Source organism: Streptomyces sp. SAI-170, assembly GCF_049739565.1.
Classification (GTDB): Bacteria; Actinomycetota; Actinomycetes; order Streptomycetales; family Streptomycetaceae; genus Streptomyces.
On record NZ_JBMGQD010000001.1, the window covers coordinates 2104482 to 2162152 of the forward strand.

At 72.4% G+C, this 57671-nt stretch carries 31 protein-coding genes and 1 pseudogene (2 of these 32 cut by a window edge); 17 read left to right on the forward strand and 15 right to left on the reverse strand.

Going from position 1 to position 57671, the window contains the following annotated elements; genetic code table 11:
- Together RKD23_RS09565 and RKD23_RS09570 are read left to right on the forward strand one after the other, a co-directional pair.
- A protein-coding gene (locus RKD23_RS09565; RefSeq protein WP_424858206.1) for a GH92 family glycosyl hydrolase crosses the window boundary here: on the forward strand, nucleotides 1–1389 show its final stretch. The gene continues 2352 nt to the left of window position 1, outside the view; the window shows 1389 of its 3741 coding nt (coding positions 2353–3741); its start codon lies beyond the left edge, outside the window; its stop codon occupies nucleotides 1387–1389.
- Between the two features lie 24 nt (nucleotides 1390–1413).
- Complete coding sequence (locus RKD23_RS09570; RefSeq protein WP_424853298.1) at nucleotides 1414–3357, forward strand: alpha-glucuronidase; 1944 nt, start codon at nucleotides 1414–1416, stop codon at nucleotides 3355–3357.
- Nucleotides 3358–3370: 13 nt separating this feature from the next.
- Here RKD23_RS09570 and RKD23_RS09575 read toward each other — a convergent pair whose 3' ends face one another.
- From RKD23_RS09575 to RKD23_RS09600, 6 genes are read right to left on the reverse strand one after another with little or no spacing between them, the layout of a single operon-like run.
- Nucleotides 3371–5362, reverse strand: a complete 1992-nt coding sequence (locus RKD23_RS09575) for a beta-galactosidase (RefSeq protein ID WP_424853299.1) — start codon at nucleotides 5360–5362, stop codon at nucleotides 3371–3373.
- Entirely contained in the window at nucleotides 5359–6039 is a 681-nt protein-coding gene (locus tag RKD23_RS09580; protein ID WP_424853300.1) for a hypothetical protein, read from the reverse strand. Before RKD23_RS09580 ends, RKD23_RS09575 begins: the two co-directional genes overlap by 4 nt.
- Nucleotides 6036–7559 carry a GH39 family glycosyl hydrolase gene (locus tag RKD23_RS09585; protein WP_424853301.1) on the reverse strand — a complete coding sequence of 508 codons (1524 nt, stop codon included), beginning with the start codon at nucleotides 7557–7559 and terminating at the stop codon, nucleotides 6036–6038. The genes RKD23_RS09580 and RKD23_RS09585 overlap by 4 nt, the downstream gene beginning before the upstream one ends.
- Nucleotides 7556–9211, reverse strand: coding sequence for an extracellular solute-binding protein (locus tag RKD23_RS09590; RefSeq protein ID WP_424853302.1), 1656 nt, complete (start codon nucleotides 9209–9211; stop codon nucleotides 7556–7558). The genes RKD23_RS09585 and RKD23_RS09590 overlap by 4 nt, the downstream gene beginning before the upstream one ends.
- A gap of 28 nt (nucleotides 9212–9239) precedes the next feature.
- Complete coding sequence (locus RKD23_RS09595; RefSeq protein WP_424853303.1) at nucleotides 9240–10112, reverse strand: carbohydrate ABC transporter permease; 873 nt, start codon at nucleotides 10110–10112, stop codon at nucleotides 9240–9242.
- Nucleotides 10106–11017 (reverse strand): ABC transporter permease, encoded by a 912-nt coding sequence (locus RKD23_RS09600; RefSeq protein ID WP_424853304.1) that lies wholly within the window; start codon nucleotides 11015–11017, stop codon nucleotides 10106–10108. The genes RKD23_RS09595 and RKD23_RS09600 overlap by 7 nt, the downstream gene beginning before the upstream one ends.
- A gap of 177 nt (nucleotides 11018–11194) precedes the next feature.
- Here RKD23_RS09600 and RKD23_RS09605 point away from each other — a divergent pair, with 177 nt between their 5' ends.
- Entirely contained in the window at nucleotides 11195–12199 is a 1005-nt protein-coding gene (locus RKD23_RS09605) for an acetylxylan esterase (RefSeq protein WP_424853305.1), read from the forward strand.
- Here RKD23_RS09605 and RKD23_RS09610 read toward each other — a convergent pair.
- Both RKD23_RS09610 and RKD23_RS09615 read right to left on the reverse strand, forming a co-directional pair.
- Complete coding sequence (locus tag RKD23_RS09610) at nucleotides 12180–15446, reverse strand: GH92 family glycosyl hydrolase (protein ID WP_424853306.1); 3267 nt, start codon at nucleotides 15444–15446, stop codon at nucleotides 12180–12182. The genes RKD23_RS09605 and RKD23_RS09610 overlap by 20 nt on opposite strands.
- A 382-nt stretch (nucleotides 15447–15828) precedes the next feature.
- Nucleotides 15829–16884 carry a lytic polysaccharide monooxygenase auxiliary activity family 9 protein gene (locus tag RKD23_RS09615; RefSeq protein ID WP_424853307.1) on the reverse strand — a complete coding sequence of 352 codons (1056 nt, stop codon included), beginning with the start codon at nucleotides 16882–16884 and terminating at the stop codon, nucleotides 15829–15831.
- A 347-nt stretch (nucleotides 16885–17231) separates the two neighbouring features.
- Between RKD23_RS09615 and RKD23_RS09620 the strand changes: the two genes are divergently transcribed.
- Nucleotides 17232–18071, forward strand: a complete 840-nt coding sequence (locus RKD23_RS09620; RefSeq protein ID WP_424853308.1) for a hypothetical protein — start codon at nucleotides 17232–17234, stop codon at nucleotides 18069–18071.
- A 69-nt stretch (nucleotides 18072–18140) separates the two neighbouring features.
- On the opposite strand, the gene acnA is transcribed toward RKD23_RS09620, so the two are convergent.
- A complete protein-coding gene (gene acnA, locus RKD23_RS09625) occupies nucleotides 18141–20858 on the reverse strand; it encodes an aconitate hydratase AcnA (RefSeq protein ID WP_424853309.1) in 2718 nt (905 codons plus the stop codon).
- 226 nt (nucleotides 20859–21084) lie between these two features.
- On the opposite strand from acnA, the gene RKD23_RS09630 reads away from it, so the two are divergent.
- The 5 genes and pseudogenes from RKD23_RS09630 (at nucleotide 21085) to RKD23_RS09650 (ending at nucleotide 24778) form a co-directional block, all read left to right on the forward strand.
- Entirely contained in the window at nucleotides 21085–21708 is a 624-nt protein-coding gene (locus tag RKD23_RS09630; protein WP_424853310.1) for a hypothetical protein, read from the forward strand.
- A 45-nt stretch (nucleotides 21709–21753) separates the two neighbouring features.
- Nucleotides 21754–21951, forward strand: a complete 198-nt coding sequence (locus tag RKD23_RS09635; protein ID WP_424853311.1) for a DUF4236 domain-containing protein — start codon at nucleotides 21754–21756, stop codon at nucleotides 21949–21951.
- A gap of 64 nt (nucleotides 21952–22015) precedes the next feature.
- The gene (locus RKD23_RS09640) at nucleotides 22016–23545 is read left to right on the forward strand and encodes a helix-turn-helix domain-containing protein (RefSeq protein WP_424853312.1); all 1530 of its coding nucleotides are present in this window, start codon (nucleotides 22016–22018) and stop codon (nucleotides 23543–23545) included.
- Between the two features lie 284 nt (nucleotides 23546–23829).
- Complete coding sequence (locus RKD23_RS09645) at nucleotides 23830–24222, forward strand: hypothetical protein (RefSeq protein WP_424853313.1); 393 nt, start codon at nucleotides 23830–23832, stop codon at nucleotides 24220–24222.
- Nucleotides 24219–24778 (forward strand): annotated as a pseudogene (locus tag RKD23_RS09650) (nucleotidyl transferase AbiEii/AbiGii toxin family protein). Before RKD23_RS09645 ends, RKD23_RS09650 begins: the two are co-directional and overlap by 4 nt.
- 308 nt (nucleotides 24779–25086) lie before the next feature.
- Here the strand turns inward: RKD23_RS09650 and RKD23_RS09655 are convergent.
- The gene (locus RKD23_RS09655; RefSeq protein ID WP_424853314.1) at nucleotides 25087–25944 is read right to left on the reverse strand and encodes a kinase; all 858 of its coding nucleotides are present in this window, start codon (nucleotides 25942–25944) and stop codon (nucleotides 25087–25089) included.
- A 209-nt stretch (nucleotides 25945–26153) separates the two neighbouring features.
- Here RKD23_RS09655 and RKD23_RS09660 point away from each other — a divergent pair, with 209 nt between their 5' ends.
- Together RKD23_RS09660 and RKD23_RS09665 are read left to right on the forward strand one after the other, a co-directional pair.
- Nucleotides 26154–26936, forward strand: coding sequence for an ABC transporter ATP-binding protein (locus tag RKD23_RS09660; RefSeq protein ID WP_404033223.1), 783 nt, complete (start codon nucleotides 26154–26156; stop codon nucleotides 26934–26936).
- 4 nt (nucleotides 26937–26940) lie between these two features.
- Entirely contained in the window at nucleotides 26941–28251 is a 1311-nt protein-coding gene (locus RKD23_RS09665) for an FtsX-like permease family protein (protein WP_424853315.1), read from the forward strand.
- 71 nt (nucleotides 28252–28322) lie between these two features.
- Here the strand turns inward: RKD23_RS09665 and RKD23_RS09670 are convergent, their stop codons facing one another.
- Nucleotides 28323–29597 carry a nucleotide disphospho-sugar-binding domain-containing protein gene (locus tag RKD23_RS09670; RefSeq protein ID WP_424858207.1) on the reverse strand — a complete coding sequence of 425 codons (1275 nt, stop codon included), beginning with the start codon at nucleotides 29595–29597 and terminating at the stop codon, nucleotides 28323–28325.
- A 247-nt stretch (nucleotides 29598–29844) separates the two neighbouring features.
- Between RKD23_RS09670 and RKD23_RS09675 the strand changes: the two genes are divergently transcribed.
- The 4 genes from RKD23_RS09675 (at nucleotide 29845) to RKD23_RS09690 (ending at nucleotide 34603) form a co-directional block, all read left to right on the forward strand.
- A complete protein-coding gene (locus tag RKD23_RS09675; RefSeq protein WP_424853316.1) occupies nucleotides 29845–30753 on the forward strand; it encodes a proline iminopeptidase-family hydrolase in 909 nt (302 codons plus the stop codon).
- A gap of 20 nt (nucleotides 30754–30773) precedes the next feature.
- Complete coding sequence (locus RKD23_RS09680; protein ID WP_424853317.1) at nucleotides 30774–32135, forward strand: KamA family radical SAM protein; 1362 nt, start codon at nucleotides 30774–30776, stop codon at nucleotides 32133–32135.
- The gene (locus RKD23_RS09685; protein ID WP_424853318.1) at nucleotides 32128–33435 is read left to right on the forward strand and encodes a pyridoxal phosphate-dependent aminotransferase; all 1308 of its coding nucleotides are present in this window, start codon (nucleotides 32128–32130) and stop codon (nucleotides 33433–33435) included. The genes RKD23_RS09680 and RKD23_RS09685 overlap by 8 nt, the downstream gene beginning before the upstream one ends.
- A gap of 232 nt (nucleotides 33436–33667) precedes the next feature.
- The gene (locus RKD23_RS09690) at nucleotides 33668–34603 is read left to right on the forward strand and encodes an ACP S-malonyltransferase (protein WP_424853319.1); all 936 of its coding nucleotides are present in this window, start codon (nucleotides 33668–33670) and stop codon (nucleotides 34601–34603) included.
- 73 nt (nucleotides 34604–34676) lie between these two features.
- On the opposite strand, the gene RKD23_RS09695 is transcribed toward RKD23_RS09690, so the two are convergent.
- On the reverse strand, nucleotides 34677–36257 hold the full coding sequence (locus RKD23_RS09695; protein WP_424853320.1) for an AMP-binding protein: 1581 nt from the start codon (nucleotides 36255–36257) through the stop codon (nucleotides 34677–34679).
- Between the two features lie 115 nt (nucleotides 36258–36372).
- Complete coding sequence (locus RKD23_RS09700; RefSeq protein WP_404033238.1) at nucleotides 36373–36612, reverse strand: acyl carrier protein; 240 nt, start codon at nucleotides 36610–36612, stop codon at nucleotides 36373–36375.
- A gap of 137 nt (nucleotides 36613–36749) precedes the next feature.
- Here RKD23_RS09700 and RKD23_RS09705 point away from each other — a divergent pair, with 137 nt between their 5' ends.
- Together RKD23_RS09705 and RKD23_RS09710 are read left to right on the forward strand one after the other, a co-directional pair.
- Nucleotides 36750–38294 (forward strand): AMP-binding protein, encoded by a 1545-nt coding sequence (locus tag RKD23_RS09705; RefSeq protein ID WP_424853321.1) that lies wholly within the window; start codon nucleotides 36750–36752, stop codon nucleotides 38292–38294.
- A gap of 32 nt (nucleotides 38295–38326) precedes the next feature.
- Nucleotides 38327–39523, forward strand: coding sequence for a cytochrome P450 (locus RKD23_RS09710; protein ID WP_424853322.1), 1197 nt, complete (start codon nucleotides 38327–38329; stop codon nucleotides 39521–39523).
- Between the two features lie 72 nt (nucleotides 39524–39595).
- Here RKD23_RS09710 and RKD23_RS09715 read toward each other — a convergent pair whose 3' ends face one another.
- Both RKD23_RS09715 and RKD23_RS09720 read right to left on the reverse strand, forming a co-directional pair.
- Nucleotides 39596–50260, reverse strand: a complete 10665-nt coding sequence (locus RKD23_RS09715; protein WP_424853323.1) for an SDR family NAD(P)-dependent oxidoreductase — start codon at nucleotides 50258–50260, stop codon at nucleotides 39596–39598.
- A gap of 83 nt (nucleotides 50261–50343) precedes the next feature.
- Nucleotides 50344–57671 carry the 3' end of an SDR family NAD(P)-dependent oxidoreductase gene (locus RKD23_RS09720; RefSeq protein WP_424858208.1) on the reverse strand. The gene runs 8077 nt beyond the window's last position, so 7328 of the gene's 15405 nt are visible here — the last part of the coding sequence; its start codon lies beyond the right edge, outside the window; the stop codon is at nucleotides 50344–50346.

A 57671-nucleotide genomic window follows, 5' to 3' on the forward strand; every position in this document is an offset into this window, starting at 1 on the left:
GCGGCCGTGAAGAACGCCACCGTGGTGCCGCCGACCTCCGGTGTGGGCCGCAAGGGCATGGCCACCTCGCACTTCCTGGGCTACACCAGTACCGACACCCACGAGGGCCTGTCCTGGGCGCTGGAGGGCTACCTCAACGACTACGGCATCGCGCGGATGGGCCGGGCGCTGTACCGGCAGACCGGTGAGCAGCGCTACAAGGAGGAGTCGGCCTACTTCCTCGACCGGGCCCAGGACTACGTGAACCTCTTCGACAAGAAGGCCGGCTTCTTCCAGGGCCGTGACCCCAAGGGCGACTGGCGGGTGGACTCCGCCACGTACGACCCGCGGGTGTGGGGCTACGACTACACGGAGACCAACGGCTGGGGCTACGCCTTCACCGCCCCGCAGGACAGCAGGGGCCTGGCCAACCTCTACGGCGGCCGCTCCGGCCTCGCCGACAAGCTCGACGCGTACTTCGCCACGCCCGAGACGGCGTCCCCGGAGTTCGTCGGGTCGTACGGCGGTGTCATCCATGAGATGACCGAGGCCCGGGACGTCCGGATGGGCATGTACGGGCACTCCAACCAGGTCGCCCACCACGCGATCTACATGTACGACGCGGCCGGGCAGCCCTGGAAGGCGCAGGCGAAGGTCCGTGAGGTGCTCTCCCGGCTGTACGTGGGCAGCGAGATCGGGCAGGGCTATCACGGCGACGAGGACAACGGCGAGCAGTCGGCCTGGTTCCTGTTCTCCGCGCTCGGCTTCTATCCGCTGGTGATGGGCAGCGGCGAGTACGCCATCGGCTCCCCGCTGTTCACCAAGGCGACCGTGCACCTGGAGAACGGCCGGGAGCTGGTGATCAAGGCGCCGCGCAACAGCGCGCGGAACGTCTACGTCCAGGACGTCCGCTTCAACGGCGTCAAGTGGCGCTCGACCGCGCTCCCCCACGCGCTGCTGGCGCACGGCGGCGAGCTGGAGTTCGAGATGGGCCCGCGGCCGTCGAAGTGGGGCACGGGACGCTTCGCCGCGCCCGACTCCATCACCCAGGACGACGAGGTGCCCTCGCCGCGCGCGGACGCCCTGAAGGGCTCCGGGGCGCTGTTCGACGACACGTCGGCGACGCAGGAGGCCGTCACGACGGTCGACCTGCCGGTGTCCGGGCCGGCCAGGGCCGTGCAGTACACGCTCACCTCGCCCGCCGACCGCACCAAGGCGCCGACCGGCTGGACCCTCCAGGGCTCCGACGACGGCACCACCTGGGAGACCCTGGACGAGCGCTCCGGGGAAACCTTCCGCTGGGACCGGCAGCTTCGGGCGTTCTCCGTGGCCTCTCCGGGTAGTTACGGGAGGTACCGCCTGGTGCTGACGGGAGAGGCGGTGCTGTCCGAGGTCGAACTGCTCGCCTGAGCAGGCTGTTTGGAGGAAGAAGTCATGCAGGGTGTCGATCCGGCCTGGCTGCCGGACGAGGTGTTCCGGCCGATCGGCACCCGGCGGACGCTGGTCCGCGGATCGGGTCCGCTGGTGGACACGGTGCATGAGGAAGTGACCCGGGCGTGCGCCCGGTTCGGGGGCCGCGTCGAGCGCGACGCGGCCCCCGGGCCGTACGACCTGGTGCTGGAGGTCACCGGCACGGACGGCTCGGAGGCGTTCACCTGCGAGCGTGCCGACGGCCGTACGAACGTCACCGCGACAGGGCCGTCCGGGCTGCTGTACGGCCTCTTCCACGTCGTACGGCTCGGCGAGGACGCCTTCCGCGAGGACCTGCCCCGGCAGACGCACGCGCCGGCGCTCGCGCTGCGCATGCTGGACCACTGGGACAACGTGGCCGTGCACCCGGTGATGGGCCAGGTGGAGCGCGGCTACGCGGGCGGGTCGCTGTTCTGGGCGGACGGCCGGGCGCGCGGCGACCTGGACCGGGTACGGGCGTACGCCAGGCTCCTCGCGTCCTGCGGGATCAACGCCGTGGCCGTGAACAACGTCAATGTGCACGAGACCGAGGCGCGTCTGCTGACCGACCGGATCGGCGAAGTCGCCGCCCTCGCCGAGGTGTTCAGGGCGTACGGCATTCGGACGCATCTGTCGGTGACGTTCGCGGCGCCTCTCGTGCTCGGGGGCATGGACACGGCCGACCCGCTGGATGCGCGGGTGCGCGCGTGGTGGGCGCGGGCGACCGCCGAGGTCTACGCGGCGATACCCGACTTCGGCGGGTACGTCGTGAAGGCCGACTCCGAGGGTCAGCCCGGCCCGTTCGCCTACGGCCGCACCCACGCGGACGGCGCGAACATGCTGGCCGAGGCGCTGCGGCCGTACGGCGGCACGGTCCACTGGCGGGCGTTCGTCTACGACCACCGGCAGGACTGGCGGGACCGCTCCACGGACCGGGCGCGGGCCGCGTACGACCATTTCGTGCCGCTGGACGGCGAGTTCGCCGACAACGCCGTGCTCCAGGTGAAGCACGGCCCGATGGACTTCCAGGTGCGCGAGCCCGTGTCGCCGCTGATCGGGGCGATGCCGGGCACGCGGCTCGCGGTGGAGGTGCAGGCCACGCAGGAGTACACCGGGCAGCAGCGGCATGTGTGCTGGCTGGGCCCGATGTGGAGCGAGGTGCTGCGGTTCCCGGTCCAGGAGGGGCTGCCGGTCGGCGAGTTGGCGCGGGGCGGCCTGGTCGCCGTCTCCAACGCGGGCGACGACCCGTACTGGACCGGGCATCCGCTGGCACAGGCCAACCTCTACACCTTCGGGCGGCTGGCCTGGCGGCCGGACGCCGATCCGTCGCAGATCCTCGACGAGTGGATCCGGCTCACCTTCGGCACGGCAGCGGCGGCGGGCCTGCGCGCGATCCTCGACGGCTCGTGGCGGACGTACGAGAAGTACACGGCCCCGCTCGGGGTGGGCTTCATGGTGCAGCCGGGGCACCACTACGGGCCGGCCGTCGACGGCTACGAGTACAGCCCCTGGGGCACCTACCACTTCGCCGACCGCGACGGCATCGGCGTCGACCGCAGCGCCGCCACCGGCACCGGGTTCGCCGCGCAGTACGCCAAGCCGTGGGCGGAGGTCTACGAGTCACCGGACACATGCCCGGACGAACTGCTGCTGTTCTTCCACCATGTGCCGTACGGGCATGTCCTGCACAGCGGCAGGACGGTGATCCAGCACATCTACGACACCCACTTCGAGGGCGTCGAGGAGGCCGAGGAGGCCCGCAGGGTGTGGGCGGGCCTCGGCGACGTGGTGGACGCGGAGCGGCATGCGCGGGTGGCGGAGCTGTTCGAGGAGCAGGTGCGCTCGGCACGGGAGTGGCGGGACCAGGTGAACAGCTACTTCTTCCGCAAGTCCGGGGTGCCGGACGAGCGCGGGCGGCGGATCTGCTGAAGCCGCGGTGCTTCTAGTGAAGCCGTAGTACGGCGACGCCGAGCGGGTCGAGCGTGAGCGGCTCGTCCCGCTCGACGTGCTTGCCGGTGAGCAGGTCGGTCGCGGGCGCGTGGGCGGTCAGGCGGGCCGGGTGCGGGGTGTGGTTGAGGAGGAAGAGCAGCCGGGTGCCGTCCGGGGTGACGCGGGTGGCTGTCTCCACGCCCGGGTAGGGGCCGATCAGGTCGTGCCGGTCCAGGACGCGGCGGACGACGCGGTCGACGCCCGGCTGGTCCAGGGCGGTGGCGACGTACCAGGCCTCCCCCGCGCCGAAGGCGTTGCGGGTGACGGCGGGGGTGCCCGCGTAGAAGTCGCTGCCGTACGTGGCGACCGGCTCGGCGCCGCGCGGCTGGACGATCTCGAAGACCAGGCTCGCCTCGGCGTCCAGCTCGGGGACGGTCTGGGTGAACTCCCGGGGACGCGCGTCCCATTCGTCGACGCGGATGCCCATGAGGGGGGCGAGCGGGCCGGGCACGTCGGTGAGGAAGGCGCGGTCGTATCGGTCGACGCGGCCGGAGAGGAAGGTCGCAAGGACGGTGCCGCCGCGTTCGGCGACGGCCTCCAGGCGGGCCGCGAGGTCGCCCTTGACCATGTGCAGGACGGGTGCCAGGACGACGTCGTACCGGGTGAGGTCGGCGGTGACCGGGACGACGTCCACGTCGGCGCCGGCCTCGCGTGCGGCCCGGTAGTAGGCGTGGACCACGTCCAGGTACCTGAGGTGCCGGGACGGTCCGTCGGAGATCTCCAGGGCCCACCAGCTGTCCCAGTCGAAGAGCAGGGCGGTGCGGGCGGGGGTGCGGGCGTCGAGGGTGGTGTCGCCGAGCAGCGCCAACTCTCTTCCGATCGCCGCCACTTCGCGGAACACCCGGGTGTCGTCGCGACCCGCGTGGCCGATGACGGCTCCGTGGTACTTCTCGCAGGCGCCGCGGGAGGCACGCAGCTGGAAGTACAGGGCTGCGTCGGCTCCGTGGGCTATCGCCTGCCAGGTGGCGAGGCGGAGTTCGCCGGGGCGGCGCAGTGGGTTGACGTCCCGGCAGGCCGTGGTGGACGGGGTCTGTTCCATCAGCCAGAAGGGGGCGCCGTCCTTCAGGCCGCGCATCAGGTCGTGGCCGAGGGCGGCGCGGGTGGGCGGGGCGTCGAGGGGCGGGTAGTTGTCCCAGGAGGCGAAGTCGAGGTGGGGCGCCCAGCGGTGGTAGTCCAGCGGGCGGTAGGGGCCCATGAAGTTGGTGGTGACCGGAGTGCGGGGGTCATGGGCGCGCAGCGCGTCCTTCTCGGCGGTGAAGCAGCCGAGCAGGGCGTCGGTGGTGAAGCGCAGATGGTCCAGGGTGATGCCCTGGAAGGCGGTGTGGTCGGGGCCGCGCCAGTGCTCGGTGAGCGCGCTCGGCGGCTCGATCTCGGCCCAGTCGGTGTAGCGGTGGGACCAGAAGGTGGTCCACCAGGCGTCGTTGAGGGCGTCGAGGGTGACGTACTCGTCGCGGAGCCAGGTCCGGAACGCCTCGGCGCACAGGTCGCAGTAACAGGCGCCGCCGTACTCGTTGTTGACGTGCCAGGCGAGCAGGGCGGGGTGGCCGGCGTATCGCTCGGCGAGCCGTCCGGCCAGCGCGGTGGACCGTGCGCGGTACGCCGGTGAGCTGGGGCAGAAGTTGTGGCGCTGGCCGTAGCGGTGCCGTCGGCCCTCGAAGTCGGTGCGGTTGACCTCCGGGTACTTCTTCGCGAGCCAGGGCGGCACGGCCGCGGTGCCGGTGGCCAGGCAGACCCGGCGGCCCTCGGCGGCGGCGCGGTCCAGGACGCGGTCGAGGACGGTGAAGTCGTAGGTGTTCTCGGCGGGTTGGGTGAGGGACCAGGAGAAGACGCCGACGGTGAGGGTGTCGATGCCCGCCTCGGTGAACAGGCAGTGGTCGTCGTCCCAGACCTCCTCGGGCCACTGCTCCGGGTTGTAGTCGCCGCCGTAGGGGATCGTGCGGCTCATGCGGTGAAGTCCTCCTGGGTCCGGGTGATCACCGCGCGGCTGCTGTGCAGCAGCGACAGCAGCAGCGGGGCGGCCAGCAGAGCGGGCAGGGCCTCGGTGAGCAGGGCGGTCAGGGCGCCGGCCAGGACCAGCAGGGAGGCGGCGCCGAGGGTGGCCCTGCCGTGGGTGAGCAGGAAGTGGGCGGCCAGGCGGGCGATGTCGCGGGCGCGGAACGCGAACAGGGACGTCAGGATCAGGGCGTGGGCGCCCCACAGCAGGGACACCGCCCCGATCGCCGCGAGCAGCCCGGCCCACCAGCCGGGCAGTCCCGTCGCCGCGAAGTGCGTGAGCGTGAACGCGACGACCGTGAGCCACCCGAGCAGCGGCGCCCACAGCTTCAGCGCCGGTACGGCGTTCAGCCGCCAGCCCCGCAGATAGGTGCGCGCCGGATACAGATCGGTGAGGTCGGCGCTGCGCCGGTGCAGGGCGTAGACGGCGGCGGACAGGGCGGGGCCGAGCGGCAGGAGGCATACGGCGGCCAGGGGCAGGTTCGCCGGGTCCGGGCCCAGCAGGAGCAGTCCTGCCAGGCCCGGCGAGGCGGCCGCGAGCAGCAGGGCCTCGACCGTGAGGAGGGTGTGGACCAGGGCGGCGGCGCGGGAGAGCGGGCCGGCGCCGAAGGAGACCGACGGGGCACTCACCGTGGCTGCTTCCCGAGCAGCCGGCGGTCGTCCGTCCAGGGCGGTGCCTCGTCCCTGAGGGGGCTCAGCTCCACGAGGGTCACCTCGTGGCGGGTGAGCGTCAGGTCCAGGTCGACCCGGCCGTCCGCCACGGGCAGCCGCAGGTGCCTGCGCGCGGGTTCCGCGGCCTCGTGCAGGACGTCGAGCTGGTGCCGGCCGGGTGAGCGGGGGCTGCCCATGCGCTGCCAGGCCGTGCGGGCGTTGCCGTACTCCTCGTCCACGGTGGACCGGCGGGCGAAGACCTCCGCCGACGTCATGGGGATCAGCAAGCGCAGCCGGTGCCGCTCGGGTCCGGGCGTCTCGCCGCTCGGGTCGACCGGCGCCCAGGCCAGGACGGTGACGCGGCCGTCGGGGTGGCGGGTGACCAGATGGTCGTCGCCGCGGGCGAGCAGGTCGGGGCCCATCCGGGCCATGAAGGCGTACAGGTGGAACGTCGGCTTCTTCACCTGCCGGTGGGTGAGCAGGCCGAACCCGCCGTGGAAGAGCGCGGTCGGGACTCCGGCCTCCTCGAACATGTCGCTGAACGTCCAGTAGGAGAAGGAGTCGGCGTGATCGCCGCCGCGGGCGAGGACCGGGGCGAGGTAGGCGGCGTTGAAGGCGGTGTCGTGCACCGGGTTGTCGGGACAGTAGGAGGAGTTGAACTCGGTGATGTGGACGGGGAGTCCGGCCAGGCGGGTGCCCTTCAGGCGCTCACGGGGCGTGGCGAACTGCTCCAGCAGGTGCTCCGCGGGTGCGAGCGTCTGATACGAGCCGAAGGGGACGTGCTGGGCCGGGCCGGAGGTGTAGGCGTGCTTGGAGACGAAGTCGACGGGCACGTCGTGCCGTTCGGTGAACTCGGCGAAGCGGTCCAGCCATTCGTCGGCGCCGGGCGAGATCGCGGGGCCGCCGACCTGGAGCGAGGCGTCGACCTCCTTCACGGTGGCCGCCGTCACCTCGTAGAGCCGGTGGTACGCCGTTTCGTCCGCGTTCTGCCAGAAGTCGGGCAGGTTGGGCTCGTTCCACACCTCGATGGGCCAGGTGCGCACCTCGTCGAGGCCGTACCGGTCGACGAGGTGGGTGACAGTGGCCCGGACCAGGCCGGCCCACTCCTTGTGGGAGCGCGGCGGGGTGACGTTGCCCCGCCACCAGAAGATCGTCTGCTCGCCGGAGGCCAACGCGTCCGGCATGAAGCCCAGTTCGAGGAAGGGGCGGATGCCGAGGTCCAGGTAGGCGTCGATCACCTGGTCGACGTAGGTGAAGGAGTGGTGGACGTGGCGGGCGCCCTCGTACTCGTACGGCCGGTGGATGCCCATGCCGTCGCTCAGCAGGCCGTGTCCCCGGATGTGATGGAACCCGATCTCCTGCTGGAGGAGCTTCAGCGAGTCCTGGTAGTCGCGGCGCAGGGCGAGTTCGAGGCGGCCGGTGCCGACGCAGTGCCGCCAGGCGTCGGGGAGGCGGCCGGACGGTTCGGCGGGCACGCGGACAGTGTGGTCGCCGTTCACGCGTTCTCCTTCTCGAAGCGGTCGTGGGCCCTGTTGTGCAGGTCGACGAGCTGTTGCAGGTTCTTCGCCTTCAGCTCGGTGACGAAGGCGTCCCACTCGGACATCGGGCGCTGGCCCAGGACGAACTTGAGGGTGTTCTGGATGGTGTGGTCCTTGAGCGGGGTGTCCCAGAGGGTCGCCTGTTCCTGCTCGACGGACTGCAGCGGGTGCGCGGGGTCGATGGGGAGCTGCTCGCGGCCGGCCATGGCGTCCTGGAACTTCTTCTCGTCCGGGCTGAAGGAGGAGGAAACGAGGTCCCAGCTGCCGCCGTAGGTGAAGACGCCGTTGAAGAAGCCGAAGTCCTTCTGGAGGTCCTTCGGGGCGTCCGGGTCGGAGCCCATGAGGCTGATGCCGGACTTCAGCTCGTAACGGCCGCCGGACTCGGTGTAGGTGACGCCCGGGACGCCCCACTTGCAGAGCCGCTGGCCCTCGTCGGAGTACCAGAGCCAGTCGACGAACTGCATCATCGCGACGAAGGTGTCGGCCCGCAGCGCCTTGCTGGAGATCATCACGCCGTTCTCCAGCCGGGCTCCGCCGAGCACCACGGGACCGGCCGGGCCGAGGGGCACCGGCACCATCTCGATCCGCGCGCCCTTGACCTGCTTCTCCAGGTTGTAGCGGTAGTTCTGCACCAGCTCCTGCGGGTTGGCGCTGATCACGTAGGACTTCTCGGCCAGCAGCTTCTGCACGGCCTGGTCGTCCTGTTGGGTGAAGCTCTCGGGGTCCAGCAGCTTCTCGGCGACGAGCTTTCTGACGTACTCGACCATCTCGCGGTAGCGGTCGGTGGCGGCGGTGAAGACGAACTTCCGCGCCTCGGCGTCGTAGCTGATGTTGTCGTACGTCCAGCCCGCCTTCACCCCGTACGCCTGGCCGAGGTAGCTGAACAGCGCGCCGCAGGGGAAGGGGGTGTTGGTGCTCCAGCGGTCGGTCCAGGGGTACTTGCCCGGGTACTCGGTCTTCAGCGCCTTCAGGACGTCGTACACCTCGTCCCAGGTGGTGGGCAGGGTCAGGCCGAGCCGGTCGAGGACGTCGGTGCGGAAGGACAGCGAGTAGCCGGACTTGGCCTTCTCGTGCAGGCCGGGCAGCAGGTAGTACTTGCCGTCGGACTGGCGTATGGAGTCCAGCTCCGGCTCCAGTCGCCACCTGCGCACCTTGTCGCGGAAGTTGGGCATCAGGTGCACGTAGTCGCTGACCGGGACGATCGCGCCGGAGGAGACGAACGCGACCTCGGAGGGGTGGTACGTCTTGGGGATCAGGAACGGGGCGTCCCCCGCGCCGATGAGGACGCTGCGCTTCTTCTCGTAGTCGGTGAGCGGCACGTCGAGGGGGTCGAGGGTGACGCCGGTGCGCTGGGTGACCTCCTTCCAGAACAGCCAGTCGCGCTTCATCGGGTAGACCGGGTTGTTGTTGTGCAGCAGCGAGAAGGACAGCGGCTCGGCGGCCTTGAACCGCTGTCCGGCGCGGTAGTCCTTCATGGCGCCCTGTCGCTTCTTCGACAGGTCCTTGCTGTCGCCTCCGCCGTCGCCGCTGTCGCAGCCGGTGAGTGCGGTGAGGCCGACGAAGCCGGCGGCGGCGAGGATCTGGCGCCGTGAGAGGTGCCCTGCGTTCTTCACGGTGACTCCTTGGCTGGTTGACGGACCGTCAGGACTTGACCGCGCCGAGCATCACGCCCGAGACGAAGTAGCGCTGGACGAACGGGTACACACACAGGATCGGCAGGGCGGTGAGGACGATGGTGACCGCCTGGATGTTGGCCGCGACCTGCGTGAGCTGCTCGGCCCCGGCGCCCGCGTTGGAGCCGCCGGTGGCCCCCTGGATGAGATTGCGGAGATAGACGGTGACCGGCATGAGGTCCGACCGGTCCATGTAGAGGAACGCGCTGAACCAGGAGTTCCAGAAGGACACCGAGTAGAAGAGCACCATGGTCGCGACGACCGCCTTGGACAGCGGCAGCACGATCCTGAGCAGCACGCCGTAGGTGCTCAGACCGTCGATCTCGGCGGCCTCCTCCAGTTCGGTGGGCAGGCTCTCGAAGAAGGCCTTCATCACCAGCAGGTTGAAGACGCTGATCGCGTTCGGCAGGGCGATCGCCCACACGCTGTTCTTCAGGCCGAGGCTGGTGATCAGGACGTACTGCGGGATCAGTCCGCCGGTGAAGAACATGGTGAACACGGCGATGCCGACGAGCGCGGTGCGGCCTCTGAGGTGCTTCTTCGACAGGACGTAGGCGTAGCACGTCGTCAGGACCATGGCCACGGCGGTGGAGACGACCGTGTAGAACACGGTGTTGCCGTAGTTCCGCCAGAACATCGCGTCCTTCAGCACGATCTCGTACGTGGTGAGGTTGAACCCCTGGGGCCACAGCGTCACTTCGCCGGACCGGATCTGGCGCTCCCCGCTGAAGGAGCGGGCGACGATGTTGAGGAAGGGGTACAGGGTCACGACCACGACGAAGGTCAGGACCAGCCCGTTGACGCCCTGGAAGACGCGGTAGGAGCGGCTCGGTCTCACCACAGGCTCGTCCCGACCGTGCGGCGCGAGAGCTGGTTGGCGGAGGTGATCAGGACCAGGCCGATGACCGCCTCGAACAGGCCGATCGCGGCGGCGTAGCTGAAGCTGTTGGACTCCACGCCGGTGCGGTAGACGTAGGTGGAGATCACGTCGGAGGTCTGGTACGTCAGCGGGTTGTACAGCAGCAGCACCTTCTCGAAGCCGACGGCCATGAACGTGCCGATGTTCAGGATCAGCAGGGTGATCATGGTGGGGCGGATGCCGGGCAGGGTGACATGCCAGATCTGCTGCCAGCGGTTGGCGCCGTCGATGCGGGCGGCCTCGTAGAGCTGGTCGTCGATGGTGGTGAGCGCGGCGAGGTAGAGGATCGTGCCCCAGCCGGCGGTCTGCCAGATCTCCGAGCCGACGTAGATGGTGCGGAACCACTCGGGTTCCTGGATGAAGCGGATCGGGTCGTGCCCGAAGAGGCCCAGGGCGTGGTTGACCGGCCCGTCGGTGGCGAGCATCTGGAGCGTGATGCCGGCGACGATCACGATCGACAGGAAGTGCGGCAGATACGACACCGACTGCACGAACCGCTTCAGGGACCGCCGGCGGACCTCGTTGAGCAGCAGCGCCAGCACGATCGGGATCGGGAAGCAGAAGACCAGAGTGAGGCCGCCCAGCCAGAGGGTGTTGCGGAAGACCTGCCAGAAGGTGGGGTCGCTGAGGAACATGCGCACATAGCGCAGGCCCACCCAGCTCTCGCCGAGGATCGAGCCGCCGGGCTCGAAGCGGCGGAAGGCGATCACGTTGCCGATCATCGGCAGGTAGCGGAAGAGCAGGAAGAACACCAGCGGGAGCACGGCGAGCGAGTACAGCTGCCAGTCCCGGCGCAGGGGTCTGCGCGCCTGTGTGGGCATCTGCATGAGCCTCCATGACAGCGAAAGTTTCGGAGTCGTGCCAGCAACTTTGCGGCGAGGTTAGGTGGGGGTGTAATGGCTGTCAATGGGGCGTGCAGGCAGGGCGGTTGAGGAACAAGCCGCCTTGGCGGGCGCCTGAGGTGCGAAACATTCTGATGGACGTACGCAACGATCGGAGGGTCTGTGCCCGCGTTCGACCTGCCGCTCGAGGAACTCGAGCGCTATCGCCCCCTGCCCGACGAGCCGGCCGACTTCGACGCGTTCTGGCACGGCACGCTCCAGGAGGCCTCCGCTGCCGACGTCCTGGTGGGGCTGCGTCCGGTGGCGACAGGGCTGCGGCTCACCGAGACCTGGGACGTGACGTTCCGGGGCTTCGCCGGGGACCCGGTGCGGGCTTGGTTCAGCAGACCGGCCGGGGTGCCCGAGCCCCTGCCGGCCGTCGTCGAGTACGCCGGCTACGGGCGTGGCCGCGGCCTGCCGCACGAGCGGCTGACCTGGGTGAACGCCGGGTACGCGCATCTGCTGATGGACAACCGCGGCCAGGGCGACCAGTACGGCAGCGGCGGCGCCACCCCGGACCCGCACGCCTCAGCGCCCGGCGGGCCGGGACCGGCGGCACGGGGCGTCACGGACCCGCGGACCTACCACTACCGGCGCCTGATCACGGACGCGGTCCGTGCCGTGGCCGCCGTGCGCGCGCTGCCGGGCGTGGACGCCTCCCGGGTCGCGGCCGTCGGCAACAGCCAGGGCGGCGGCCTCGCCCTGGCCGTCGCGGGCCTGCTGCCCGACCTGGCGGCGGTGCTGGTGAGCGCGCCCTTCCTGTGCGGCATCCGGCGCGCGCTCGACCTCACCGACGCCCCGCCGTACGGCGAGATCACCGCGTACCTCTCGGTCCACCGCGGCGCCGAGACCGCCGCCCACCGCACCCTGTCCTACGTCGAGGGCGTCTCCTTCGCCCGCCGCGCCCACGCCCCGGCCCACTTCGGCGTCGGCCTGCGCGACACGGTGTGCCCGCCGAGCGGGGCGTACGCCGCCTTCCACCGCTACGGGGAACTGAGCGGCGCGGACCCCCTGAAGGAGATCCGCGCCTATCCCTACAACGGCCACGAGGGCGGCGACGCGCTGCATGTCCGCCGGCAGCTCGACTGGCTGGCGGAGGTGCTGCCGGTCAGCCCACGGCCAGAGTGAACACGTGCAGGTCGCCGTTGCGCGGCAGGGTCACACTGCGCACGGTCTTGCCCTCGGGCGCCCGGAACGGCCGGGTGGCGAACACATAAGTGGCCACCGGGTCGCGGTCGGCGCCCGCGACATTGCGGTACGCCGTCCGCGCGACGACCGTGTTGCCGAACCTCACGCTGCCGCCGCCACCGCCCAACGTCCAGTCGGTGAAGGCGAGTTCTGCCGTGCCGGTGCTGCCGTCGGTGTAGGTGACGGTGGCCTCGGCCTGCTGGTCGCCGTTGACCGCGCTGCCGATGAAGGACAACGCCGTGGCGGGCCCGTCGAGCCGGATCGTCTGCCCGGCACCGGTGGCGTTGTCGGGGCGCCCGGCCGGGGAGGCGGGCCAGGTGAAGGACAGTCCGGCCACCTCGCCCCGCCCGCCGGGGGCGAGCCCGGCCGCGGCCAGCGCCTGGCGCGAGTAGCTCCAGCCGCCGCCGTCGTAGTCGGCCTCGTCGTGGTCGCCGTCGTCGTCGGACACGCCGGTGTTGTCGTAGGCGGCCAGCAGGCTGCCCGGCACGGCCACGGTCAGGGCCACCGGCTGTTCGTACGAGGTGTCGCCGGAGGTCACCGTGACCCTGACCTCGTAGAAGCCGGGCGCGAGGCCCTCGGCGGCGCCCAGCGTGATGCTCCGCGATCCGTCGGAGACGGTGCCCTCGGCGGGGGTCGCCGTGATGCCGTCGGGCGTGCTGACGCGGAAGCGGACCTCGGGGCCCGGGCCGCCGCTCAGGGACAGGGCGCGGACGCCGACCTCGGTGCGCGCGCCGGGCGCGAGCCGCGCGGCCGTCGGGCCGACGCCGATCTGGTACGGCTGCTCGCCCTCACGGAAGGACGGCGGGGCCTCTGCCGCACCCCAGGCCGGGTCGGGCGTGGCGGACAGGGTGAAGTCGAGCCGGCCGCCGTCCCGCACGAAGGACGCGGGCAGCCAAGAGCGGTCGCCGCTACGGCCGTTGACGCGCAGTGCATGGACGTACGGCGCGTCGGCGGCTGCCCCGTCCGCGCGGATGGAGATGTCGTTGCCGTACGGCCGCTCGATCTCGATCCTCTCGAACAGCGGGGAGGCGAGGACCAGTTCGGCCCGGGACGGCACCTGCGGGTATAGGCCGAGCGCGGAGAAGACGTACCAGGACGACATGGCGCCGAGGTCGTCGTTGCCGGGGATGCCGCCGGGCGCGGTGGACCACAGGGCGCGCATCGCCGCGCGGACCGTCTCCTGTGTCTTGTGCGGGGCGCCCGCGTAGGCGTACAGGTAGGGGGCGTTGATCGACGGCTCGTTGTCCAGCTCGGCCTTCTCGCCGCCGCCCCCGGTGAAGGCCCAGCTGCCGTCGACGTGGTGGAAGAAGGCGTCGAGACGCTCGACCGCCCGCGCCCTGCCGCCCATCGCGGCGAACAGCCCGGCCGGGTTGTGCGGCACCATCCAGGTGTACTGGGCGGCCGTGCCCTCGACGAAGCCGTTGCCCGTGGCCGGGGTGAAGCCGGTGACCCAGCTGCCGTCGGCCTTGCGGTTGGCGATGTAGCCGGCGTCCTCGGTCGCGGCGATGTCGAAGTTGTTCTGCCACCACTGCGCGCGCCGGGCGAACGCGCCGGCCGTGTCCCTCTCCCCCGCCGCGCGGGCCAGTTGGGCGAGCGCGAAGTCGGCGCCGGACATCTCCAGGGTCTCGGCGGCCCCGCCCCAGGCGTTGGAGACGGACGGCATGTAGTGGTGCGCCAAGTACTTGTCCAGGGAGGGCCGTTGCCCGACGGACAGCACCGGCTTGCCGGCCGGGGACAGGTCCTTGTCGGTCGGCACGGTCGCGGCGCGCACCAGGGAGCCGAGCGCGCCCCGCAGATCGAACCGGGTGCCGCCGAAGGCGTGGATCCCGGCCAGCGCGATCGGGGACGGGTCGCCGTTCATGACGTGGGTGCCGCTCGCCCCGTGCAGCCAGCGGTCCCAGACGCCGCCGTTCTGCCGGGCCAGCGCGTACAGCGACTGCGCGATGTCCGAGCCGGTGCCCGGCTCCAGGAGCGTCAGCAACTGCACCTGGTCGCGGTAGACGTCCCAGCCGGAGAAGGTGCCGTACTGGGCCCGGTGGCCGGGCCCGACCCGGTGCACCTCGCCGTCGGCGCCCCGGTAGCGGCGGTCGACGTCGCTGATGGCGTTCGGGTGCAGCAGGGAGTGGTACAGCGCGGTGTAGAAGGTGGTGCGCTCGGCGTCGGTGCCGCCGCCGACCCGGATCGCGTCCAGCCGATCCCGCCAGGCCCGGCGGGCGGCTGCGCGCACGTCGTCGAAGGAGCGGCCGGGCCAGTTCTCCGCCGCCAGGTTCACCTCGGCACCGGCCCGGCCGACATAGGAGATCCCGACCTTGACCTGCACGGGCCCGGAGCCGGGCGCGAACTCCACATAGCCGCCGGCGCCCTTGCCTGCCACGGGCCGCCCGCCGTTCGCAAAGCCGCCGGTGCCGCCGGAGGCCCGGGTGGAGCCGGGGTCGAGACGGTCGTCGCGCCAGGTGCCGTGCGCGGCGAAGGGGCGGTCGAAGCGGGCGGTGAAGTGCAGCGTGTAGTAGGCGCGCCGGCCCTCGGGGTCGAGGTAGCCGCAGAAGTTGCCGGAGGTGACCGAGCCGGAGACGGTACGGGCCTCCGGGTCGATCTCGACCGTCGAATCGGCCGACCCCACCTCGGAGTTGGCCGTACGGAAGAGCAGGGAGGCGGGCTCGCCGTCCGGGTAGGTGAAGCGGGCCGAGCCGGTGCGCGCGGTCGCGGTCAGGTCGGCGGTGACGCCGGAGTCGAGGCCGACCTTGTAGTGGCCGGGCTCGGCGGTCTCGTCGGCGTGGCTGAACCCGGAGGCGTAGACGGCGTCCTTGGTGTCGCTCGCGGGCGAGGAGGTGACGTGGCCCGCGTACGGGAAGAGGGGGATGTCCCCGCTGCCGCCCGCACAGCCCGTGCCGGACATATGGGTGAGGCTGAAGCCCCGGATGCGGGTGGCGTCGTAGTGGTAGCCGCCGGGCGCGGCCGTGCGCGTGGCGTCGCCGCGGGTGTTCTCGGGGCTGAAGGAGAACATGCCGAACGGAGTGACAGCGCCGGGGAAGACGTTGCCGCCGTTCCTGGTGCCGATGAGCGGGTCGACGTACGGGGTGGGGTCCTGGACCAGGGCGGGTGCCTCGGCGGACACCGCGAGAGCGGGCGGGGCGCCGGACATCGCGAGCACGACGGCCAGCAGCAGGGACGTAGGACGGAAACGCATGACGCGGCCCCTCCTCCTTCGGACGGGTCGCGCACCACGGGTCGCACAAGCCGCAGGGACACTAGCGTGCGCCACGGCTGTCACGGAAGACCGCGTTCCGTGGCGGGGCACGCGGCGGGGTCACCCGCACGGCGGCTCTGTCGGCGGCCGACCGGCCGACCGGCCAACTGGTCATCCGGCCAGGCGGGTTGACATCGTTGTCCGTTGAGGCGGTAGAGTCATGTATAGACCAATCGACAACGTTGTCGTGCATGCGGGTCGACTCAAGCCATCGCACCATCGGACGGGCGCCCCCTCCCCCCGGGCCCGTCCGGCTCGCGGACCCGGTGACCATGATTCGGCCACCGGGTCCGCCCGGAGCACCTGAGTGGAGCGCCTCGGGTCAGCCGACCCGGCAGGGCAGGGACGCCGTGGCGTCTCCCCCGTCACCGGTGACGACGTAACCGAAGGTCGTGCTCTGCCCTGGGGCGAGCGAGCCGTTCCAGCCGGCGTTGTGGACCATCACCGACTGCCCGGTGTAGGTGGGTGCGCCGTTCCAGAGGCTGTCGACCTTCTGGCCGCTCGGGAGCGTCCAGTCGACCATCCAGCCGAGCATCGGCACGTCCCCTGTGTTGGTGACGGTGACCTCGGACTGGTAGCCGCCCGACCAGGTGCCGGTGGTGCGGCGCGTCGCCGCGCAGGTGCCGGGCACGGGCTCGGTGGGGTTGCCCGGTTCGTGAATGCCCGTCACCTCGCCGTTGCCGCCGTCGAAGACGACGTCCGAGCAGGAGTAGAAGGTCTCCTGGCTGTCGGAGCGCTGCCACACCATGTAGATGACGTGGCGCCCCGACTTGCCGTCCGGGAGCTTCCCGGTCCAGGAGTAGTTGGCCTCGACCGTGCCCGGGGAGCCGTTCAGCGGCGGGTGGTCGACGGTGAGGAAGGGCTGGTCCTCGACGGCGTCCCAGGTGAGGGCGCGCGTCGGGTCGAAGCCGTCCTTGGTGACGTACACACGGAACCAACCCGGATGCGCGGCCCAGGCGTTGTAGGAGAAGTCGATGGTCGCGCCCGAGGTGAGGTGGGTGAGCGGCCAGTCCCCGCGCGGGGTGTCGAAGCCGGTGAAGTTGGGATTGCCGCCGCTGCACAGCTCACCGTCCGGCACGAAGCCGCGGGTGCGGCCGGCGCCGTCCGAGCGCAGCACGGAGAACCAGTTGTAGAAGGGCGTCGTACCACTGACCTGCTGCGCCGCCCTGCAGGCCGGGTTGACCGGCTTGATCTCCCCGGTGTCCGTGAGCCCGTCCTGCCAGCACAGGAAGGTCCGGCTGCCGGGTTTCATGGGCGTGCCGTGCGCCTCGGCCTCGCCGCCGGTGGAGACGATCAGGGCGAGGGCGGGGATCGCGGTGAGGAGGGAGAGGAGGACGAGCGCGAGAGCTCCGAGTCTGGGTGGGTGTGTTATGCGCATGACAGTCTTACGTCCCTTCGCTGTGGGGTGTGAGGAACGTCCGCTGTGGAGTGGCGGGAGGGGGCGCGGCCTCGGCGGGTTCCGGTCCATCGAGGTGGGAGCGCTCCCACCCGCCTGGTGCGGAAGGTAGCGCCGGAGGCCTCGCTTGTAAACGGTCAGCGCCATGGAGAGGCCGGACGGGTGGTTCCGTGGCCCGGTCGGCCCAGTCCGCTTGGCGTGTCCCTTGACTCCTGGCTTTGGCTGAATGCGCCGCCGCCGTCGAGGCCGCTCGGCCCCGCTCGTTGCCGGGCGGGCCTCCGGCGGAGTCGTCTCCCCGCGCACACCGCGCACGAACCAAGGAGTCCTCGATGCAGAGGAAGAGCACGTACCGTACGACCACGCTGGGAATCGTGGCAGGGCTCGGCATCAGCCTGGCCGTACTGCCGGTCGCACCGGCCCACGCGCAGACCTTCGTACCCTGCGGCAACATCGCCGCTCTGCGGAGCGCGATCACCGCGTCCAACACGACCGACGAGGACATCTCGCTGGCACCGTCCTGCACGTACTCGATCCCGGACGCGGTGGTTGCCGAGAACGGTCTGCCCGAGGTGACCGGTTCGTACAGCATCAACGGCTACAACACGACCGTCCGACGCTCCGCGGTGGTCGGCACCCCCAACTTCCGCGTCTTCGCTGTCGGGGCGGGCGGCGACCTGACCCTGAACAACGTCAACGTCCTCGGTGGAAACGTGCCGGGCGACTCCGGCGGCGGCATCCTCGTCTCCGGTGCCGGCACCACGCTGACCGTGAACCGCGGCAGCGTCAGCAACAACAACGCCCAGACCGGCGGTGGCATCCGCACCCGCACCGGCGCCTCCGCCACGCTGAACTACGCCGCGGTCAGCGGCAACACCGCGAGCGGGAGCGGCGGCGGCATCAGCCATGCCGGCGCCACGCTGCGGCTCAACTTCGCCCGGGTCCAGGGCAACACGGCGGGCCTCGAGGGCGGCGGCATCCGCACCACGTCGCCGGCCGTCGCGACGCTGGTGTACAGCACGGTCACCGGCAACACCGCGAACGGTCCGCTGGGGGGCGGCGGCATCTATGAGGGCACCGGCAGCCAGGTCAACCTCACCGGCACCAACGTCTCCGGCAACACGCCCAACAACTGCCGGCCGGTGAACGCCGTACCCGGTTGCGCGAACTGACCGGACACGGCGAAGGGCCGCACCCCCGGACGACCGGGGATGCGGCCCTCAAGTGCCCTGCCGGACCGCTTACTTGCGGATCAGGCTGCGCAGCACGTACTGCATGATGCCGCCGTTGCGGTAGTAGTCCGCCTCGCCGGGGGTGTCGATGCGGACGACCGCGTCGAACTCGACGCCGGTGTCGGTGGTGACCTTCACCGTGCGGGGCGTACGGCCCTCGTTGAGCTCCTCGACGCCGGTGAAGGAGAAGGTCTCCTCGCCGGTCAGGCCGAGGGAGGCCGCCGAAGCGCCCTCGGGGAACTGGAGGGGGAGGACGCCCATGCCGATGAGGTTGGAGCGGTGGATGCGCTCGTAGGACTCGGCGATGACGGCCTTGACGCCGAGGAGCGCGGTGCCCTTGGCGGCCCAGTCGCGGGACGAGCCGGAGCCGTACTCCTTGCCGGCCAGGACGACCAGCGGGATGCCGGCGGCCTGGTAGTTCTGCGAGGCGTCGTAGATGAAGGAGACCGGCCCGCCGTCCTGCGTGAAGTCGCGGGTGTAGCCGCCCTCGGTGCCCGGCGCGATCTGGTTGCGCAGGCGGATGTTGGCGAACGTACCGCGGATCATGACCTCGTGGTTGCCGCGGCGCGAGCCGTAGCTGTTGAAGTCGCGGCGCTCGACGCCGTGCTCCGTGAGGTACTTGCCGGCCGGGGTGTCGGCCTTGATGGCACCGGCGGGCGAGATGTGGTCCGTCGTCACCGAGTCGCCGAGCTTGGCCAGGACGCGGGCGCCCGTGATGTCGGAGACCGGGGTGGTCTCCATCGTCATGCCCTCGAAGTAGGGGGGCTTGCGGACGTACGTCGACTCCGGGTCCCACTCGAAGGTGTTGCCGGTCGGGATCGGCAGCGCCTGCCACTGGGCGTCGCCGGCGAAGACGTCGGAGTAGGACTTGTTGAACATGTCCTCGCCGATGGCGTTCGCCACGACGTCGTTGACCTCGGCCTCGGAGGGCCAGATGTCCTTGAGGTAGACCGGGTTGCCGTCCTGGTCGATGCCCAGGGCGTCCTTGGTGATGTCCACCTTCATGGAGCCGGCGATGGCGTACGCGACGACCAGCGGCGGGGACGCCAGGTAGTTCATCTTGACGTCGGGGTTGATGCGGCCCTCGAAGTTCCGGTTGCCGGAGAGGACCGAGGTCACGGCCAGGTCGTGGTCGTTGACGGCCTTGGAGACCTCCTCCGGCAGCGGGCCGGAGTTGCCGATGCAGGTGGTGCAGCCGTAGCCGACGAGGTTGAAGCCGACCTTGTCGAGGTACGGGGTCAGACCGGCCTTGTCGAAGTAGTCGGTGACGACCTTCGAACCCGGGGCGAGGGTCGTCTTGACCCACGGCTTGCGGGTCAGGCCCTTCTCCACGGCCTTCTTCGCGACGAGCGCGGCGGCGACCATGACGTACGGGTTGGAGGTGTTGGTGCAGGAGGTGATGGCCGCGACCGTCACCGCACCGTGGTCGATCTCGTACGTCGAGCCGTCGGGGGCCGTCACGGTGACCGGGTTGGACGGGGCGCCGTTCGGGGCGACGGCCGGGGCGTCGGAGGCCGGGAAGGACTCCTGACCCGCCTCGTCCACGGTGTCGACGTAGTTGCGGACGTCCTGCTTGAACTGCTCGGCGGCGTTCGCGAGGACGATGCGGTCCTGCGGGCGCTTGGGGCCGGCGATGGAGGGGACGACCGTGGAGAGGTCCAGCTCGAGCTTCTCGGAGAAGTCCGGCTCGGCCTTCGGGTCCAGCCAGAGGCCCTGCTCCTTGGCGTACGCCTCGACGAGCGCGACCTGCTTCGCGGGGCGGCCGGTCAGGCGCAGGTAGTTCAGGGTCTCGTCGTCGATCGGGAAGATCGCGGCGGTGGAGCCGAACTCCGGCGACATGTTGCCGATGGTGGCGCGGTTGGCCAGGGAGGTGGCGGCGACGCCCTCGCCGTAGAACTCGACGAACTTGCCGACGACGCCGTGCTTGCGCAGCATCTCGGTGATCGTGAGGACCAGGTCGGTGGCGGTGGTGCCGGTGGGCAGCTCGCCGGTGAGCTTGAAGCCGACGACGCGCGGGATGAGCATGGAGACCGGCTGGCCGAGCATGGCGGCCTCGGCCTCGATGCCGCCGACGCCCCAGCCCAGCACACCGAGGCCGTTGACCATGGTGGTGTGCGAGTCGGTGCCGACGAGGGTGTCGGGGTAGGCCTGGCCGCCGCGGACCATGACCGTGCGGGCCAGGTGCTCGATGTTCACCTGGTGGACGATGCCCGTGCCCGGGGGGACGACCTTGAACTCGTCGAAGGCGGTCTGGCCCCAGCGCAGGAACTGGTAGCGCTCCTTGTTGCGGCCGTACTCCAGCTCGACGTTCTGGCCGAAGGCGTCCGCGGTGCCGAACTTGTCGGCGATGACGGAGTGGTCGATGACCAGCTCGGCCGGGGCCAGCGGGTTGATCTTCGCCGGGTCGCCGCCGAGCGTCTTCACGGCCTCACGCATGGTGGCGAGGTCCACCACGCAGGGCACGCCGGTGAAGTCCTGCATGATCACGCGGGCCGGCGTGAACTGGATCTCCTGCGACGGCTGGGCCTGCGAGTCCCAGTTGCCGAGGGCACGGATGTGGTCGGCGGTGATGTTCGCGCCGTCCTCGGTGCGGAGGAGGTTCTCCAGCAGGACCTTCAGGCTGTAGGGAAGGCGCGCGGAGCCCTCGACCTTGTCCAGCCGGAAGATCTCGTACGAGTCGTCGCCCACCTGCAGCGTGCTGCGGGCGTCGAAGCTGTTCGCCGACACGACAGTCTCCTTCATTGATGTGCGCGTACCACCGCATCCTGCCGCCACGCCGGCTTGGCCGATCGGCTAAGGTAAGGCTAAGTTAGGTAACCCTTACTCGTCCGGCGGCTGCGGTGCGCCTCGGCAGATATCTCGATGTCGAGATAACTCTAGTACATGGGGGCGGGATGGTCATGCCCTGCCCCGGCGTGGTGTGCGTCCGCGCCCTGTGGTGTGCTCCACATCCATGGACCTCACCGACGGCACACACCCTCTGCCCAGGGGCCTGTGGCCCTCGCTGCGCGCGCACTACGCACTGCTCGACCCGCAGGAGAAGGAGCCCCCGGAGCGGCTGGCCACCGTCAGAGCGGTGTACGACCACCCCGCCGCCAGGGACGGGGTCCCCTACACCGGCATCGCCTTCGACTGCCGCCGTGATCCGGAGCGCGGAGTCGGCGTCATCATGCACGGCGACCGGGTCGTCCACCTCGGCGGCGCCGAGGTCGCGGCACGGGCCGCGATCGCCGAGCGGGACGCCGCGGACCCGCGCATCGGGCTGGACGAGGCGCTGATCGGGCACTGGAGCACCGACGCCTTCGACTACGGCGTGATGGAGTGCTCCGACCTCGAACTCCGGGCCGACGGCACGGGCTGGGGCAGCGTGTCCAACGCCTTCGCGGAGGACGTGGGGCTCCTGACCTGGCGCTGCCCGGAGCCGGGGGTGCTGGAAGTGCGCCCGGAGGGCGAGGACGTGACACGCCACCGGTACACCGTCGGACCGGCCGTGCCGGTGCACTCGGCCGAACCGGTGATGTCGGTCACGTTCGAGCAGCCGGTGCTCTTCGGCCATCAATACGGCAAGTGGGGGTAGTCGAAGAGGCACAGACGTCACGACGACCCTGAACGGGAGGCGGACGTGCCCCTGACGTTCCGTAAGAGTTTCCGGATACTTCCCGGCGTGCGGCTGAACATCAACCGCCACTCGTGGTCCATCACCACGGGCGGCCGACACGGCCCGCGTCACACGCACAGCAGCACCGGACGTCGTACGACATCGGTGGATTTGCCCGGACCTTTCGGCTGGCGGCGCACCCGCTCCGCCAGGCGTCATTGACGAGGTGTCACCCGCACGGACCCCCCGGCGGGCGTCATCTCATATCTGAGATAGCCTCAACCTCATGGCAGACGACTACCTCGTACGCATCGGCAGGCTCATCCGTGACGCCCGGCAGCACCGGGGCTGGACGCAGACGCAGCTCGCCGAGGCGCTCGGAACCAGCCAGAGCGCCGTCAACCGCATCGAGCGCGGCAACCAGAACATCAGCCTTGAGATGATCGCTCGTATCGGTGAAGCCCTCGACAGTGAAATCGTCTCTCTGGGCTACGCCGGCCCGATGCACCTGAGGGTGGTCGGCGGACGTCAGCTGTCCGGCGCCATCGACGTCAAGACCAGCAAGAACGCCTGCGTCGCCCTGCTGTGCGCCTCGCTGCTCAACAAGGGCCGCACCGTGCTGCGCAGGGTCGCCCGCATCGAGGAGGTGTACCGCCTGCTGGAGGTGCTCAACTCCATCGGCGTGCGCACCCGCTGGATCAACGACGGTGTCGACCTGGAGATCGTGCCGCCGGCCGGCCTGGACATGGACGCGATCGACGCGGAGGCGGCCGTCCGCACCCGGTCCATCATCATGTTCCTCGGCCCGCTGCTGCACCGCATGGACCGCTTCAAGCTGCCCTACGCCGGCGGCTGCGACCTCGGCACCCGCACCATCGAGCCGCACATGATCGCGCTGCGCCGGTTCGGCCTGGACGTGGCGGCGACGGAGGGCCACTACCACGCGGTGGTGGACCGGGCCGTCCGCCCGGACCGCCCGATCGTCCTGACCGAGCGCGGCGACACCGTGACCGAGAACGCGCTGCTTGCGGCGGCCCGCCACGACGGCGTGACGGTCATCCGCAACGCCTCCTCCAACTACATGGTCCAGGACCTGTGCTTCTTCCTGGAGGCGCTCGGCGTCAAGGTCGAGGGCATCGGCACGACCACCCTGACCGTGCACGGCGTGCCGACCATCGACGTCGACGTCGACTACTCCCCCTCCGAGGACCCGGTCGAGGCGATGAGCCTGCTGGCCGCCGCCGTGGTGACGGAGTCGGAGCTGACGGTCCGCCGGGTCCCCATCGAGTTCCTGGAGATCGAGCTGGCGGTCCTGGAGGAGATGGGCCTCGACCACGACCGCACGCCCGAGTACTTCGCCGACAACGGCCGCACCCGGCTGGTCGACCTCACGGTCCGCCCCTCCAAGCTGGAGGCGCCGATCGACAAGATCCACCCCATGCCCTTCCCCGGCCTGAACATCGACAACGTCCCGTTCTTCGCGGCCATCGCGGCGGTCGCCTCCGGCAAGACCCTCATCCACGACTGGGTCTACGACAACCGCGCCATCTACCTCACGGACCTCAACCGCCTCGGCGGCCGCCTCCAACTCCTCGACCCCCACCGCGTCCTGGTCGAGGGCCCCACCCGCTGGCGCGCCGCCGAGATGATGTGCCCGCCGGCGCTGCGTCCCGCGGTGGTGGTACTGCTGGCGATGATGGCGGCGGAGGGGACCTCCGTACTGCGCAATGTGTACGTCATCAACCGGGGGTACGAGGACCTCGCGGAGCGGCTGAACTCGATCGGGGCGCAGATCGAGATCTTCCGGGACATCTGAAGTTCTTCAGGAACAAGGCTGCTACCCCTCCTGACCCGCGCGTATTCTAGCCAGGAGGGGTTCGGCTTCACCTATGGGACTTCTCAGGGCCTTCTGAGCCGGGACTCAGAGGCTGTCGTCCTCAGGGGCTGCGGAACGGATTGCTTGGCACTCCACGTGATGCGTCACCGGAAGGGCGCCGACCTGAGCGATTCATGGAAAAGCAGCCAGGGCAGGATCCGCTCAGTGGGGACGCAAGCTGCGCATCCTGCCCCTTACCGCCCCCCGGCCTCCATAATGGAGGCATGTCCTCCAGCCCACAGCACCCGGCACCCACGCCGAGCGGCCCCCCGGGCCCGGTCGCCGAGGACCTGGCGCTGTACCGGGAGAAGTTCCGGCGGCGTCTGCCGGAATCGTTGGACGAGTTGCACGGCCCGACCCAGGGGGTCGTGGAGCTGCCGCTGCACATGGCCTGGTCGGGGATGACCTCGTACGACATGAGCAAGCCTCGCCAGCGCATGGGTTTGTACCGCACCGTCCTGCACGAGGGCCTGCGCGACGATCTGCCGCACTACCTCAACCGGGATCTTCTCGTCCAGCTGTGGCCAGTGCTGCGCACACTCGTCGGCCGCACCGTGCGCACCGTGTGGGAAGACGCCTTCGCCGAGCTCGCCTCCCGCACCCGGGCAGCCGCATGACGGACATGCCGGAGCTGCACACGCGGCTCCTGGCGGATGTGATTGCGCTCGGCTCGCCGTATCCCCTGGTTCTCACGGGTGGATACGCCGTGCGGGCGCACCGCCTCGTGAACCGCCCCGCTGTCCGCACGCTTCACCGTGACCGACCCGGCCACCGGGCAGGACTGCGAAGTCGACATCCTCAAAGAAGTCTTCTGGCGGCCCGTCGCCCAGAGCCCGTACGGGCCCGTCCTCGCGGAGGAGGACGTGATCGGGACCAAGGTCCGCGCCCTCGCCGACCGTGGAGCGCCCCGCGACCTGATCGACGTGTACGCAGCCTCCCGCCGCTGGACCAACGCCGAGCTCGAGGAGTTCGGCCGCCGCCACGCCCGCGGCCGCTTCGAGCGCGAAGACCTGCAAGCGAACCTCACGCGCCGAGTGGACCGACGACGAGGCCTTCGCCGCCTACGGGCTCGACGACGCCACCATCACCGCACTCCGTGCCTGGGCCTTGGAGTGGGCCGACGATCTCGCGGCCCGTCTCATCGAGGAGGCCGATGATCCGGACATCGACTGATCACATCCGAAGGGATCGGTCGAAGGTCAAGCTGCCCCGGTTGGCGTGGCTGATCAACTGGAACCCACCCTCGTGCGTCCCCACGCGCTCGGCCTCCATGGTGTCGGCCTGGAAAGCATGAACAGGTCAGCGTGCCCTGCGCGCCATGCTGCAGGCGCTGCATCCCTGCCGGCCCCGTCGTCCCCCGGTTCCCAGGACGTCACGGCACTAACGGAGGCGCCCCGTGAGCCGGTACGGACTCCACCATTCCGACCGAGCGGCCGCACAAAGAGGCCAGAACCTTTCCCTGCGGCGAAAATCGGGTGCCTTCAGCCGCACTCCCACGTAGTGAACTCCCACTGTTCGTGAAGCCCGAGCGCGTGCAGCAGGTCGCTCGCCCGCGTCGTGCCGAGGTCCGTTCCCGGCCTGTACAGCAGCCCCGCCACATCCCCGCTGTGCGCCACCTGAAGCCCCAGCGCGTCCGTCCGCTCCGCGACGGCCAGCAGGGCGTCCAAGTCCGGGACCGGCAGGTGGCGTTGGTTGAGGAGCGTGCTGGCGGTGGCGACCTCGCCGACGAGGGAAGGGTCCTTGGTGTCGATCGCCTCGCGGAGCGTGGAGCGGAGTTCCGTGAAGGTTTCCAGCTCTGCGCGGGTGTAGTCCGGGGGTGGGAGTGTCAGGGTGTCGACGCCCCGGCCCCCGAGGTCCGGCCGGGAGCCGAAGCCCAGGACCTGGAGGGGAGGGAGGGTGTGGCCGAAGTTCTCCAGGACCTCGCCCTCTCGTTGGGCGAAGAGGACTGTCGTGTCCGGGAACATGAGCGAGTCGGAGGCCGATTCCGCCTGGACCGCGATGCGGGCGACGGTCTCCGGTGTCAAAGCGCCCTGCAGTGCGTCCTGTACGGCCCGCGTCGCCGCCAGGACGTCACTCGTCGAGGAGCCGAAGCCGCGGCCGGGGGGTACGTCACCCGTCAGCTCCAGGTGGCCGCCTGCCCGCCCGGCACATGCCTCCATCGTCAGGCGGGCCGCCCGTAGGGCCTTGGTCTTCCAGGGCGGGGAGACCGTCAGTTGCTCGTGCGTTGCCGGGGTGAAGGTCGCTCTCGTGGTGTGGAGGGTGCAGGGCAAGGTCACCAGGCCCCGGACCAGGCGGCCTTCGTGGGGGAAGACGCCCTGGAGGATCTCGCCGTGATGCACCGGGGCCCACCCCCGACCCACACGCCAAACGGAACGGCCTGCCATGCCCTTCACCTCCTCTGTGCCCACAGAGCGGAAGTATGCGGCCCCGTAGGGGTGCACTCAGCACCACCCCAGTCGGGGTGCTACAACCAGTGCGCACGCCGTGTGCGGTGCGTAACTTCGTCGTTGTGGGGGAACCGTCCCGCGCCGACGACAGAGGATCTGGAATGTCAAAACACGTACGGGAAGCCACCGCCGAGGCGCTGCGCCTGGACGGGGTCACCAAGGTCTACGGCAGCGGGGACAGCGCGGTCGTCGCTCTGGACGATGTCAGCCTCAGCCTGCCGGCGGGGGAGTTCACGGCCGTGATGGGCCCCTCCGGTTCGGGCAAGTCGACGCTGTTGCAGTGCGCGGCGGGGCTGGACCGGCCCGATCGCGGGACCGTGTTCGTGGACGGTGAGCCGATGATGGGCCGCAGTGAGGCGGCGCTGACGAAGTTCCGGCGCTCGCGCATCGGGTTCGTGTTCCAGCAGTACAACCTGCTGCCCACGCTGACGGTGATGCAGAACACCGTGCTGCCGCTGAAGCTCGCGGGGCGCCGGGTGGACAAGCGGGCCGCGCGCGAGATGCTCGGCCGGGTCGGTCTGGGCGACCGGCTCGAGCACCGGCCCGACCAGCTCTCCGGCGGTCAGCGGCAGCGTGTGGCCATCGCGCGTGCGCTGGTCACCCGGCCGCGGGTGATCTTCGCGGACGAGCCGACCGGTGCCCTGGACACGCGCAGCGCCCGCGAGATCCTGCTCCTGCTGCGCGAGATGGTCGCCGTGCACGGGCACACCGTGGTGATGGTCACCCACGACCCGGTCGCCGCGTCGCACGCGGACACGGTGCTGTTCCTCGCGGACGGCCGCCTCGCGGGCCGGATGGACGTACCGACTCCGGAGGCCGTGGCCGAGCGTCTCACGCAGCTCGGTGACCGGCAGTCCGGCGACGGCCGCCGTTCGGAGGTGTGAGCAGATGTTCGCGATGGCTCTGCGCAATGTCCGCTTCCAGCCGGGCCGGCTGGTCTCCACGCTGCTCGCCGCGTTCCTCGGCGCGGGCATCGTGATGGCCTTCGCCTCGATGTTCGACACCCGCAGCGGGCCGGGCGTCGACGAGACCAGCGGCACCTCGCTGGAGATCGCCGCGAACGTGGTCGGCGGCTACGGCACCCTGCTCGTGTTCTTCTCCGTCGCCTCGACCATGACCGTCAACGTCCGTCAGCGGGCGCCCGAGCTGGCGCTGCTGCGGTCCGCCGGTGCCACGCCGGGCCAGGTGCGGCGGATGGTGATCGGCGAGTCCGCAGTGGTGGCGCTGGTCGGGGCCGCGCTCGCGGTCGTGCCTGCCTGGTTCGGCGGACGTGCACTGCTCGACGTGTTCAAGGACACCGACCAGGTCGCGGCCGACGTGGACTACGTCTTCGGGACCATGGCCCTGTCGATGGGCTTCGGCACCACCCTGGTCGCCGCGGTCGGCGGGGCCTTCCTGGCCGTACGACGGGCCACCCGCTCGGCGATCGGCCGGCCGGAGCAGCCCCGTACCCGGGGCCGGCTGATCACCGCCGGGGTGCTGGCGGTCGTCGCGGTCGGACTGCTGGCGGCGACCGACACCCTGGAGTCGGACGACCCGCTGCTGATGGCCCCGGCGGGCTACGGCGCGATCCTGCTGTCGGTCGGTCTCGGCATGCTGGCGCCGACGCTGCTGCGGTTCCTGACCGCGCCGGCGCGCGGCACGCTGTCCGGGATGACCCTGCGGCAGGGCGCGGACCGGCAGTCGGGTGTGTTTCTGCCGCTGGTGTCGTTCGTCGGCATGGCGACCGGCACGCTGTACATCCAGACGGTCGCGTCGGACACCATGAAGGCGGCCGGGGTGTCGCAGACCGTGGACGACAAGAACATCGAGACCCTCAACCTGGTGGTCGTCGGCATCATCGTGGTGTTCGCCTGCGTGATGCTCATCAACGGCCTGTACGCGGCCACGTCCGAAAGGGTCCGGGAGTTCGGGCAGCTGCGGCTGGCCGGGGCGACCCCGCGGCAGGTGCTGGTGACGGTGTTCGCCGAGGGGCTGGCGCTGACCGTGCTGGGCGTGGTCCTGGGCACGGGCGCGGCGGTCACCGGCATCCTCGCCTACAGCCGGGCCCGCACCGGGGATCTGGTGCCCGAGCTGAGCCCCGCCCTGTGGATCGTGATCGCCGCGATCGCGGTCGCGTCCACGCTGGTCACGACGCTGGGGACGGCCCGCCATGTGCTGCGGGTGCCCGCGGTGGAGGCGGCCTCGACCGGGGCATGAGCCAACACGGCACAAAGGGGTGGGGGGAAGGCGACCGTGCGCCTTCCCCCCACCCCCATTTTTCGTGGGCGTCAGACCGCCGTGGCCAGGCCGCCGCGGGTGCGGGCCGCCAGCGCCTCCAGCTCGGGGACGATGTCGGCGAGGCTCTGCGTGGCCAGCATCTCCTGCTGGACCTCGACGGCGTTGCGGCGGAACGACGGCTCCTGAAGCAGCCGCGCCACCATGTCCCGGACCCGCTCGGCGGTCGCGTCGGCGAGGTCGACGAACAGGCCGTAGCCGCGCTCCTGCTGGGCGATCGCGGAGGAGCGCTCGCTCCAGGTGGTGCCGGGGACGATGAGCTGCGGGACGCCGTTGACGACGGCGTTGCCGATGGTGGCGCCGCCGCCCTGGTGGACGATCGCGGAGCACGTCGACAGCACCTCGTTCATCGGCACGAACGCCTCGGCGCGTACGTTGCCGGGCAGCCGGTCCACCGCGGCGAGCTGGGCCTCGGACAGCGTGGCGATCACCTCGATGTCGAGGTCGCCGAGGCCGCCCAGCAGGTCGGTGACGGAGGCCTGTTCGTAGCCGTGCACCTGACGGTTGGAGACGCCGAGGGTGAGCATCACGCGTGGCCGCTCCGGCTCCTGGAACACCCAGTCGGGCACGGCGAGGGGCTTGTTGACCGGTTCGAAGCGTACGGGGATGTAGTTCACGTCGAGCGGGAAGCGCACACAGGCCGGCGAGGGGTCGATGGTGGCCATGCCGAAGCGCAGGTCCTCGTGGAAGTCGGCGCCGTGCCGGCCCACCCACTCCCCCATCCAGTCGGCCAGCGGGTCGGGCCAGTCCTCGTCGGGGCGGCGCGCCTTGAGCTTCTCGTACTCGAAGTGCACCCGGGCGTTCTGGTCCTGGGCGTACAGCATGCGGACGTGGGCGGCGCCGACGACCTGGGCGACCATCGGCGCGGTGTACATCAGCGGGTCCCAGACGATCAGGTCGGGCCGCCAGTCGCGGGCGAAGCGCAGGGTCTCCGACAGCAGCCGGTCGCGGTTGAAGTACTGGACCATGCCGGTGGTGGAGCGGTAGACGTCGGCGACGAAGTCGTCGGTCAGCTTCTCGGGCCGGGTCTCGGACAGCGGCGAGTAGCTGTCGGCGGTGCCGTTGCCGGGCTCGGCGTACTTGCGGTGCAGGGCGATGTCCATGTCGCCGCCCGCCCACTGGCAGTCGAGGCCGGTCTGCAGGAACGGGTCGATCTCCGAGGGGTTGCGCTGGCCGACGTAGCGCACCTCATGGCCGGCGGCCCGCAGGGCCCAGCCGACGGGGGCCAGGCTGTAGATGTGGGTGCGGGTCGGGAACGACATCAGCATCACGCGCACAGGAGTCTCCACGGGGCCGGGGCGAGGTGATGCCCTTTTGTACCGCGCGGGGCGGGGGCTCAGGCGGCCCGCGGCGCAGGTTAGGGGTCCGGTCCGAGTGCGCGGCCGGGGCCCGACTCGCCTACTCCACAAGGCACTTGGCGCCCTGCCGAGGCTAGGGGGTGCGACCCCTTAGGGGCTGGTGTGCGCGCTCGCCCGGCGGCTACACAGGAACGCGACCGGAAGCGAGGTGATGGGCATGTCCGTGGCTCCCCGCGCCAGAGCCAAGGGGTGGATTCCCTTCCATGGGTACCGCACGTGGTACCGCGAGACGGGGGCGCCGGACGCGCGACGGCCGACCGTGGTGGTCGTGCACGGCGGGCCCGGTGCCACGCACGACTATCTGCTCGGCCTGACCGCGCTCGGCGAGGACGGCTGGCCGGTGGTCCACTACGACCAGCTCGGCAACGGCGCCTCGTCCCATCTGCCGGGCGAGGGGCCGGAGTTCTGGACCGTCGAGCTGTTCCTGGAGGAGCTCGACAATCTGCTGCGGCACCTCGGTGTCGCCGACAACTATGTGCTGTTCGGCCACTCGTGGGGCGGCGTCCTGGCCGCCCGCCACGCCGCGGACCGGCCGGCCGGGCTGCGCGGCCTGGTCGTCGCCAACTCCCCCGCCTCCTATGTGCTGTGGCGGCAGGAGATGGAGGTGCTGCGCGCCGCGCTGCCGCCCGAGGTGGACGCCGTACTGCGCCGGCACGAGGCGGCGGGCACCACCGACACCGCCGAATACGCCCGGGCGGTACGCGTGTTCAACGACCGGCATGTGTGCCGGGTGGACCCGTGGCCGAAGGAGTATCTGGCGACGACCATGGAGACGGCGAACGATCCGACCGTCTACCACACCATGAACGGCCCCAGCGAGTTCCATGTCGTCGGAACGCTCAAGGACTTCTCGCTCGAGGACCGGCTGGCGGACATCGCCGTGCCGACACTGGTGATCTCCGGAGCCCATGACGAGGCCACCCCGGTCACGGTGCGGCCCTATGCGGACCTGATTCCCGATGTGCGCTGGGAAGTCTTCGAGAACTCCAGCCATATGCCCCACTTCGAGGAACCGGAGCGTTTCCGGGCGACGCTGGTCGAGTTCCTGAAAGGCCTCAGAGAGTGAATCGCATACCCCAATCCGTGATGCCCCTTTCCGTACTGGATCCCGCCCCGCCCAGATTCCGGGCGATCGGTCCTCAGCAGATCGACGACGTGGCGGCACGCTACGGAATTCCCGCGGACGCGCTCGCATCGGTTCGGGCGGTGTCGCAGGTGCTTCCCTTCCGGGTCAACGAATACGTCCTTTCGGAACTCGTCGACTGGCACCGCATTCCCGACGACCCGATCTACCAACTGGTCTTCCCGCAGCGCGGCATGCTGGCCGCCGAGGACGAGGCGCTGCTGATCGACATGGCGCGGCGCGGTGTTCCCAGGCGCGAAGTCGCGGCGGAGGTGGCCCGGATCAGGGCGGGGCTCAACCCGCACCCTTCCGGCCAGAAGCAGCTGAACGTGCCGAGCGTGGACGGCGAGGAGCTGGCCGGGGTGCAGCACAAGTACCGCGAGACGGTGCTGTACTTCCCGCAGCAGGGCCAGACCTGTCACTCGTACTGCACCTACTGCTTCCGCTGGGCGCAGTTCATCGGCGACGCCGACCTGCGGTTCGCGGCGCCCGGGCCGGAGCGGCTGGTGGAGTATCTGAAGCTGCACCCGGCGGCGTCGGACGTGCTGGTCACCGGCGGCGACCCGATGATCATGACGACGGAGCGGCTGCGCGGGCATCTGGAGCCGCTGCTGGCCGTGGACACGGTGCGGACCGTGCGGATCGGCACCAAGTCGGTGGCGTACTGGCCGCAGCGGTTCGTCACCGACCCGGACGCCGACGACGTACTGCGGCTGTTCGAGCAGGTGGTCGCCTCCGGCCGGAACCTCGCCGTGATGGCGCACTTCAGTCATCCGCGCGAGCTGGAGACCGCGCTCGCGCGCCGCGCGCTGGCCCGTATCCGGGCCACGGGTGCGCTGGTGTACTGCCAGGCCCCGCTGATCGCGCACGTCAACGACGACGCCCGCACCTGGGCGGACCTGTGGCGGGGCGAGCTGGGCGCGGGCGCGGTGCCGTACTACATGTTCGTGGAGCGGGACACCGGGCCGCGGCAGTACTTCGAGGTGCCGCTGGTCAGGGCGTACGACATCTTCCGGGCGGCGTACCAGAAGCTGCCGGGTCTGGCGCGCACGGTGCGCGGGCCGGTCATGTCCGCGACGCCGGGCAAGGTCGTCGTGGACGGTGTGGAGGAGACCTCCCGCGGGCGGTTCCTGCGGCTGCGGATGCTCCAGGCGCGGCGGCCTGAGCTGGTGGGCCGGCCGTTCCTGGCCCGCTGGTCGCCGACGGCGGCCTGGATGGACCAGCTGGAGCTGGACGAGAGCGTGCCGGCGGACATCGCGGCGGCGTTCGCGGGTCCGGCGCGTGACGGGTTGTCGGGCGAGCGAGCGGGGGCCGGCCGTGTCTGAGCGTGGGTACTCCAGCGGGGCCGCCGCCGGGCCGGGGCGCAGGGTCTCCCCGAATCTGGCGCTGGACGAGATGGTCGCGCGGCGGCAGGCCGCCGGGGAGAGAATCGTGCACCTCGGGTTCGGGGAGTCGCGGCTGCCGGTGTTCCCGCCGCTGGCGGAGCGGCTGGCGTCCGGGGCGGACCGCAACGCCTACGGGCCGGTGCCGGGCGACGACGGCGTACGGGCGGCGGTGGCGGGCTACTTCGCGCGCCGGAACCTGCCGACCGAGGCCGGGCAGGTGCTGCTCGCGCCCGGCAGCAAGGCCCTGCTGCTCGCGCTGCAACTGGTGCGGCCCGGCGATGTGCTGCTGGCCGGCCCCTGCTGGGTGACGTACGAGCCGCAGGCCAGGCTCGCGGGCAAGGAGGCGATCAGCGTTCCGGTGCCCGTCGAGTGCGGCGGTGTGCCCGATCCGGCTTCGCTGCGCGAGGCGGTGAAGGAGGCGCGCGGGCGCGGGGCGGACCCGCGGATCGTGGTGCTGACCTCGCCGGACAACCCGACCGGCACCTATGCGCCGCCGGCGCTGGTGCGGGAGCTGTGTGCCGTCGCCGAGGAGGAGGACCTGCTCCTGGTGTCGGACGAGATCTACCGCGACATCCTGCACGACCCGGACGCGGTGTATCTGAGCCCCGCCGAGGTCTGCCCGGACCGCACGATCGTGGTGACCGGCCTCAGCAAGAGCCTGGCCCTGGGCGGCTGGCGCATCGGCGCGGCCCGCTTCCCGGCCACGCCGGAGGGCGAGCGGCTGCGCGACGACGTGGCGTCGGTCGCCAGCGAGATCTGGTCGACCCTGGCCGGGCCGATGCAGGCGGTGGCCGAGTACGCCTTCTCCGAGCCGCCGGAGATCCGGGAGCGGCTGCGGGCGGACGCCCGGCTGCACGGGGTCGTCGCGCGGGCGGTGTACGAGATCGTGACCGCGGCGGGCGCCGAGTGCCGGCCGCCGACCGGAGGGTTCTACGTCTACCCGGACTTCGAGCCGCTGCGCGGCGAGCTGGCCGCACTGGGCGTCACCGACGGGGCGTCGCTCCAGGAGCGCCTGCTGGACCGGCACGGCATCGCGGTCCTGGCCGGCGTGCACTTCGGGGACGACCCGAGGGCGCTGCGCTTCCGCGCCGCGACGAGCATGCTGTACGGCCGCACGCGCGAGGAGCAGCGCGCGGCGCAGGACGCGGCCGAGCGGGGGGCCGATCCGCTGGCCCTGCCGCACGTCCGGGACGCGCTGGCCGCGATCGAGCGGGGTTTCACACAGCTCACGGCCCCGTGAGGCCGGGGCCGGGCAGGGGCTTCGGCCGCAGGGCCCACTCAACCCGCCTTGCTGCGAAGGGGCGTCGGCGGCACGGGCCGCCTCGCGGGGTTGCGACACGCCCCTCGGCCGCCCCGGCCGCCGACCACCCGGCCCTCCGACCATCCGGCCGTACGAGCTCACGGTCGTCCGACCACCCGGCCGTCCGAACTCACGGCCTTCTCAACCTATGGCCTTCTGAAGGGGCACAGGCATGGATTCCGACTCCGCGATCGTCTTTCCGGGCATGGGTCCGCAGGACTTCCCCGCGGTGGGCAAGTTCCTGCTGATCGACCCGGTGGCCCGGGAGCTGGTCGAGCAGGCGTCCGACACGCTGGGCTACCCGCTGTTCGAGCGCTGGCGGGACAGTGCCGGCGACTACGCCGAGGAGGCCCAGGTCGCGTTCCTGGTCGCCTGTGTGGCGCTGGCCCGCTGGGCGGAGTCCCGGCTGGGCGCGGACCCGGGGCACTGTGTCGGGGCGAGCTTCGGCGGGAAGGCGGCGGCCGTGTACGCGGGCGCGCTCGGCTTCTCGGACGCCGTGGGGCTGACGGCGCAGCTCGCGCGCTATGAGCACCGGTACTTCACCGAGGAGCAGCCCGGGATCGTCACGCACTCCTTCGCGCGGCTGCCGCAGGAGGTGCTGAAGGAGATCCTGGCGGAGCTGGAGGCGCAGCGGGAGTGGCACGAGCTGTCCTGCCAGGTCGACCACGACTTCGCGATGGTGTCGCTGCGCGCCGAGCGGCTGGAGTGGTTCGAGGGCCGTATCCGGGCGGCCGGCGGACTGCCGCTGTACACGATGGACCCGCCGATGCACGCCTCGGTGTTCCGGCCGCTGCGCGACCGTGTCGAGGCGGAGCTGTTTCCCGCGCTGACCTTCACCGACCCGGTGATCCCGGTGGTGGCCGACCAGGACGGCTCGGTGCGGACGACGGCCGACGGGGTGCGCACGATGCTGCTGGACGGGTTCGTGCGGGCCGTGCGCTGGCCCGAGGTGGTGGACGCGCTGCTCGGGGTGGGCGTACGGGACCTGTATGTGGCCGGTCCCGACCGGCTGTTCGGGCGGGTGCCGGTGACGACCCGCAGCTTCCGGGTGACGGGCGTCGACCCGCGGCTGGCCCTGCGGCCGCGGCAGCGCGCGGTCATTCCCTGACGGGCGTACGACGAGAGGGCCGCGGTCGGTGCGACGACCGCGGCCCTCTTTGTCGTACCCGGGGAACCCCCGCTCAGGACAGGGAGTCCAGCAGCGCGCGCCGGTCGACCTTGCCGTTGGCGTTGACCGGCAGGTCGTCGACGACGCGTATCTCCTGCGGGGTCATGTAGTCGGGCAGGTACTGCATGCAGAACGCGCCCAGTTCCATCTCGTCGATGCCTTCCACGTCCCGGTCCAGGGCGACGAACACGACGAGCACCGGGTCGGCGTCCGGCTTGGGCACGACCACCGCGCTGGCGGCGGCGACGCCCTCGAACTCGGCCACGCGCCGCTCCACCTCGCCGAGTTCGACGCGGTTGCCGCGGATCTTGACCTGGGAGTCGGCCCGGCCGTCGAAGTAGAGCTCGCCGCCCTCGCCGCGGTGGGCGAGGTCGCCGGTGCGGAAGACGAGCTGGCCGGTCTCGGGGGCCAGCGGGTCGGGCACCAGGGCCTTGGCGGTGGCCTCGGGGTCGTTCCAGTAGCCGGTGAACAGGGCCGAGCTGCGCAGGTAGATCTGCCCGGTGACGCCGGGCTCGTCGATCGGGCTCAGTTCGTCGTCGAGGAGCATCATCTCGGCGCCCGGGTGGGCGAACCCGATGGACAGCTGCCGCTGTTCGGCGGGCAGCGGACGCGGTACGTCGGTGAAGGACGCGGCGATCGACTCGGTGCTGCCGAAGCAGTTGACGATCCGGGCGGCGGGCAGCAGCTCCTGCAGCCGGCGCAGTTCATGGGCCGGGAACGGCTCGCCGGAGAAGAGGATGCCGCGGATCTGCTCGCCGAGCGCCCCGAGCCGCTCGGGCTCGTGGCGCAGTGCGCCGCGCCAGATGGAGGGCGCGCCGTCGACCTGGGTCGCCTCGGTCTCGGCGAGGAAGGTCAGGAACCGGCGCGGCCAGCGCAGCAGGGCGCGCGGCACGGGTACGACGGTGGCGCCGCTGCCGAGCGCCAGGCCGATGTCGAGCAGGGAGAAGTCGAACTGGAGCGGGGCGGTGCTGGCGACCCGGCTCTCGGGCGACACGATTCCGTGCTGGAGCATGCCGCGCCAGAAGGCGAGGATGCCGCGGTGGCTCATCACCACACCCTTGGGGGTGCCGGTGGTGCCGGAGGTGAACACCATGTAGGCGGGGTCGGTGGCGACGGACTCGCGGCGGTGCCGGCGGCGGGGCGCTGGGGCGCGTTCGACGGTCAGGCCGTCGGGGCCGAAGCGGCCGGTGCCGACGGTGTCGGGGATGCCGTCCCGGCGGCCGTCGGCGGCCTGGAGGTAGAGCGCGGGCCGCACGCTGTCGATGATGGACAGCAGCCGCTGGGCGGGCGTCTCGGGGCTGACCGGCACGAACGGCAGGCCGAGTGAGGAGCAGGCGAGGAGCGCCGCGATCGCGGAGGCGGAGGTGTCCGACTCCAGGACGACCCGGTCCCCCATGTCCAGGCCCAGGTCGTCCAGGGTGGTCCGGTACGCCTCGACGCGGCGCTCCAGCTGCCGGTAGGAGACGGCTCCGGCCTCGTTGCCGGCGAGTTGCACGACGGCCGCCTTCTCCGGGGTGAGCCGGGCGCCGGCCAGCAGGAACTCGTGCAGCCTCTCCGTCTGGTTGTGTGCGTACGCGAATACTTGCCGACTCATGCAGGCCTCACAGAAGGGCGGGAGAATCCACGAACGGGATCGGGAGGAACAACGGGGATCGGGAAGAACATAGCCGCGTTCCCACCCCTACTCGGCCCCCTAATTCCGGGTGCGTTCAGGCGCGTACGGCGGCGACGGCCTGCCACAGGGTGGCCGGGGTGGCGAAGGTCTCGGTGTTGAGGGCGTCGTCCCTGAGCTGGACGTCGTAGGCGCTCTCCACGGCCGACAGAAGCTCGACCATGCCCATGGAATCCAGGCCGAGGTCGCGCAGGGAGGCGTTCTCGTCCAGCGACTCGTCGGGGGCGAGATAGGGAAGGTGCTGACGCAGAAGCCCGGCGAAACGGTCGTCGATCATCGTCGCGGTCGCTTTCTCGTTGAGGGGATTAAGGGTTGTCTTCGCGGCACTGACGGCCGAAGGTCGGGGATTGACTGTACGTGGCGGTCGAAGATTTCTCGACGGAGAACACCCCCTATTCACAGCGGAGTTCGAGCATGGACAAATCGGCCGGGTACGGGCTGCACACACGGTTCCTGCGCGGGCTCGCGCTCGCCCCGGAAGGGGTCGCGGTGCGCACCGGCGAGGAGGCGCTGACCTATCGGGAGCTGCACGGGCGGGCGCTCGCCTGGGGCGGTGAGCTGGCCGCCGTCGGGGCACGCGCGGTGGGGGTGCTGGCGGGCAAGGGGCCGGTGGCGTATCCGGCGCTGCTCGCCACGCTGTACGCGGGCGCGGCCGTCGTCCCGCTGCGCCCCGACTTCCCCGCGGCCCGGACCCGGCAGATCCTGCGGGCCTCCGGTGCGGGCGTGGTGATCGCCGACCGGGCGAGCCTGAAGGTGCTGGCCGACGTCCTCGACGGCACCGACGACCTCGCGGTGCTGGTGCCCGACGCCGAGGACGGCGACGAGATCCCGGGCCGGCCGGTCCGGCCCGACGCGGGCAGGGCGCTGACCGCGCCCGCCGAGGTCAAGCCGGGCGACACGGCGTATCTGCTGTTCACGTCGGGGTCGACGGGTGTGCCCAAGGGTGTGGTGCTCACGCACGGCGGCTTCGAGCACTACTTCCGGCTGGTGGACGAGCGCTACGGCCTGGGCCCCGCCGATGTGGTGTCCCAGGCGTTCGACCTGAACTTCGACTGCGCGGTCTTCGACGTGTTCGCCGCCTGGGGCGCGGGCGCCACCTCGGTGCCGGTGCCCGCGCACGCCTACCGGGATCTGCCCGCGTTCATCGCCGGGCAGGGGTTGACGGTGTGGTTCTCCACGCCGAGCGTGATCGACCTGGTGCGGCGCACGGGCTCACTGGGCGCCGGCCGGATGCCCGCGCTGCGCTGGAGCCTGTTCGCCGGTGAGGCGCTCAAGACCCGCGACGCGGCCGACTGGCAGGCGGCGGCGCCCGGTTCGGCTCTGGAGAACCTGTACGGGCCGACGGAGCTGACCGTCACCATCACCGTCCACCGCTGGGCGGGCGAGCACTCCGAGGCCGCGTCCGTCAACGGCCTCGTCCCGATCGGTGCCGTACACCCCGGCCATCACCACCTGCTGCTCGGCGAGGACGGCGAACCGACCTCCGAGGAGGGCGAGTTGTGCGTGTCGGGCCCGCAGCTGGCCGCCGGATACGTGGACCCGCGCAACGAGACGGGCGCCTTCTTCGAGCGCCAGGGCCGACGCTACTACCGTACGGGCGACCGCGTCCGGCGGCTCGACGGCGAGGAGCTGATCTACCTCGGGCGGCGCGACGCGCAGGTGCAGGTGCAGGGCTGGCGGGTAGAGCTCGCCGAGGTGGAGCACGCGCTCAGGGACTGCGGGGTCGCCGACGCGGTCGCGGTCGCGGTGACCGGGGCGAGCGGCACCGAGCTGTTCGCCTTCTACACCGGCGCCGAGGTGCCCACCGTGGAGCTGGTCCGCCGGCTGCGCGGTCTGCTGCCCGCGGCCGTGCTGCCCAAGCACTTCCACCGCCTGGCCGAGTTCCCCCTCAACACCAACCGCAAGGTCGACCGGCTGCGGCTCGCCGCCCGCGCGGACGAACTGCTCCAGGCCCGCTGAACGACACCACCTCTGGTGAGGAGAGACAGACTTTGAGTGTGCAGACGACCGTGAGGGACTATCCCTTCGACATGCACGAGACCGGCGTGTCCCCGCTCTACTTCAAGTTGCAGCAGGAGGAGCCGCTGAGCCGCGTCCAACTGCCGTACGGCGAACCGGCGTGGCTCGCGACCCGGCACGCGGACGTGAAGTTCGTGCTGACCGACGCCCGGTTCAGCCGGTCCATCGCCCAGGGCCTGGACCAGCCGCGGCTGCGCCGGCAGTCGACCGGCGACGGCATCATGGGCATGGACCCGCCGGACCACACCCGGCTGCGCCGGCTGGTCGGCAAGGCGTTCACCAGCCGTCGGATGAAACAGATGCGCGAGGGTGTGGAGACGCTCGCGCACCGCCTCATCGACGACATGCTCGCCAAGGGCCCGCAGGCCGACCTGGTGGAGGACTTCGCCCGGCTGCTGCCGGTGACCGTCATCTGCGACCTGCTCGGCGTGCCCTTCGAGGACCGGCACGTCTTCAGCACCTGGACCGAGGGTGTGACCGGCGAGGCCACGATGAAGGGCGACGTGCTGTTCGAGATCGGCGACGAACTCGACAAGTACATGGCCGACCTGGTGGCCCAGCGCCGCCGCGAGCCCACCGACGACCTGCTCGGCGCGCTCGTCTTCGCCCGCGACCACGGCGACAAGCTCACCGACACCGAGCTGATCGCGCTGGCCGGGGCGGGGCTGCTCACCGGCGGCGTGGAGACGGTCGCGTCGGCGCTGCCGAGCTTCGTCTACACGCTGCTCACCCGCCCGGACCTGCTCCAGCAGCTGCGCGAGCGGCCGGAGCTGATGCCGGGCGCCGTCGAGGAGCTGCTGCGCTACGTCCCCATCAACACCGCGGCGATGTTCGCCCGGTACGCGCTGGAGGACGTCATGATCGGGGACACCCTGGTGCGCACCGGCGACCCGGTGCTGCCCGCCCTGCACGCGGCGAACCGGGACCCGGAGGTCTTCGAGGACCCGGAGACGGTCGACTTCACCCGCTCCCCCAACCCGCATGTGACCTTCGGGCACGGGCCGCACCACTGCATCGGCGCCCAGCTGGCCCGCATGGAGCTCCAGGAGTCGCTGACGGCGCTGCTGTCCCGGCTGCCGGACCTGCGGCTGGCCGAGGGCCCGGAGGGCGTCGAGTGGAAGTTCGGGGTGATCGTACGGGGGCCGTCGCGGCTGCCGATCGCCTGGTGAAGCACAGCCGAGGAAAGGGCTGAGCCCCTCCACCCGCCGGGGTGGAGGGGCTCAGCCCTTCCGCCGTGCCGGTCAGCCCAGTTCGCCGTCGAGGATGTCGAACAGCTCGTCGGCGGTCGCGGAGGCGATCTCGTCGGAGGCGGTGTCGTCCTGTGCCTGCCCCGGCACCTTGGGCCCCGCCGACCGCTCGGCGAGGGCCCGCAACCGGGCCAGGATCCGCTCCTGCTCCTCGCCGCCCGCGCTGCTCAGCGCCTCCTCGATGGAGGCGAACTCGGCCTCCAGCGCTTCGGCCATGTCCCCGACCAGCTCCTCGTGGAGCAGGTCCGCGATCGCCTTCGGCGTCGGGTAGTCGAAGATCAGCGTCGCCGGCAGCCGCACCTCGGCCCGTTCGGCCAGCAGGTTGCGCAGTTCGAGCGCGGCCAGCGAGTCGACGCCCAGCTCCGAGAAGCCACGGGTCGGCTCCACGGAGTGCGGGCCGTCGTGCCCGAGGACCGTCGCCACCTGCGTACGCACGAAGTCGAGCAGATACGGCGCCCGCTCCTGCGCCCGCATGTCCTGCAAGCGCTCTTCCAGCGACACCTCGACGGGCGCCGCAGCGACGGCCTGCGCGGCCCGGCGCACCGGCCTGCGCACCAGGGCCCGCAGCATCGCCGGGACCGGCCGGTCGGCCCGCGCCACGGCGTCCGTGTCCAGCCACATCGGCAGCACCACGGCCGCGTCCAGTCCGGAGGCGGTGTCGAACAGCTCCAGCGCCTCACCGGTCGGCAGGGCCCGCAGTCCGGCCCGGTTCATCCGCTCCAGGTCGGCCTCGCTCAATTCGCCCGCCATGCCGCTGCGTTCCTCCCACAGGCCCCAGGCCAGTGAGCAGGCCGGCAGCCCGAGGGCCCGGCGGTGCTGGGCGAGGGCGTCCAGGAAGCCGTTGGCGGCGGCGTAGTTGGCCTGCCCGGCCCCGTCGAGGGTGCCGGCGGCCGAGGAGTACAGCACGAACATCGAGACGTCCCCGGCCAGTTCGTGCAGATGCCAGGCCGCGTCCGCCTTGGGCCGCAGCACGTTCCGCAGCCGCTCGGGGGTCTGCGAGGCGAGCAGTCCGTCCTCGACGACACCCGCCGTGTGCACGATGCCGGTCACGGGGTGGTCGGCGAGCAGCTGGGCCACCGACTCGCGGTCGCCGACGTCACAGGCGACGACGGTGACCTGGGCGCCGCGCGCGGTCAGCTCCCCGGTCAGCCGCTCCACCCCGGGTGCGGCGGGCCCGCGCCTGCTGGCGAGGATCAGCTCCCGGACGCCGTACCGGTCCACCAGATGCCGGGCGACGGCCGCGCCGAGCCCGCCGGTGCCGCCGGTGACCAGCACGGTGTCGCCGGGGTCCAGCTCCTGCCGGGTGCCGGTGGCCGGGAGCAGCCGCGGGACGTGCAGTTCCCCGTCGCGTACGGCGACCTCGGGCTCGTCGGCGGCGAGGGCGGCGGGCAGCAGCCCCGCGGAGTCGTCGGCCGTCCGGACCAGGGTGATGCGGCCGGGGTGCTCGGCCTGGGCGGCGCGGACCAGTCCGGCCAGCGCGCCGTCGACCAGGTCCGGTCCGCGCAGGACGACGGCCAGGCCGACCGCGGCGCACCGGGTGTCGGCGAGCCAGCCGGTGAGGAAGGCCAGCGTCTCCTCGGTCGCCGTGTGCAGGGCAGTGACCGGGTCCTTCGTCCTGTCGGCCCCGGCCGGTGCGTAGAGCACCGCGTCCGGCAGCGGGTCGCCCGAGGCGAACAGCGCCTCCCGGTCCGGGTAGGCCGGGGCGTTCGACGGAGCGGCGCCACCGAGGTCGCCGACGACCGCAAGGGTGCCGGGTTCCGGCCGCCCGCCGCCCCGCAGCGACGACCACTCGACGGTGTACAGCTTGTCGTGGGTGCCCGGTCCGCCCAGCGCGTCCAGATCGAGGCCGGGCACGGAACGCACCAGCAGCGAGTCGACGGTGAGGACCGGCGTGCCGGCCGGGTCGGTGGCGGCGATGGCATAGCCGCCCTCGTCCGCCGGGGTGAGCCGCACCCGCAGCCGGGTCGCCCCGGTCGCGTGCAGGGTGACGCCCCGCCAGGCGAACGGCATCGTCACGTCGTCGCCGTCGGCGAACAGCTCGCCACCGTGCAACACGGCGTCCAGCAGCGCCGGGTGGATGCCGTAGCCGTCCGGCGCCGCCTCCTCGGGCAGCTCGACCTCGGCGAGCACGTCCCGGCCGTGCCGCCACAGGGCACGCAGTCCGCTGAACAGCTCGCCGTACTCGAAGCCCTGCGCGGCCAGCGCCTCGTACGCCGTGTCGACGTCCAGTGCCTCGGCGTCCGCCGGCGGCCAGGCGGCCTCCGCGGGGGCGGCGGCCTCGGTCTGCTCGGCAAGGTAACCGCTCGCGTGCCGGGTCCACTCCCGGCTTCCCGCACCCCGCGCGTGTACGGCGACCGCACGGCGGCCGGTCACGTCCAGCGTGCCGACGACGACCTGGAGCCGGGTGGGCTCCCGCTCGGCCAGGACCAGCGGCTCCTCCAGCGTCAGCTCGTCGACGCGCGGGCAGCCCACCTCGTCCCCGGCCCGGATCACCAGCTCCACGAACGCCGCGCCCGGCAGGATCGCCGTACCCGCCATGCGGTGCTCGCCCAGCCAGGGCTGGTTCCGCAGCGACAGCTCCCCGGTGAGGGTGACGGCGTCACTGTCGGGCGAGGGCACGACCGCGGTGAGGACGGAGTGACCGGTGGCGTCCTGCCCGCCCTGGGCGACCGGGGCCGGCTCCAGCCAGTAGCGCCGGTGCTCGAACGGGTAGGTCGGCAGGTCCACCCACTCGCCCGCCGGCACGACGGCCGACCAGTCGACCGGGACACCCCGGGTCCAGGCCTGGCCGACGCCCTTGAGCACCGAGGTCACTTCGTCACGCTCGCGCCGCATCAACGGCACGAAGGTGACGTCCTCGCCGGTCACGGAGGCCGGGCCCATCGGGGTGAGGACCGCGTCCGGGCCGACCTCCAAGAAGGTCGTCACGCCTTCGGCCGACATCCGCCGGACCGTGTCCGCGAAGCGGACCGTGTCACGGACGTGGTCGACCCAGAAGTCGACCGTGCACGGGTCGCCCGCCGTGAACAACTCCACCTTGGGTGAACGGAGTTCGAGAGCGAAGACCACCTCGCGGAAGTCCTCCAGCATCGGCTCCATCAACGCCGAGTGGAACGCGTGGGAGACCCGCAGGCGGGACGTCTTGCGGTCCTTGAAGTGCTCGACGACCGCGAGCACCGCCTCCTCTACGCCCGAAACCACCACCGAGCCGGGCGCGTTGACGGCCGCCAGCGAGACGCTCTCGCCCAGCAGCGGCGTCACCTCCTCCTCCGAGGCCTGCACCGCCACCATCGCCCCGCCCTCCGGCAGGGCCTCCATCAGCCGGCCCCGTGCGGTGACCAGCGCGGCGGCGTCCTCCAGCGACAGCACCCCGGCCACATGCGCGGCCGCGATCTCGCCCACCGAATGACCACCGACCGCGTCCGGGCGCATGCCCCACGACTCCAGCAGGCGGAACAGCGCGACCTCGACGGCGAACAGCGCGGGCTGCGTGAACCCGGTCCGGTTCAGGGAGTCGCCCTCCCACATGGCCGGCCGGATGTCACCGTCGAGCGCGTCCAGCACCTCGTCCAGCGCGGCGGCGAAGGCCGGGAAGGCCTCGTACAGCTCACGGCTCATCCCGGCCCACTGCGAGCCCTGGCCCGAGAAGACGTACCCGAGGCGGCCCTCGCGCAGGGCCGTGCGGCCCGGCTCCAGACGCTCCAGGCCCGTTCGGAGTTCGTCGGCCGTACTGCCGAGGATCACCGCGCGGTGCTCCAGGGCGGTGCCGGTGGCGGCGAGGGTGTGGGAGAGGTCGAGGGGCGTGAACAGATCGAGAGCGGAGGCGAGTTGACGTGCGCGGGCGGTCAGCGCGGTGCCGGTCTTCGCGGAGAGGATCAGCGGCAGTACGGCCGGCGGTGCCGCGACGGCGGGCCGGGGCTCGGGCTCCGGGGCCTGTTCCAGGATGACGTGGGCGTTGGTGCCGCTGATGCCGAAGGAGGAGACGCCGGTCCGCCAGGGCCGGTCCACGGCCGGCAACGGGCGCTGGTCCGTGAGGAGTTCGACCGCGCCCTCGGTCCAGTCGACGTGCGGGGACGGCTCGTCCACGTGCAGGGTCCTGGGCAGGACGCCGTGCCGCATGGCCTGCACCATCTTGATGACGCCGGCGACACCGGCGGCGGCCTGGGTGTGGCCGATGTTGGACTTGATCGAGCCGAGCAGCAAAGGCTCGGAGCGGTCCTGGCCGTAGGTGGCGAGGATGGCCTGGGCCTCGATGGGGTCGCCGAGGCGGGTGCCGGTGCCGTGCGCCTCGACGGCGTCGACGTCCGCGACCCCGAGGCCCGCGTCGGCCAGGGCGGCGCGGATCACGCGCTGCTGGGAGGGGCCGTTGGGGGCGGTGATGCCGTTGGAGGCTCCGTCCTGGTTGACGGCCGAGCCGCGGACCACGGCCAGCACGCGGTGGCCGTTGCGGCGGGCGTCGGAGAGGCGCTCCAGCAGGAGCAGTCCGGCGCCCTCGCCCCAGCCCGTGCCGTCGGCGGCGGCCGCGAAGGACTTGCAGCGGCCGTCGGGGGCGAGGCCGCGCTGGCGGCTGAAGTCGATGAACAGCTCCGGCGTCGCCATGACCGTGACACCGCCCGCGAGGGCGAGGGAGCACTCGCCGCGGCGCAGCGCCTGCATCGCCCAGTGCAGCGCGACCAGCGAGGACGAGCAGGCCGTGTCGACGGTGACGGCCGGGCCTTCGAGGCCGTAGGTGTAGGAGATGCGGCCGGAGACGAGGCTGCCTTCGCTGCTGGAGCCGGTGTAGTCGTGGTACATCAGGCCGGCGAAGACGCCGGTGTCGCTGCCGCGCAGGGTCTCGGGGTCGAGGCCGGCGCGCTCGAAGACCTCCCAGGACAGTTCGAGCAGCATGCGCTGCTGGGGGTCCATGGTGAGGGCCTCGCGCGGGGAGATCCCGAAGAAGGCCGGGTCGAATCCGGCGACGTCGTCGAGGAAACTGCCGTCACGGACGTACGACTTGCCCTCGGCGCCGGGCTCGGGGTCGTAGACGCCGTCGACGTCCCAGCCGCGGTCGCGCGGGAAGCCGGCGACGGTGTCGACGCCGTCGGCGACCAGCCGCCACAGGTCCTCCGGGGAGGTGACCCCGCCGGGGTAGCGGCAGCTCATGCCGACGATGACGACGGGGTCGTCCTCGGTGTCCGTCCCGGGGCGTGCCGTGACGGCCGGGGTGGGTGCCGCGGACGCCGTCAGCCGTTCGAGCAGGAGGGCGGCGAGGGCGTTCGGCGTGGGGTGGTCGAAGACCAGGGTGGTGGGCAGGCGCAGTCCGGTGGCGCGGGAGAGGCGGTTGCGCAGCTCGACGGCGGCCAGCGAGTCGAAGCCCAGTTCGCGCAGCGGGCGGTGGGCGGTGATGGCGTCGGTGTCGGGGTGGCCGAGCACGTTCGCGATGTGGCCGCGCACCAGGTCGAGCAGGAACGGGGTCCGCTGGGCCTCGGCGAGTTCCGCGAGCCGTGCGGCGACGCCCGACAGGTCGGCGGCGGGTGCCGCGGCGTCGGCGGCCGTACGGCGGGCCGGTACGGGGACCAGGCCGCGCAGCACCAGGGGCAGTCCGGTGCCGCGGGCGCGCAGGGCCGCCGGGTCGAGCCGTACGGGGTACAGCAGGGTTGCGTCGGTGCGCAGGGCCGCGTCGAACAGGGCCAGCCCGTCGGCGTCGCCGAGACCCTTGTCGCCGGACTCGGCGAGGCGGGCCAGGTCGGCCTCGCCGAGGTGCCCGGTCAGGCCGCTGCGCTGGGACCAGAAGCCCCAGGCCAGGGCGTGTGCGGGCAGGCCGCTGGCGCGGCGGTGGGCGGCGAGGGCGTCGAGGTAGGCGTTGGCGGCGGCGTAGTTGCCCTGGGCGGGGCCGTCGACCGTGCCGGCGAGGGAGGAGTAGAGGACGAAGTGGGTGAGGTCGAGGTGCGCGGTGAGCCGGTGCAGATGCCAGGCGGCGTCGGCCTTGGCGCGCAGCACGGTGTCGAGCCGCTCGGGGGTGAGGGAGGGGATCGTGCCGTCGTCGAGGACACCGGCGGTGTGCACCACGGCGGTCAGCGGGTGGGCGGCGTCGATGGCGTCGAGGACTGCCGCGAGCGCGGCCGGGTCGGCGGCGTCGCAGGCCCGGACGGTCACCTCGGCGCCGAGCGCGGCGAGTTCGGTGGTCAGCTCGGCCGCTCCGGGCGCGTCAGCGCCGCGCCTGCTGGTGAGCAGCAGATGCCGTACGCCGTGCTCGGTGACCAGGTGCCGGGCGAGCAGGGCGCCGAGAGTGCCGGTGCCGCCGGTGACGAGGACGGTGCCCTCGGGGTCGAACGGGGTGCCGGTCTCCTCGGTGCCCGGGGCGGGCGCGAGGCGCGGGACGTGGACGCGGCCCTCGCGGACGGCGAGCTGTGTCTCGCCCGCGGCGACGGCCGAGCGCAGGGCGTCGGCGGGGAGCGGCCCATGGTCGAGGTCCAGGAGCACGAAGCAGCCGGGCTCCTCGGCCTGCGCGGAGCGCAGCAGGCCCCACACCGCGGCGGCCGGCAGGTCGGTGACGTCCTCCCCGGCGGCGGACACGGCCCCCCGTGTGACGACGACGAGCCGGGTGTCGGCGAACCGGGGCTCGGCGAGCCGTCGTTGGGCGTCGGCGAGCGCGGCCGCGGTCACCCGGTGGATCTCGGTGACATGCTCCTCATCGGGGTCGGAGGCGACGCACAGATAGACCGTCTCCGGTACGGCGGTGTCCTGGACGGGCGTCGCGCCGAGCGTGTCGGCGAGGCCGAACAGGTCGTCCCCGAGGACGGCCGACTCGGCGGCGGGGGCGGGGTCGAGGCCGGTCAGGGGCCGCCAGTCCATGCGGTAGAGGGAGCCCTGTCCGGCCGCCGCCAGTCGCATGGGCCGGATCTGGAGCGCGCCGACCGAGGCGACGGGCTCCCCGGTGGGGTCGGCCAGGTCCAGCGCGACGGCCTGGTCCCCGGCGCGGGTGATCCGTACCCGTACGGCGGCCGCGCCCTGGGCGTGCAGCGTGACGTCGTTCCAGGCGAAGGGCAGCGCCACCTCGCCCTGCGGGGCGGGCTCCAGCAGCCCGGCGACGTCCACCGCCTGCACGACCGCGTCCAGCAGCGCGGGGTGCAGCCCGAACGGGCCCGCTTCGGTGCCGTCCGGCAGGGTCACCTCGGCGAAGACCTGCTCGCCCTGCCGCCAGACCGCGCGCAGGCCCTGGAAGGCGGGGCCGTACTCGTAGCCCTGGGCGGCCAGTTCGGCGTAGGCGCCGTCCAGGGTGACCGGCTGTGCGGCGGGCGGCCAGGCGGCGAGGTCGTAGCCGGGCGCCGGGGCGGCGGGCGCGAGCCGGCCTACGGCGTGCTCGGTCCACGGCGTGCCGGGCAGTGCGCCCTCGGGGCGGGAGTGGACCGTGCAGGTACGGCGGCCCTCGGCGTCGGCGTCGTCCACGACGACCTGCACGACGGTGGCGGCGTCGTCGGCGAGCACCAGCGGCCGCAGCAGGGTGAGTTCCTCGACGGTGCCCGCGCCGGCCTCGTCGGCGGCGCGGACGGCGAGTTCGACGAATCCGGTGCCGGGGAACAGCACCGTCCCGGCCACCCGGTGGTCGGCGAGCCACGGCTGGGTGCGCGGGTCGAGCCGGCCGGTGAGCGCGACGGTGCCGCCGCCCGCGAGGGGGACGGCCGCGCCGAGCAGCGGGTGCCCGGTGGCGACCAGTCCGGCGGAGGAGACGTCGGCGGCGGCCGTGCCGGAGGTGTGCTCCAGCCAGTAGGTGCGGCGCTGGAAGGGGTAGGTCGGCAGCTCGACGCGGCGGGCGTCCTCGGGGAACGCGGAGGAGAAGTCGACGTCGAAGCCGTGGGCGAACAGCTCGCCCGCGGAGCGCAGGAACCGGTCCAGGCCGCCCTCGCCGCGGCGCAGGGTGCCGACGACCGCGCCCTGGCGGCCGAGGACGTCGAGGTTGTCCTGGATGCCCATGACGACGACAGGGTGCGCGCTGACCTCGACGAAGGCGCCGTAGCCCTGCTCGGCCAGGGTGGTCACCGCGTCGGCGAAGCGGACCTGGCGGCGCAGGTTGCGGTACCAGTAGGCGGCCTCCATGGCCGTGGTGTCCTGCCACTCCCCCGTCACCGTGGAGAAGAACGGCACGCGGGAGGCGCGCGGCCGGATCGGCGCGAGGACCCGCAGCAGCTCCTGCTCGATCTGCTCGACCTGCGGCGAGTGCGAGGCGTAGTCCACGGCGACGCGGCGCACGCGGACCTCCTCGGCCTCCAACTCCGCCTGGAGGGCGTCCAGTCCGGCCGGGTCACCGGCGACCACGACGGCCTTCGGGCCGTTGACCGCGGCCACCGACACGCCCTCCGGCAGGCGCGGCTCGACCGCCTCGACGGGCAGCGCGACCGACATCATGCCGCCCGCGCCCGCCAGCGACCGCGCGATCACCTGCGACCGCAGCGCGACGATCCACGCCCCGTCCTCCAGAGACAGGGCCCCGCTGACGACGGCCGCGGCGATCTCGCCCTGGGAGTGGCCGATCACCGCGTCGGGCTTGACGCCGTACGACTCCCAGAGGGCGGCCAGTGAGACCATCACCGCGAAGGACGCGGGCTGGACGACGTCCACCCGGTCCAGGGCCGAACCGTCCGGGTCGCGCAGCACGTCCCACAGGGACCAGTCGGTGAGCGGCTCCAGGGCGTCGGCGCACTCGGCGAGGCGCTTGGCGAACACCTTGCTGTCCTGGGCGAGCCGGGCGCCCATGCCGATCCACTGGGTTCCCTGGCCGGGGAAGACGAAGACCTTCTTCTCGCCGGGGACGGGCTCCGTGGGCGGCTCGGTCAACTCCTTCAATCCGGAGAGCAGTTCGGCGCGGTCGCGGCCGACCACGACAGCGCGCCGACCGAAGACGGCACGTCCCTTCACGAGCGAATGACCCACATCGGCCACGGAGTCCGCTGATTGCAGGTGTTCGCGCACCCGGTCGGCCAGCGCGGTCAGCGCCGCGTCGGTCTTGGCGGACAGCACGAGCGGCACGGGCGTGTCGTCGGCCTCCGCCGTACCGGCGGGCTCCACGTCGCCCTCCTCCAGGATGACGTGCGCGTTCGTGCCGCTGACGCCGAAGGAGGAGATGCCGGCCCGGCGGGGGCGGTCCTCGGTGCGGGTCCATTCCCGGGCCTCGGTGAGGAGTTCGACGGCACCCGTGGACCAGTCGACCTGCGGGGAGGGCGCGTCCACGTGGAGGGTCTTCGGCAGGACGCGGTGCTGCATGGCCAGCACCGTCTTGATGACGCCCGCGACACCGGCGGCGGCCATGGTGTGCCCGATGTTCGACTTCAACGACCCCAGCCTGAGCGGCTCTTCGCGGTCCCTGCCGTACTCGGCGAGCAGGGCGCGGGCCTCGATGGGGTCGCCGAGGGTGGTGCCGGTGCCGTGCGCCTCGACGGCGTCGACGTCGGCGGGGGTGACACCGGCGTCGGCGAGGGCCTCGCGGATGACCTGGCGCTGGGCGGTGCCGTTGGGGGCGGTCAGGCCGTTGGAGGCGCCGTCCTGGTTGATGGCGGAGCCGCGGACGACGGCGAGGACGCGGTGGCCGTTGCGGCGGGCGTCGGAGAGGCGTTCCAGGACGAGGGCGCCGACGCCCTCGGAGAAGCCGGTGCCGTCGGCACCCGCGGCGAACGCCTTGCACTTGCCGTCGGGGGCGAGGGCCCGCTGCCTGCTGTACGCGGTGAAGGTGCCGGGGGCGCCGAGGACGGCGGCGCCTCCCGTCAGGGCGAGGGAGCACTCGCCGGAGCGCAGCGAGCGCAGCGCGAGGTGCAGGGCGACCAGGGAGGACGAGCAGGCCGTGTCGACGCTGAGGGCCGGGCCCTGGAGGCCGTAGACGTAGGAGAGCCGGCCGGCCAGGACGCTGAGCGCGTTGCCGGTGACGAGGTAGCCGTCGGCGCCCTCGGGGGCCTCGTGCAGCCGGGGCCCGTACTCCTGCTGCTCGGCGCCGATGAACACGCCGGTGTCGCTGCCGCGCAGGGCGGTGGCGTCGATCCCGGCGCGTTCGAAGGCCTCCCAGGACGTCTCGAGCAGGAGCCGCTGCTGCGGGTCCATGGCCTGGGCCTCGCGCGGGGAGATGCCGAAGAAGTCGGCGTCGAAGGCGGGCGCGTCGGCGATGAAGCCGGCCTCGTGGGCGTACGTCGTGCCGGGCCTGGCCGGGTCCGGGTCGAAGAGGCGGGTGAGGTCCCAGCCGCGGTCGGTGGGGAAGGGCTGGATGACGTGCTGTTCGCCGCTGACCAGCCGCCACAGGTCGGCCGGGGTGCTGACCCCGCCGGGGAAACGGCAGCCCATGCCGACGATCGCGACGGGTTCGCCCTCGTCGGCCGGGCGGCGGCCGGCGCGGTCCGGCTCGGCGGGCGCGCCGAGGATCTCGCCGGCGAGGTGGCGGGTCAGGGCGTTCGGCGTGGGGTGCTCGAACACGAGGGAGGCGGGCAGCTCCCGGCCGAGGGCGGCCGAGAGGGCCTGGACGAGGCCGACGACGGCCAGCGAGTCGAACCCGAGGTCGCGAAAGGCGCGGTCGCCGTCCAGGGCCGCCTCGGTGGTGCCGGGGTTCGCCTTGCGCAGGGCGGTGAGCGTGTGCTCGCGCACCAGTCGGCGCAGCACGTCGAGCGCGTCGGCCCCGTTGAGCGCTTCGGCCTCGTTCATCAGCGCGTTCCATTCTCCGGTGTTCGGTTCCAGGGCGGCCGGGACCGGTCGCCTCTCGGGGGCCGGGGTCGGCTCCATGGCGGTCAGTCCGCGAGTTCGTTGTCGAGGGCCGCGAACAGTTCGTCGTCCGTGGCCGTGGTGACGTCGACGGCCCCGGAGGTCTCCTCCGCCCCGGCCTCGCGCCACTGCCGCAGCAGCGACTCCAGGCGGCGGGTGACGGTCCTGCGGTCGGCGTCCGTGTGCTGGAGCTGCTCGGCGAGCCGGTCCAGCTCGGCGAGGGCGTGCGCGGTCGGGTCGGTCTCGGTGCCGAGGAGCTGGTCGGCCAGGTGGCGGGTGAGCGCCTCGACCGTCGGGTGGTCGAAGACCAGGGTCGCCGACAGGGCGAGCCCGGTCGCCGCGCTCAGCAGGTTGCGCAGCTCGACAGCGGCCAGCGAGTCGAAGCCCAGGTCGCGCAGGGCACGGCCCGGGTCGATCCGTCCCGCGTCGGCATGCCCGAGCACGGCGGCGGCGTGCCCGCGGACGAGCTGGTCCAGGTGGGCGTAACCCTGCTCGCGGTCCAGCCCCGCCAGGACGGTCGGCAGGTCGGCCCCGGCCGTCGCGGCCGTGTCCGATCCCGCGGCCGTACGCGGCTGCTGCGGGACCAGGGCGCGCAGCACGGCGGGCAGTTCGTCGCCGCGGGCGCGCAGGGCGGCGGTGTCGAACCGGATCGGCAGCACGGCGGCGTCGGGCAGGCCGAGGGCCGCGTCGAACAGGGCGAGCGCCTCCTCCGTGTCCATGGCCGGCATGCCGAGGCGGCGCATCCGCTGCCGTCCCGCCTCGTCGAGCTCCCCGGCCATGCCGGACTCCGCCTCCCACAGGCCCCAGCCCAGCGAGAGGGCGGGCAGTGAGAGGGCGTGCCGGTGGGCGGCCAGGGCGTCGAGGAAGACGTTGGCGGTGGCGTAGTTGGCCTGTCCGGCGCCGAGCAGGGTGCCCGCCGAGGAGGAGAACAGGACGAAGGCCGACAGGTCGCGGTCCGCGGTCAGCTCGTGCAGGTTCCAGGCGGCGTCCACCTTCGGCCGCAGTACGGCGGTGACCTGCTCGGGGGTCAGCGAGGTGAGCACCGCGTTGTCGACGACGCCGGCGGCGTGCACGACCGACCGCACCTCGTGCCGGTCCAGCACGGCGGCCAGCGCGTCCCGGTCGGCCGCGTCGCACGCCTCCAGGGCCACCCGGGCGCCCGACTCGGCGAGTTCGGCTCGTAGTTCCTCGGCGCCGGGTGCGGCGGGGCCGCGTCGGCTGACCAGGACCAGGTCGCGCACCCCGTGCCGGTCGACGAGGTGCCGGGCGAGGAGCGCGCCGAGCCCGCCGCTGCCGCCGGTGATCAGGACGGGCCCCTCCAGGGCCGCCATGTCGTCGCCGAGGTCGGTGATCCGGCTGAGGCGGGGCGCCTGAACCGTGCCGTCGCCCAGGACCAGTTCGGGCTCGTCGCCGGTGACGGCCCCGAGGAGGGCGTGCGCGTCGGCGCCGGATGCCAGGTGGACCAGCGTGATCCGGCCGGGGTTCTCTGCCTGGGCCGCGCGGACCAGGCCGGCCAGCGGCGCCCGGGTCAGGTCGTCGCCGAGCGCGACCACGAGCCGGGTCGTGGCGAGCCGGGGCTCTCCGAGCCACTGCGCGAGGACGGCGAGCAGCTCCAGGGTCGCGGTGCGCACGGCGTCCGGGACCGGGCCGTCGTACCGCGGGCAGACATGGACCAGGACGTCGGGCGCCGGGTCCGGGACGTCGGCCGCGGTGGCGTGGACGGGCAGGCCGAGGCCGAGCGTGTCCTCGCCGAGCACGGCCCCGGTCAGCCCCTCCGCCGTCTCCGGCAGGGTGACGGGCACGGAGGTGACGCGGTGCAGGGAGCGCGGGCGGGCCGACAGCTGGTCGGCGGACACCTCGCGCACCACGAGCCCGGTCACCGTGGCGACGGGCCGCCCCGCGGTGTCGGTGACCGTCATGGTCGTCGTACCGGGCCCGGACGGCGCGATCCGCACCCGCACCCGCGCGGCACCCGCGGCGTGCACGGTCACCCCGGTCCAGGCGAAGGGCAGTTCGGGCCGCTGGTCGGCGGCGCCCAGCAGCAGCGCGTGCCAGCAGGCGTCCAGCAGGGCCGGGTGGATGCCGTAGCCGGCCGGCGCGGTGTGCTCGGGGAGCGTCACCTCGGCGAAGGTCTCCTCGCCGCGCCGCCAGGCGGCCGTGAGGCCCTGGAAGGCGGGGCCGTACGTGTAGCCGCGGTCGGCGAGTTCGTCGTAGGCGCCGGTCACGTCGAGCCGGTCGGCACCCTGCGGCGGCCAGGCCGTCAGGTCGGCGGCCGGGTCGGGTGCGCCGGCCACGCCGAGGTGGCCGGTGGCGTGTCGCTGCCAGGCGCCGCCGTCGGCGCGTGAGTGCAGCCTGACCGGATGCCGTCCCGTCTCGTCGGGCCGGTCGACCTCCACCCGCAGGGCCACGGACCCCGTCTCGGGCAGCAGCAGCGGAGCCTCCAGCATCAGCTCGGCCACGCTGCCGGCGCCGACCTCCTGCCCTGCGCGCAGGGCGAGTTCGACGAGTCCGGTGCCGGGCAGCAGGGTCACGCCGTGCACGGCGTGGTCGGCCAGCCAGGGCAGGGTGCGGGTGGAGAGCCGTCCGGTGAGGGTGGCGGCGTCGCCGTCGGGCGACGGGACGACGGCGACGAGCATCGGGTGGTCCGCTGCCTCCTGTCCGGCTCCCGTCACATCGCTCGCCTCGGGGCCGGGCTCCAGCCAGTAGCGCCGGTGCTCGAACGGGTAGGTCGGCAGGTCCACCCACTCGCCCGCGGGCACGACGGCCGACCAGTCGACCGGGACGCCTCGGGTCCAGGCCTGGCCGACGCCCTTGAGGACAGCATTCACTTCGTCTCGCTCGCGCCGCATGAGGGGGACGAAGGTGACGTCCTCGCCGGTGACGGAGGCCGGGCCCATCGGAGTCAGGACCGCGTCCGGGCCGACCTCCACGAACGTCGTCACGCCCTCGGCCGACATCCGCCGGACCGTGTCCGCGAAACGGACCGCGTCACGGACGTGGTTCACCCAGAAGTCGACCGTGCACGGATCGCCGGCGGTGAACAACTCCACCTCGGGCACGCGCAGTTCGAGAGAGGCCACCACCTCGCGGAACTCCTCCAGCATCGGCTCCATCAACGCCGAGTGGAACGCGTGAGAGACCCTCAGACGGGACGCCTTACGGTCCTTGAAGTGCTCGACGAGAGCCAGCACCGCCTCCTCGACGCCCGAAACCACCACCGAGCCAGGCGCGTTGACGGCCGCCAGCGAAACGCCGTCTGCGAGCAGAGGCGTCACCTCCTCCTCCGAGGCCTGCACCGCCACCATCGCCCCGCCCTCCGGCAGGGCCTCCATCAACCGGCCCCGGGCCGCGACCAGACGGACCGCGTCCTCCAGGGAGAGCACCCCGGCCACATGCGCGGCCGCGATCTCGCCGACCGAATGACCACCGACCGCGTCCGGGCGCATGCCCCACGACTCCAGCAGGCGGAACAACGCGACCTCGACCGCGAACAGCGCGGGCTGCGTGAACCCGGTCCGGTTCAGTGCCGAGTCCTCCCACATGACCTCGGTGAGGGGCCGGGGCAGTTCCTTGTCGAGCAGGAAGGTGACGCTGTCCAGGGCCGCCGCGAAGGCCGGGAACGCCTCGTACAGTTCGTGGGCCATGCCGACCCACTGGGAGCCCTGGCCGGAGAAGAGGTAGCCGAGGCCGCCGGAGGCGACGGTGCCGCGGACGGCGTCCGGTGTCGGGGTGCCGCTGGCGAGCGCGGTGAGGGCGGCCCGCAGGTCGTCGGTGCCGGAGCCGGTCACCAGGGCGCGGTGCGGCAGGGCGGCGCGGGTGGTGAGCAGTGCGTGGGCCACGTCGCGGGCGTCGGCGTGGTCGAGCGTGGCCAGCAGGCGGCGGGCCTGCTCCTGGACGGCGTGCCCGGACTTGCCGGACAGGGCGAGGGGCGGCAGGGGCCCGGCCGGGGCGGGGGTGGCCTCCTCGGCCGGGGGCGCCTGTTCGAGGATGACGTGGGCGTTGGTGCCGCTGATGCCGAACGAGGAGACCGCGGCCCGCCAGGGCCGGTCCACGGTCGGCAACTCCTGTTGTTCGGTGAGGAGTTCGACGGCACCCTCGGTCCAGTCGACCTGGTCCGTCGCGGCGGCCACGTGCAGGGTCCTCGGTGCCTGGCCGTGCCGCATGGCCTGCACCATCTTGATGACGCCGGCGACTCCCGCGGCGGCCTGGGTGTGGCCGATGTTGGACTTGATCGAGCCGAGCAGCAGCGGCTCCGAGCGGTCCTGGCCGTAGGTGGCGAGGATCGCCTGCGCCTCGATGGGGTCGCCGAGGCGGGTGCCGGTGCCGTGGGCCTCCACGATGTCCACGTCCGTGGGGGCGAGGCCCGCGTGGGAGAGGGCGGCGCGGATCACGCGCTGCTGGGCGGGGCCGTTGGGGGCGGTGAGGCCGTTGGAGGCGCCGTCCTGGTTGATGGCCGAGCCGCGCAGCACGGCGAGGATCCGGTGGCCGTTGCGGCGGGCGTCGGAGAGCCGCTCCAGGACGACCATGCCGACGCCCTCGGACCAGCCGGTGCCGTCCGCGTCGACGGAGAACGACTTGCAGCGGCCGTCGGCGGCGAGCCCGTTCTGCCGGGCGAAGTCGACGAACGTGCCCGGCGTGGACATCACGGTGACACCGCCGGCCAGCGCCAGGGAGCACTCGCCGGAGCGCAGGGCCTGCGCGGCCCAGTGCAGGGCGACCAGCGAGGACGAGCACGCCGTGTCGACGGTCACCGCGGGGCCCTGAAGGCCCAGGGTGTAGGCGACGCGGCCGGTGGCGACGCTGTTGAGGGTGCCGTTGCCGAAGTAGCCCTGGAGTTCGTCGGGTACGGCGGTCAGGGTGCTGCCGTAGTCGCGGTACATGACGCCCGCGAAGATGCCGGTGTCGGTGCCGCGCAGGGCCTCGGGGTCGATGCCCGCGTGCTCGAAGGACTCCCAGGCGGTCTCCAGGAGCAGTCGCTGCTGCGGGTCCATGGCGAGGGCCTCGCGCGGGGAGATGCCGAAGAAGTCGGCGTCGAAGTCGGCGACTTCGGCGAGGAAGCCGCCCTCGACGGTGTAGGTCTGGCCGGGTCCGGCGCCGTGCAGGGCGTCCAGGTCCCAGCCGCGGTCGGCGGGGAAGCCGGAGATGGCGTCGACTCCGTCGCGCACCAGCCGCCACAGGTCGTCGGGCGAGGCGACCCCGCCGGGGTAGCGGCAGCCCATGCCGACGATGACGATCGGGTCGTCGCGGTCGGCGGCGGCCGGGGCGGTCGCGGCGCGGGCAGGTGCCGACGCCAGGGCGGTGGCCAGCAGGTGGTCGGCGAGGGCGCGCGGGGAGGGGTGGTCGAAGACGACCGTGGCGGGCAGCCGCAGCCCGGTGGCCGCGGAGACCTTGTTGCGGAACTCCACCGCGGTGAGGGAGTCGAAGCCGAAGTCCGTGAAGGCGCGCCGGGGTTCGACGGAGTCCGGGCTGTCGTGGCCGAGGACGGCGGCGACCTCGGCCCGGACGATCCCGAGCACATAGGTCTCCCGCTCGGCCCCGGACAGGGCGGCCAGCTTCGCCGCGAACGGCGCCTGGGCGGCCGGAGCCGTACCCGTGGCGGGCCGGCGGACCAGGTCGCGCAGCACGACCGGCAGTTCGGCGTCGCGGCGGCGCAGTGCGGCGGTGTCCAGGTGGACGGGTGCCAGGGCCGGGCCGCCCGCGGCCAGAGCCGCGTCGAACAGCGCCAGGCCCTCCGGCACGGACAGGGCGGTCATGCCGGTGCGCCGGACCCGCTCCAGGCCGGCCGCGTCGAGCCGCTCTCCCATGCCGTCGCCGTCCCAGATGCCCCAGGCCAGCGACAGGGCGGGCAGCCCGAGGGCGGCCCTGTGCTCGGCGAGGGCGTCGAGGAAGGCGTTGGCGGCGGTGTAGTTGCCCTGGCCGGCCGGGGCGACAGCGCCCGTGGCCGAGGAGAACAGCACGAACATCGCGACATCCCCGGCGAGTTCGTGCAGATGCCAGGCCGCGTCCGCCTTGGCCCGGAACACCTCCCCGACCTGCTCCGGCGTCATCGACTCCACCAGCGCGTCGGCCAGCACACCGGCCGAGTGGACCACGCCCCGCACCGGATGCTCGGCCAGCAGCGCGGCCACGGCCTCCCGCTCGGACAGATCCGCCGCTACGACGGTGACGTCCACGCCCCGCTCGGCCAGCTCGGCGCGCAGCTCCTCGGCGCCGGGTGCCTCGATGCCGCGGCGGCTGACCAGGACCAGGCGCCGTACGCCGTGCTGGGCCGCCAGGTGCCGGGCGACGGCCGCGCCGAGTCCGCCGGTGCCGCCGGTGACCAGGACGGACTCCGGTACGGACACGGGCAGGCCGGAGGCCTGGGCCCGGTTCCAGCGCGGGACGAGGAGGGCCCCGTCGGTGATCCGCACCTCGGGTTCGGCGAGCCCAAGGGCCGCGCGCAGAGCGGGCTCCGGCAGGTCGGCCTCACCGGCCGCGTCGAGCAGCAGGAACCGGTCCGGGTGCTCGGCCTGGGCGGCCCGTACGAGGCCCCAGACGGCGGCCTGCGCGAGATCGGGCGCGGGCGTGGCCGGGGCGGCGTCGCGCGTCAGGACCGCGAGCCGCGCGGCGGTCCGGCGCTCGTCGGAGAGCCAGTCGCGCAGCGCGGCCAGCACCCGCTCGGTCGCCTCGCGGGCCGCCGTCGCAGAGTCTCCCTGCGGGCGCGGCGCGCGCAGCACCACGACGTCCGGCGCGTCGGTCAGTTCGGTCAGTTCGTCGACGACCGCCAGGGTCCCGGCGTACGGGGTGCCGGCCGGGGCCTCGGTCCAGTGCGGGCGGTAGAGGGAGCGGTCGGCCACGGGTGCGGTGACCGGCCGGGTGGTGAGCGACTCGACCGACGCGACGGGCGCGCCCTCGGAGTCGGCGACCGCGAGGGTGACCGCGTTGTCGCCGTGCGGGGTCAGCCTGACCCGCAGGGCGGTCGCGCCGCCGCGGTGCAGGGCGGCCCCGCTGAAGGTGAACGGCAGCCCGTCGGCCCCCCGGAAGGCACCGGCGTGCAGCGCGGCGTCCAGCAGTGCCGGGTGTACGGCGAAGCCGTGCGTGTCGGCGTCCGCGTCGATCGCGACCTCGGCGAACAGGTCGGCGCCCTGCTGCCAGGCGGCCCGCAGGCCCCGGAAGAGCGGACCGTACTCGATGCCGGCGTCCGCGAGCCGCTCGTAGGCGGCGGTGACGTCCAGCGGGGTGCCGCCGGGCGGGGGCCAGGCCGTGAGGGACGTGGCTGCGGGGGCCTCCTCGCGGAGGGTACCGCCCGCGTGCCGGATCCACTCGCCGCCGGTCTCCCTGCCGTGCACGGTGACTTGGCGGCGGCCCTCGGCGG

Bases quoted from the DNA above. Each gene is read 5' to 3' on its own strand.
- RKD23_RS09570 (WP_424853298.1), top strand. From the start codon at position 1,414: ATGCAGGGTGTCGATCCGGCCTGGCTGCCGGACGAGGTGTTCCGGCCG.
- RKD23_RS09575 (WP_424853299.1), bottom strand. From the start codon at position 5,362: ATGAGCCGCACGATCCCCTACGGCGGCGACTACAACCCGGAGCAGTGG.
- RKD23_RS09600 (WP_424853304.1), bottom strand. From the start codon at position 11,017: ATGCAGATGCCCACACAGGCGCGCAGACCCCTGCGCCGGGACTGGCAG.
- RKD23_RS09610 (WP_424853306.1), bottom strand. From the start codon at position 15,446: ATGCGTTTCCGTCCTACGTCCCTGCTGCTGGCCGTCGTGCTCGCGATG.
- RKD23_RS09615 (WP_424853307.1), bottom strand. From the start codon at position 16,884: ATGCGCATAACACACCCACCCAGACTCGGAGCTCTCGCGCTCGTCCTC.
- RKD23_RS09620 (WP_424853308.1), top strand. From the start codon at position 17,232: ATGCAGAGGAAGAGCACGTACCGTACGACCACGCTGGGAATCGTGGCA.
- RKD23_RS09630 (WP_424853310.1), top strand. From the start codon at position 21,085: ATGGACCTCACCGACGGCACACACCCTCTGCCCAGGGGCCTGTGGCCC.
- RKD23_RS09640 (WP_424853312.1), top strand. From the start codon at position 22,016: ATGGCAGACGACTACCTCGTACGCATCGGCAGGCTCATCCGTGACGCC.
- RKD23_RS09645 (WP_424853313.1), top strand. From the start codon at position 23,830: ATGTCCTCCAGCCCACAGCACCCGGCACCCACGCCGAGCGGCCCCCCG.
- RKD23_RS09660 (WP_404033223.1), top strand. From the start codon at position 26,154: ATGTCAAAACACGTACGGGAAGCCACCGCCGAGGCGCTGCGCCTGGAC.
- RKD23_RS09665 (WP_424853315.1), top strand. From the start codon at position 26,941: ATGTTCGCGATGGCTCTGCGCAATGTCCGCTTCCAGCCGGGCCGGCTG.
- RKD23_RS09670 (WP_424858207.1), bottom strand. From the start codon at position 29,597: ATGCTGATGTCGTTCCCGACCCGCACCCACATCTACAGCCTGGCCCCC.
- RKD23_RS09675 (WP_424853316.1), top strand. From the start codon at position 29,845: ATGTCCGTGGCTCCCCGCGCCAGAGCCAAGGGGTGGATTCCCTTCCAT.
- RKD23_RS09680 (WP_424853317.1), top strand. From the start codon at position 30,774: ATGCCCCTTTCCGTACTGGATCCCGCCCCGCCCAGATTCCGGGCGATC.
- RKD23_RS09690 (WP_424853319.1), top strand. From the start codon at position 33,668: ATGGATTCCGACTCCGCGATCGTCTTTCCGGGCATGGGTCCGCAGGAC.
- RKD23_RS09695 (WP_424853320.1), bottom strand. From the start codon at position 36,257: ATGAGTCGGCAAGTATTCGCGTACGCACACAACCAGACGGAGAGGCTG.
- RKD23_RS09700 (WP_404033238.1), bottom strand. From the start codon at position 36,612: ATGATCGACGACCGTTTCGCCGGGCTTCTGCGTCAGCACCTTCCCTAT.
- RKD23_RS09705 (WP_424853321.1), top strand. From the start codon at position 36,750: ATGGACAAATCGGCCGGGTACGGGCTGCACACACGGTTCCTGCGCGGG.
- RKD23_RS09715 (WP_424853323.1), bottom strand. From the start codon at position 50,260: ATGAACGAGGCCGAAGCGCTCAACGGGGCCGACGCGCTCGACGTGCTG.